The sequence below is a fragment of the Pseudomonas sp. MSSRFD41 genome, assembly GCF_014230245.1.
GTDB lineage: Bacteria > Pseudomonadota > Gammaproteobacteria > Pseudomonadales > Pseudomonadaceae > Aquipseudomonas > Aquipseudomonas piscis.
Window position 1 is genome coordinate 1 of the sequence record NZ_JACKZK010000011.1, and the last position, 56,032, is coordinate 56,032.

Below are 56,032 nucleotides of genomic sequence, written 5' to 3' on the forward strand. Positions count from 1 at the left end.
ACAAATGCACTCGTAGCTCAGCTGGATAGAGTACTCGGCTACGAACCGAGCGGTCACAGGTTCGAATCCTGTCGAGTGCACCATATATCAGAAGGCCCGTATCGCAAGATACGGGCTTTTTGTTTTTGCAGCTTTATCTTTTCTCTTGCCTGTGCGTTCGGAACGGCTTGTCTTCTCGGTAGTCGAATATCCTGCTTGGCGGCATGTCGGCGGACTTTTTTCTCCATCCGTGTGTTTTCTTTTTCTGCCAAGGCGTCGCAGTCCCATAGATTCGGGCGCTGCTCAGGTTTATGTCGCAAGCGCTTGTTCTTGCCGCGATTTTTTAACGTTTAAAACCGCCAGGCGGTGTATGATTGCGCCCGTCAGCCCCGCCGGGGCTTGTGGAATATCTCCATGGACTTACCCAGTAGTTACTCAGTATCTCGTTTTCACAATCATGAACTGACTGATTGATCCTTCCGGCGTGCTCCTCTGCTGGGAGTGGAGTTCGCCTATGACCGAAGTAGAAGTAAAGAAAACGCAGGAAAGCCTGCAGGATCGCCTGGCTCAAGTCGTTGAGCTGCTGCAGCGCCAGCGGGTGGTCGAAGACCTGACGCACCGTCAGGAAGGCCATCACCATGACCGGGTGGAAAACCTGGTCCATCGGCAAAATCTCGTCGAGTTGCAGCGCAAGCTCGATGACCTGCACTCTGCCGACGTCGCTTACATTCTCGAAGCCTTGCCCCTGGAAGAGCGCCTGACCGTCTGGCAGTTGGTCAAGGCCGAGCGTGATGGCGACATCCTCCTCGAAGTATCCGACTCCGTACGTGAAACCCTGATCGCCGATATGGACGATCATGAACTCCTGGCTGCGGCCAAGGAGATGGACGCTGACGAACTTGCTGACTTGGCTCCCGAGCTGCCGCGAGACGTCGTCCATGAGCTGATGGAGGCCCTCGATGGCCAGCAGCGTGAGCGTGTCCGCTCCGCGTTGTCCTATGACGAGGAGCAAGTCGGTGCCCTTATGGACTTCGAGATGGTGACCATCCGCGAGGATGTCAGCCTTGAAGTGGTCCTGCGTTACCTGCGTCGCCTGAAGGAGCTGCCTGGCCATACCGACAAGCTGTTCGTGGTCGACTACGACGGCGTGCTCAAGGGGGTCCTGCCGATCAAGCGGCTCCTGGTCAATGACCCGGAAAAGCAGGTTGCGGAGGTCATGGCCAGCGATCCGGTGAGCTTTCACCCGGATGAAGATGCCTACGATGCAGCCCAGGCCTTCGAACGTTATGACTTGATTTCGGCCCCGGTGGTCGACAAGAACGACAAGCTGATCGGCCGTTTGACCATCGATGAAATGGTCGACCTGATTCGTGAGGAGAGCGAGAGCGAAGTCCTCAGCATGGCCGGTCTGCGTGAAGAGGAAGATATCTTCGCCTCGGTCTGGAAATCCTTGCGCAACCGTTGGGCCTGGCTGGCTATCAACCTGATCACGGCATTCCTGGCCTCGCGGGTGATCGGTTTGTTCGAAGGCTCCATCGAGAAGCTGGTGGCACTGGCAGCATTGATGCCCATCGTGGCAGGTATCGGTGGCAACTCGGGGAACCAGACCATCACCATGATCGTCCGGGCGATGGCCCTGGACCAGGTCAGTACTGGTAACACCTCGCGCCTGATGCGCAAGGAGCTGGCGGTAGCCTTGATCAACGGCCTGATCTGGGGCGGGGTGATCGGTGCAGTGGCCTACATGCTGTACGGTAGTTGGTCGCTGGGAGTGGTCATGACAGCGGCAATGACCCTGAACTTATTGCTTGCGGCCCTGATGGGGGTGCTGATCCCCATGACCCTGGCGCGTCTGGGGCGAGATCCAGCCATGGGAGCCAGCGTGATGATCACTGCGATGACCGACAGCGGTGGTTTTTTCATCTTTCTCGGCCTGGCGACGATCTTCCTGCTCTGAATCCTTGGCTATCAATTTCCCGACGAAGCGCCCCCGATGGCGCTTCGTTGCTTTCAGTCAGGCAAAAAAAAGCCAGCGGCTAGGCTGGCTCTAGCTTTCAGGGCAAAATCAGCTGGCGTCTGCGGCCATTTCTGCGTCATGTGCAATCAGCGAAACCAGGGCGTTTTGCTGGCGATGTGAAAGTTGGCGGAAACGTTGAAGCAGCTCGCGTTCATGCAAGGACAGTTCTGGGCTGTCCAGGCGCATGCTCAGCTCTTCACCCAAGGCACCTTCCTGAATAAGACTCTGCTCCAGGCGTGCGATGATTTCGGAGTTCATGCTGCGATGATGGTTGCGAGCCACCTCGGCAATGCGTTCACGCATCCCGTCGGGCAGACGTACGACGAACTTGTCAGCCGTACGGCTGGAATAAATTGCCTGTTTCAATGGGCGCATATATTTAACCGGTTAGTTCAGGGGAGCGGTTCTCGGAATTGGCCGCGGGCTGTTTTTTAGGACAAGCCTGATTGCCAAATGTTCAACCTGAATTGTTAAGAGGCCCGCATCATGCCTCAAAATTGCCAGATCATTGGCGTCAATTCTGTGACAAATATTGGACTGGATAAAGGCGTTATGCCAGCACCAATTATCAGAAATGCGGACTGGTTTGAAAAGATCGCTGATCCGCATTGTTGGCCGCAATCTCTCGCCCGGCGGGAGTGGCAGTGCACTAGCGAAGGTGCATGCGCTGCGGATGGGTCTGGTGATCCCTACCTATTGAAGGATAGTGGCAAATGGCCGATTTTCTAGTTGCCCCGAGCGGACCTCGCACTCATGTCGGGTAGACTCATTTACCTCATGGGCCCCTCGGGGGCCGGCAAGGACAGCCTGATCGATGCCGCCAGGCAACCACTGGCAGAGGTGGGCTGCGAAGTGGCGAGGCGGGTCATCACCCGTTCTACCGAGTCGGTGGGCGAGAGCGCCGAGGAAGTCAGCGCCGAGGAGTTCGAGCGCCGTGTGGCCTCGGGAGCATTCGCCTTGTCCTGGCGAGCGAATGGCCTGGGTTATGGCATTTCGCTGCAAATCGACCAGTGGTTGAATCAGGGGCGACATGTGTTGGTCAACGGCTCCCGAGGTTATCTGCCGCAGGCTCGGGTGCGCTATGGCGACCTGCTGCCCATTGTGCTTACCGTGGATACCCAGGTGTTGCGCCAGCGGTTGCTGCTGCGGGGACGGGAAGGTGCGGTGGAGATCGAGAACCGCTTGAGGCGCAACGAGTTGTTCGTCAATGAGGTATGGCTCGACGAGGGGCAGGTGGTGCGCCTGGACAACTCACAAGAATTGTCGTCCACCGTCCAGCATCTATTGGAGATATTGCGTCAGCATGGGATCAGCGCAGGACTGGGTCGAACTTGATCTTGCGCCCGGCAATCAGGGCCAACAGCAACAGGCTGGAGAACACGCCGCAGGCTGCCAGGCATATCCAGCTGAAGGCGCCTTCGGGTAAAGCCATGGCCGCCATGGCGCTGAGCATTACCAGGACAAGCAGGCTTTTGGCTGCGGTGGACATGAATATCTCCTGATCAGAATACCCAGCGCTCGCTCAGTAGCTCCGCCGGTGGTTGCGGGGCCTCTCCGGTAGCGGTCTGGGTCATGGTCCCGGGCAGGGCCTGGGTATTGAGGACGGCCAGTTGTGCGCTCAGGCCCTGGCTGTGATGGTTGACGCTAGGCCCACCGGTGACGCTGTCCTGCGGTAGAAAGTGAAAAGCCACCAGCACGGCAATGGCTGTCGCATTCAAGAGAAACAGGACGCTGTTCATGGGCATCATCTCCGCAGTGTTTATCCATGGATAAAGCAGGCTGCGTGCCAACAGTGTATATGTCATTAAATCCTTTAAAAACAACTGGTTGGCTTTTGTTTTTCGGATGTGTGAGTTGCATTTTGCAATGATGGCTTTTTGCATTGATGCAATTTGCACGATCCCCGCTATCCAGGCCTGTGGCTCCCTGTAAAAACCCCTACCGATGACATGACAAATACGGCGCCGGCCGTTAACATGCACGCCGTCCTTTGTGCCGTATCGGGCACTTACCTCCGGGTCTCAGTAGCTCAATTGGATAGAGCATCCCCCTCCTAAGGGGAAGGTTGGCAGTTCGAACCTGCCCTGGGACACCATATCTCCCTTCTTTATCGTTTCTCCGCCGGTTTCGGTCGATGTATCACGAGCCAGGCATCTTTTTATGTGCCATGCCGTGCATCAACACCATGGCGATCAGTTGCATGAGTCCCCAGAAGCGTTCGTCCGGCAGGTTCGGGCTGGCTTGAGTCAAGGTCGTGATTAGAAGTGTTGCGTGATACATGTACGTGTCCTCCATTTCTTGCGGGCATGAAAAAGCCCCAGGACACTCAGCGTGCCTGGGGCCGTTCGGCGCTTGATTATCTATAGTGCAACTTAAACCTGCGGGTTCTATGTCTCACGTGTGAGACTGCCAACAGTGAGGGTTCTCCCGGCCTTCACTCGGTTACCGGGCTGAATGCCGGCAAACCCTGCCACGCTACTTTGGCCCAGGCGCCGTCCTCTGGTGCGAGCAATTGCTTGAGGCTGTCCTCGTTGAAGGTACTTCCCAGGGCGTCCGCCCTGAAAGCGGCCACCCATTGCCGGCGCCCCAGCATGAAGGCCTGGCCGAAGTCTTCCCAGCTGTCGAAGCAATCCTGGGCCCGCTGGGCGTTGAGCAACATGATGCGCCAGCCGCTATCGGCCTCCAGCCAGCCCATCAGCGTTGCGCACCGGGCGAAGAATGCGCTGCGCACGCAGGCGAAGGCGACGGCGGCTCGTGGATCGTCGCTGGCGTTCAGGCTATGCAGGTCGATACGAAACCACTGGCGCTCCAGGGTGGAGTTCAGGTGGTTGCGCACTTCATCGTCGCTGGCATTGCTGCGAAAGCCGATCTGGTGGAGCAGCGGAGCCCTGAGGGTGTCCCTGGCCTGATCGGCGAAGTAGGTGGTCTCGGGATCGAAGAACCCGGTCATGCCTGTGGCATCCACCATGGGTTGCGCCAGCGTCAGGGCCCAGCGCTTGCGTGGGGTGAAGACCACCAGGGAGGTGGGGCTGGAGCGGCGGCGTAGGTAACCCCAGACCACCCAGGCGCCGAATAGGAAGCCAATGACGGTCAGCATGCTTTGCCTCGCTGCCTGTTGGCTTGCCAGCTGCAGATGGACTCGGCCTGGGCCGGGGACATGTCTTTCCATGGCACGCCTTCGGTGCGATACAACGGGTCCTCCAGGCGGGGCTGCGGCCAAGGGCTTTTCTTGTAGACATGCCGGATGGCGTAGCGGACGGCCGGGGCATCGGGTTCGTTTTCCAGCAACAAGTCGCACTGGCGGGCTGCCACCAGCCACTGGACCATGGGCGATGGCGAGTCCAGTCGCGAGAACAGCTGTGGGTAACGCGATACCAGGCGTGTCTGGGCCTCGGGCTCACTGACTTCTGCGATGTGCAGCCAGCCGGTTTCGGTACGCACGACACCGATGGCGATGCAGTCGTCCGGCGTCTGTTGGTCGGTACCTAGGGTATTGAGGAACAGCAGCAGGTCATGGAAGTAGCGCTCGACGGGTGGGCGGTTCTGCTTGCCCTTGACCTGTTCCACGGTCAGCGCGCCGCTGCCCTGGACAATCAGGCTGACCGTGATGTGGGGCTGGCCCTGGGCATCGCGCAGGCTGAAGACCCGCATGGCCTGTTGTTCCACGGCCTCGGCGTAGCGCTCGCCATAGCCGCCGGTCAAGGCCCGGCGGTTGGCGAATTGCCCCAGGCAATGGCGCATCACATAGCTTTCAAACGCCATCTCGGCTCGCAGCAGCGGGCTGTCGCTGCGCATTTCCACCCAGGTGTGCTCGGCACAGGTCACCGTGACTTGCAAGGCATCGGCCGAACTCTGGCGCCAGCCCTGGTCGACCCGGGCCGCCATTTGCGCATGTTCCTTCTCCCACAGCGCCAGGGCCTGGGGGCAGTTGATGCGGTCGAGCTTGCCCTCCAGGGCCGTGCCCTTGCGTGACACCAGGAACTCCACCAGCCGGGCCTCTTGGGCCAACAGCTGGGGTTGCGCCGGGTCGATCCACACCAGGGGGGCCGCACTGGCGCAGGCGTCAGCCTCCTGGGCCTTGGCGGCACTGAAGTATCCGGCTACCCAGGCCGGTAGCCCGGTGCTACCCAATACCTGGGCGGCGTCATCCAGGTCGTGGATGCGTCGTGCCGGTTCGAAGTTGCCAGCCAGGTGCCGGTAGAAGTGGTTGAGCAGCCAGCTTTGCACGGCAGCTTCGTCTTTCCGGGCCTGGCTGCGTTGCTTGATGCCACGCTTGATTTCATCGGCATTGAGCAGGTTGCGTGCGGCATAGCTGGAGCTGCGTTTGTCGGCGGCTACTTCCATAGCTGCCACCAGCTCTTCTTGGCGGCAGGGGCGGCAGGCGCCTGCAGTTCGGCCATGATCGACTCGATCCGGGTGCGGCATTGCACGTCGTAGTCTTTGCTCGGATCGCAAAGGGCCAGGGTCCGGGTGCAGTACTCGAGGGCTTCTTCGGTGCGTCCACGGGCCTTGAAGTAGTCCACCGAACAGGACATCACCGACACTTCGTTCATTTCCAGCACGCAGGGCTCATAGCGCTGCCACAGGCTGTCGGCGTTGTCCGGATGGGTAGGGGCCAGGTAACGCGCCAGCTTGATCCGGTCGAACAGCGCCGAGGAGTCCAACTGCTGGTCGCTGATCTCCTGGGCGGCCTGCCAGTTGAGCAGGCGTTCCAGCCAGATGAGGATTTCACTGTCGCGGTCCAGCGAGTACAGGGCATAGGCCACCGGGACGATGTAGTCCTCCGGATTGTGACGGCCGTAGCCGTAGTCCATCGAGAAATGCCACAGCTGCTCCGCGGCTTCGGCGATGCCCGGGTAGTCGTCCATGGCGATACGGGCGCTGAGCACGCCGTTGAAGTGCTCGGCGAAGGCACTGGCGGCAATGCCCCGCTGGTGCAGGTCGATGGCATCGGCGTAGCGCTGTTGCTCGTTGTAGCAGCGGTAGTTGATCGCCAGGTTGTTGCAGAGCATCGAGTACAGGTGGGCGCAGGCGTCGAACGGGTGGCCACTGCCGGTGGCGAAGTAGCGCTCCATATGAGCCTGCCCTTGCTCGTAGGCGTCTTTCTGGGCATGGCGCAGCAGCGAGTAGGCTTCGTCGCGAGCCTCGCTTGGCAGTTTGTCGGCCTCTGGTTCCGCCAATTCCTCCAGGGTCAGGGCGTAGTTGTAGGCGTGAATGCCGCTGGCCAGTTGTGGCCGGTACTGCTTCAGCGCCTCGATGATGCCCAGCTTGCGCACTTGGGCGACGAACAGCGCATAGGCACTACGGTTGTCGTGCAGGCGACCGGCCTCGATGGCTTGTTGCAGCAGCTCGACCTCGGTGGCTGCGTCGATCAGATTGCGGTCGGCGTCGTGCACCGCGGCCAGGCGCTTGATCCAGGGTTGCTCGGGATTGCGCCGCAGGGCTTCGTCCCGGGCTTCGGCGAACAACCGGTCGAGCTGCTCGAGGTCGTCCACCGCGGCATACAGGGCGGCCAGCAGCGGCGTGCTCGCCGGTTCCTCGGGGGGGATTGGCGGCAGTGCCTCGAGGAATATTTGCAACAGCTCGCTGGTGACACAGGCGCGCATGATGCAGATCGGCCACCAGGCGTTGCGGTCTTCCGGGTCCTTGAGGCGCTCGAGAACCAGGCGCGCCACTGGCGGCCACATTTCCGATTGGCGGTCGTAGATATCCAGGAACGCCCGGTGGCCAGCCTCCTCCGTGCGTCCGGCTTCCTGCAGCCAGGGCAGTTCATACTCGATGAAGTTGTTGCCACCGCCACTGTCCAGGCTCATCGCCGCGACATGACAGATCTTCAGGGCGCCGTTCAGGTCGCCCTGGGCATGCAGGGAGCGGGCCGCCAGGCGTGCGATGTGCACGTCCCACTCGCGACGCTGGGGTTGCGACAGGCCGGCCGTGAGCTGGGCGATCGGCTGCTCGAACAGGGCCAGGCGCAGCGGGATGATTTCGATCAGCGAGTTGCCCAGCCACAGCCAGTCACCTTCGTCGATGTCCTGTTCGGGGCTGGCGTTGCGGATGACGTTGATCGCGTCCAGTGCGGCGGCGCGGGCTTGCTCGTCACGCTCGTGGCGCGCCAGTGCCAGGGCGCGGCGCCGATGCCGGTCGGCGTCGTCCCAGGCCCGCAGGGTGGCGCGTTCGGGGTTGATCAGGGCCAGGGCGTAGCGCACTTCGATGGTCTTGAGCGCGACGTCGATACTGCCCATTTCCAACTGGTCGAAGATCCGGTAGCGCCGGTAGTACTCGACATCGAAGTCCAGGGTCTGGGTGGCCATCTGGTTGAGTTTTTCCAGCACCTGCAGCAGAACCGGCTCGTCATCCAGGTAGTTGGCGACTTGCAGGCGCAAGATATCCAGGTTGATCTGCAGCTCGTCCCGTGCCGCTTCACTTGAGGCTTGCAGCAGGGCGTCGCCGTCGCGATCGATGACGGCCCGGGCGGCAACCGAGTCGCCGGCCTGCATCCACAGGGTGTGCAGGCGAGCGATGGAGCCCAGGGAGTCGGCGAATAGAGGCTGTGCTTGCAACTGGGCCAGCAGGGTATCGGTGTCCTGCTCTTGTTGTTGCGCTTCGAGGCGGTCCATGAACTGTTCCAGTTCAATACCGGTAATCACACTGCTGTCCTGCGCCATCGTTAACTCCATTGGATAATGCTGTATGCATCCATCGATGCATCGGCTGGCAGAGCGACGTGTCTATGTCGCTGACGCCCTCCTCGGGTGCCTACCGACTTTTCGGCGCCTGGCCTGCAAAATCCGGTTGCTTGCCGCTGCGGAGCGGTGTGTCGCAGGCCGAGTGGTGCACAGGCGAGAGCGATCGATGCTTCGAGGCGCGCACGCTAGCAGGTGAAGTTGCAGAATCCAAGATTTCCCGGGCCTTCCAAGACCATTTTCCGAAGGTTTTTACCGGTGTGGGGCAAATCGCGACAAAGACAGGCCAAGCCACAATAAATGCTGTCGAGCGTCTATAAGGGAATGCTCGAACCGGCCGATAACCTGCAATGGACAATTGTGTTCCCAAGCGGCGACCTGCATCACAGGCTAGCCGCAAAGTGCTTGATAGCCTTCAGCCAGCCGCTATTATCTGCGCGCCGAGGGGCTGTGAAGCCGGGTGGGCCCTGGCGTCTTTGGATTGATCTTCTTATTTGCCTGGAATCTTCGATGCTGGCGTACCACCAAAAGAGCTTTTTGATCGTCGATGATTTCTCGGACTACCGCAGTTCGGTGCGTTCGATGTTGCGTGAGCTGGGCGTCAAGGACGTGGACACTGCCGACTCTGGCGAGCAGGCCCTGCGCATGTGCGCGCAGAAGCGCTATGACTTCATCTTGCAGGACTACCACCTGGGTGACGGCAAGAAAAACGGCCAGCAAGTGCTCGAGGACCTGATGATGGAAAAGCTCATCAGCCATGAAAGCGTGTTCCTCATGGTGACCGCCGAAAGCAGCCAGGCCATGGTGCTCAGCGCCCTGGAGCACGAGCCCGATGCCTACCTGACCAAACCGTTCAATCGCTCCGGCCTGGCCCAGCGCCTGGAGCGCCTGCAGCAACGCAAGACCTTGCTCAAGCCGATCCTCCAGGCGTTGGACCGGGGCAAACCGGTGGAAGTGCTCAACGCCTGTGTCACCCTGTGCAAGCAGGATCCGCGTTATGCGCCGCTGTGCCTGCGCTACCGGGCCGATGCCCTGCGCGACATGAACCAGAACGAACCCCTGGAGCGCTTGTACAACAGCATCCTGGCCGATCGGCCACTGCCCTGGGCCTATGTCGGGTTGGGGCGCCTGCTGTTCAAGCGCGGCCAGGTCACCGAGGCCAAGGCGGTCTATGAGAAGGCCTTGAAGGCTTTCCCGATGATGCCGGGCCTGTATGACGGCCTGGCCGATGTGCTGGTGGCCGAAGGCGATACCAAGCGTGCCCAGAGCGTGCTGGAGGAAGCGGTGCGCTTGTCGCCGCTGGCTCCCCGGCGCCAGGCGCTGCTGGGCAAGCTGGCCATGGCCAACGAAGACTTCGACAGCGCCTCCAGGGCTTATCGCCAGGCGGTGAACCAGGGCGCGCAATCGCGCTTCAAGGATCCGGAAAGCAATCTGGGCCTGGCCCATGCGTTGATCAGCAAGGGCAGCGAGCGCGGGCTCGACACCCGTACCCGGCTGGAGATCAACCAGACGCTGAGCGCCGTAGCCAAGGAAAATCCGGCCGATCCCGGCTTGCAGATCCGCGCGCGGCTGATGAAGGCCACCAGCCTGTTGCTCAACGATGCCGAGACGGCCGACAAGCTCACCGAGCAGGCCTTGCAGCGGCTCGAAGGCATGGAGCAGTTCATGAGCCCCGAGGCGGCGCTGCTGGTGGCCAAGCAATTGCAGATGCTGGGGCAGGCCAGTGCCGGCGCCTCGATGCTCAAGAACTGCGCGGAAATCTACGGCGATGACCCGAAAGTCATGCAGGGCATCGCCAAGCTCACCGATGACCCGACTATCCTCAGTTCTTCCAATGCGGCAGCGGACATCAACCGCCAGGGCGTGCGCAGCTACAAGGCCGGCAACCTGGCCGAGGCCCGGGAACTGTTCCGCAAGGCCCTGGCCATGCAGCCCAAGAACATCAGTATTGCCCTGAACATGGCGCAGTCGCTGCTGCATGGTGCCGATGCCAACCCGGATGCGGCGCTCCTGGAGGAATGCCAGGCGTGCCTGAAGACGGTCGGCATGATGCCCGATACCGACGCGCGTTATCCGCGCTACCAGAAGCTGCGAAGCAAGGCGTTTGGCGAATGATCGAAAAGCAACAGGCGCTCGACTTTTCCACGGTGATCGCCTCCACCGTACATGACATGAAGAACTCCCTGGCCATGCTGATGCAGGCCCATGCCCAGTGGCTGGCCCGCCTGCCGGAAGGGCAGTTGCCTGCCGAGCAGGGGGTGATCGACTACGAGTTCGCGCACCTCAACGGCATGCTGGTGCAGCTGTTGGGGCTGTACAAGCTGGGAGTCAACCAGTTGCCGTTGCAGCCGGCCTACCACGAATTGGACGACTTCATCGAAGCGCAACTGGTGAGCCACCAGGAAGTGTTCAAGAGCCGTGGGATCTCCGCCACCTATGAAGTCGATCCGCTGAGCCCTCTGGGTTTCTTCGATCGTGAGCTGATCGCCTCGGTGCTGGCCAACTGCATCAACAACGCCATCCGCCATGCCCGCCATGCCCTGCTGATCAGTGTCAGCGACGAGGAAGGCCAGGTGGTGCTGTCGATCAATGACGATGGCGACGGTTATCCCCAGGCGATGATCGAACGCCAGGCCGATTATATGCAGGGCATCAACCAGAGCAGCGGCAGCACTGGGCTGGGTTTGTATTTCGCCGGGCGTATCGCTGAGCTGCACCAGCGCAATGGCGTCTGTGGGCATACTCGGATCAGCAACGGTGGCCCATTGGGTGGTGGCCTGTTCAAGATCTACCTGCCCTGAGCGACGGTCGGCGCGGGGTCGGTCGGCTGCCGTGCCGCCAGTTCCAGGCATTGCAGGAGCGTGGCCAGGGCATTCCCGGGTTCCTGGCCCTGGCGGGTGATGCAGTGGAAGCGTGAACGGTAGCCCAGGCGCTGGGGGAGCAGGGCGCGCAGTTGCCCCTTGGCGATCCAGCCAGCGGCATAGTGACTGGGCAGGTAGCCCAGGTAGGTGGTGGAGAAGATCAGGGTGGCGATGGCTTCCATGCTATAGGCGCTGACCACCTGGTTGAAATGCAGGTCGTGGGGCCGCTGGTGCTCGGCCATGTAGCCCCGACCGACATAGTCGGCGGCACAGATCCGCTCCAGGCTCAATTCCTCTTCGCGCAGGGCGAACAGCGGGTGCCCGGCGGCGCAATACAGGTGCTGTTCTTCGTCGAACAGATGCCGGTAGTTCAAGCCTGACAACTCATGGTGGAATGCGCCGATGGCCAGGTGCAGGCGATCGTCCAGCACGGCCTGCTCCAGTTCGTCGGGGCGCATCAGGTGCAGGTTCGGCCGTACCTGGGGCAGGCGCTGGCGCAGATGCTTCAGGGCCAGGGGCAGGGGCGCGCCGGGCAGGCTGACCAGGCTGTCGACGCTGCCGATCTGCAAATGTTCGCGGGCGTTGGGACCCAGCCGGTTGGCATGCTGGCGAAAGCGCTCGATGTCGGCGAACAGTCCTTGCGCGGCCTCGAACAGTTCCAGGCCCTGGTCGGTCAGCTGGAAGCCGCTGCTGCCGCGCCGACACAGGGAATAACCCAGGCGTTCCTCAAGGTCACGAACCACTACGCTCAGTCGCGACAGGCTGGTGTTGAGACGGGCCTGGGCCGCCGTGAAGCCCCCGGCGTCGACGATGGCGCAGAACACCCGCAACATCCGCAGATCGATATCGCCAAGATTTCCCAGCATGAGGGGCCTCCGCAGGCCTGCTTCAGGTCACCGGCCGAGCCTACTGCATCGATCTGGCGAGTGCAGGCCCAGGCGCGCAGGAGGGTCGTGGATGCGCAGGAGTTGGCGGGAACGGGCATGTCCGGGAATTTGTTCTGCCGTGCTTGAAATCCCGAACGGGTGGTGCGTATTTTGTACGGGTCGCCGTTCGCGGCTCGTATAACAACAAGGATTGAGTCATGACAACCGATGGCCACAGTTCACTCGCCGAGCGATTGACGGGCATTGATGAAATCGAATGTGTTACTGCGGATTTGAATGGCGTACCGCGGGGCAAGGTAATGACCGCCGAGGGATTCCTCGAAGGGCGGCGCCTGCAGATGGCTCGCGGGGTGCTGCTGCAATGCATCATGGGCGGATACCCGCCAGCGCGTTTCTATGGCAGCGATGACGGCGACCTGGCCCTCACCGCCGACCCGCGGCAGATTCATCGGTTGCCCTGGAGCGAGACTCCGCGAGCGCTGGCCATCTGTGACGCCGACGAACTCAGCGGCGAGTCCTCGCGCCTGTCGACTCGCGGCCAGCTCAAGCAGGTAATTGCCCGTTATGCGGCCCTGGGGCTGGCGCCGGTGGTGGCCACCGAGCTGGAGTTCTTCGTGTTCGCGCCCAACGATGATCCCGGCCAGCCCTTTCGCCCCCCGGTCGGCAAGGACGGTCGCCGGGAAGACGGCTACTCGGCCTTCAGCATCAGTTCCAACAACGGCCTGCGACCTTTCTTCAAGGAAGTCTACGAGTGCATGGCGGCCCTGGGCCTGCCTCGCGATACCTTCATGCACGAGATGGGCGTCAGCCAATTCGAGATCAACCTGTTGCATGGCGATCCGCTGCTGCTGGCGGACCAGACCTTCCTGTTCAAGCACCTGCTCAAGGAAGTGGCGCTCAAGCATGGCCTGATCGTGGTCTGCATGGCCAAGCCGCTGGCCCATACCCCGGGCAGTTCCATGCACATCCATCAGAGCCTGGTGGAGATTGGTAGCGGGCGTAACGTTTTCAGTGACGAGTCCGGACAACCCACGGCACTGTTCCACCACTTCATCGGTGGTCTGCAGGCCGGGATGGCGGATTTCACAGCACTGTTCGCGCCCAATGTGAACTCCTACCAGCGCCTGTGCCATCCCTACGCTTCGCCGAACAATGCCTGCTGGTCCCACGACAATCGCGCTGCGGGGCTGCGAATTCCCGCCAGTTCGCCGGCGGCGCGGCGGGTCGAGAACCGTTTGCCGGGGGCGGATGCCAACCCCTACCTGGCCATTGCCGCCAGCCTGGCAGCAGGTTTGCATGGTATCGAGAACGAGCTGGCGCCAACGGCTGCCATCCAGGGTGAGTTCGAAGTGCCGGATAACCTGTCCCTGCCTTGTACCTTGCATGCGGCGCTGGAGCGCCTCAAGCGCAGCCAGTTGGCCAGGGAACTGTTCGGCAGCGAGTTCATCGAAGGCTACATCGCTTCGAAGACCATGGAGTTGACCAGCTTCTTCGATGAAATCACTCCCTGGGAACGGCGTGTACTAGCGGCCCAGGCTTAACCAACCGTCGCTGGCCGGGCCCTCGTCCCGAGGGTCCGGAATCTCATTCAAGGAGCCGCCCGGAACGCCGATGCGCCAGATCTGGAAATCTTTTCGCGCGCTGTATTTCGCCTCGCTGATGATGTTGATCGGCTCGGGCCTGCTCAGTACCTACCTGGCCTTGCGCCTGGCGGCCGACCAGGTCGACGGCCTGTGGGTCGGGGCGCTCATGGCGGCCAACTACTTCGGCCTGGTCCTGGGGGGCAAGCTGGGGCACCGGCTGATCGCCAGGGTCGGGCATATTCGTGCCTATGCCACCTGTGCCGGCATCGTCGGCGCGGCGGTGCTCGGCCATGGGCTGGTGAACTGGCTGCCGGCCTGGCTGGTGCTGCGGATGATCGTCGGCCTGGGGATGATGTGCCAGTACATGGTCATCGAAAGCTGGCTCAACGAGCAGGCCGATGCCAAGCAGCGTGGCGTGGTCTTCAGCGGCTACATGATCGCCTCTTACCTGGGGCTGGTCCTTGGGCAGTTGATCCTGGTCCTGCATCCGGCCCTGGGGCCGGAACTGTTGATGCTGGTGGCGCTGTGCTTCGCGCTGTGCCTGGTACCGGTGGCGATGACCCGGCGTATCCACCCGGCGCCCCTGCGGCCGGCACCGATGGAGCCGCGCTTCTTCATCAAGCGGGTGCCACAGTCCCTGAGCACGGTGCTGGGGTCGGGGCTGATCGTCGGTTCGTTTTATGGCCTGGCACCGCTCTATGCCTCGCAACAGGGCCTGAGCACCGAGCAGGTGGGCCTGTTCATGGGGAGCTGCATCTTTGCCGGCCTGGTCGTGCAATGGCCCCTGGGCTGGCTGTCCGATCGCTTCGACCGGGCCCTGCTGATTCGCTGCTTCGCCCTGTTCCTGGCGGTGATGGCCTTGCCGCTGGCGATCTTGCCCACGGTGCCTCTGGAGGTGCTGTTCATCCTGGGGTTCTTCTGTTCGCTGATGCAGTTCTGCCTTTATCCGCTGGCCGTGGCGTTTTCCAACGACCACGTCGAGGGCGATCGGCGGGTGTCGCTGACGGCGATGTTGCTGGTTACCTACGGCGTGGGGGCGAGCATCGGGCCGTTGGCGGCCGGCGTGCTGATGAAGCTGTTCGGCAGCCAGATGCTCTACGCCTTCTTCTGCTTCTTTGCCGTGGTGCTGGTCTGGCGGATCCGACCGAAGGCCGTGACCAACCTGCACCAGGTCGACGATGCACCGCTGCATCACGTGGCGATGCCGGACAGCATGTCCAGTTCGCCTTTGGTGGCGGCCCTCGACCCGCGGGTGGACGAGCAGGTGGTGCAGGATCAGATGCAGGTCGCTCCTGCGACGGATACCATGCCGCCGGTGTCGCCTGAATCCGGGGTAGGCGAGGATGCCTCGGCTGGGGGAAGGCATGGCAAGGAATCCCTGGTCGACGCCAGGCCTTAGTGCTCGAGATGAAAAAAACGGGCAGTTGCCGCAAGGCACTGCCCGTTTTTCATGGATCTTCGGCGATCACATATCGTCTTTGTCGAAGCGTCGTGCTTCACGCTGTAGTTGATAGACGAAACGCTCCACCTGACGTTGCACCAGGCCGCTCATGTTGTGGAAGCGTACGCCGGCAAAAGTGGTATCGATCTTTTCTTCGTAGTGCAGGTAACGCAGTTCCACCGGTGCGGTCATGCTGCCGAAGGGCAGGGCGGCGATGAAACGCTCATAGACCTGGCCCAGCTGCAGGCGGGCGGAGACCTCACCGTCGAAGCGCAGTTTGCAACCGGTGGCGGAGATGTCCAGCAGCTTGCCGGTCAGGGGCGACTTGAGCTTTTCCCCGCCCAGCTCGATATCCACCAGTTGTGCCAGCTTCAGGGCGGCGCGAAAGGCATTACGGCGTTGGTGGTAGACCACTTCGTCCGGCAGGGTGGTGCGGTAGCAGCGGCCGCCAGCGGATTCGTCGAGGGTCGGCAAGCCATTGCTTTCCCAGGCGATGCGTACGCCTTCATGGAAGCCTTCGACGCGGAATGGTTCGCCGGCGAGCATGAAGCGTTCGCCGTCGCGGGGAATCATTTCGTCGAGCGCGAGCAGGTTGCTGTCACGGTCCACTTCCACGACATAGCTCTGGAAGCGCTGGCTGCGCTCATGGAAAGTGATGATCAGCGGATCGTGGCTTTCTTGCAGCAAACGCAGGTTGGAGGAAATCTCCAACGCAGTGGTGAGCACCTTGGGTGGCTGCGGAGCATCTTCCGCGTTTGATGCTGTGAACACGGTTCATCAATCTCCAGACAAAATACAACTACACGCAGGAGCTAGCATTTTGCCAGCATGTTTCGCGGCTTGGTAGCACGCGCTCATTTTTGCGGCCTAAGCCTGACTGAGTGGGCGTTGCTTCGCAAGCATCGAGGTGGAGCCGCGGGCGTCGTAGAGGGCTGGAGGTTCGCCGCCATTGAGAATTTTCAGCTGGTTGGCGGTGGTGGCCTGCTGGATCTGGATCGAGCGGCCGTTGAGCTCGTTGGTGGCCTGGCACTCGGCCAGGAGTTGGATCAGCAAGTCGCCCTGCTCGAGCAATTGCGCGCCCACGCTGGAATGGCTGGCCAGTTGTGCAAGGCCTTCGCGACTGGCTGGCAGGCCAAGGCTGTCCAGGAGTTGGGTGCGAGTACGGCCATGCTGTTCCAGCAAGACGATCAGGGCCTGTTTCTGCGCCAGGATCTCCTCCAGCAGCGGCATGTCGCGGCCGTGCAGGGCTATGGATTCAGCCCGCAGCAGCTCCAGCAATTGTTGAGCTGGAGCAAGGTCATCGGTGATCAGTTGCAGCAGGTGGGTATCGTGCATGGCTGGCCTTGGGGATTAAGCGTCCAAAAGCCTGGCGCGAGCCTGTGGCTAGCGCTGGGCTTCGAAATTAAGCAGTTTGCTGGCTACGCGGTTGCTATCGACCTGGTAGCTGCCATCGGCGATGGCTTGTTTCAATGCTGCCACTCGGGTTTTGTCGGCAACAGGCTGGTCGCGCAGCTTGTCAGTGATTCGTTGCAACTGTTGAGCCTCATTGCTGAGGTGTACCGATTCCCCGCTTTTGCTGGACTCGGTCGCGCTGATCTGCGGCACGGGCTTGCCGGCATCACCGGTTTCCTTGCTGGCGCTGGTGCGCGTACTGCCTGTCAGCGGGGAGGAACTGTTCAAACGGCTGAAATCGATGACCATGATGAGTAAAACCTCTGGGTATTTGGACGCTTGCCATGTTCTCGGCCATGCCCTGGAAAACTTTAGGCTCAATTGTCGACAAGCCAAGGCAGGTATCTGCGACCCATTGTCGGTCACAGTTTAGGGAACGGGCAGGATGAGCGCCAGTGACCTACATGGCTACCTCCACCTGACCCGGCGCGGTGACGCGGGCCTTGATCACTCGTTGCGAATTCAGGTTCTTGACCCTGATCTGCTCGCTCATGCCGCCATTGGACAAGGCTTCGCCGGGCATTCGTACGTTCAAGGAGCCGCTGCGAGCGGTGATCACCACCTGGTCGCCTTTGCGCACTACCTCGGCTTGCTCCAGGTGAACCAGGGTGACGATCTGGTCGGCGACCATTGGTCGGACAAGTTTCTGACCAATGGCCTGGTCCACCGAAGTCAGGTAGCCCTGGACGTTCTGGCTGATATCCCTTTCGCGTAGCACCACATCTCCCGGTTCTATGATGGATGCTCGCCTGAGAGGGCGGGCGCTGGTCACCACTTCGCGGAACAGCTTGACCTGCGCCGGCACGAAAACCGACCACGGTGAACTGCCTTCGCAACGGACCTTGACCGTCACACGCCCCAGGGGCTGGGCTGGACTTTCCAGGCTGGCTGTCAATTCCTTGTCGCAGGCAGGCATGTGCATCCGTGGATCCAGCTGCTTGACCTCGATTTCATAGCGTCCTTCGGTTTGACTGGTTGCCAGGTAGTCTTCTACCGTGAATTCAAGAAACCCTTGAGTGACGCCGATAAGTAGATCAGGCAGGGTGACCGAATCAGCAACGGCAGGGCCGCCAGGGTTTAAAATGCACAGCATCGCAAGGGCGCAGAGCACTCTGCGGCCAAGTGATGTGAGGCGTCGAAAAAATGTCGTTTTGGCGTTCATAACAGTTGAAAAGCAAGCGCCGTGCCGTTTAGCAATGAGCGTGCGTCGGATCTTAAAGCTTTGGGGAGTCTGGGCATGGCTGGTGTAATGGATTCGGTAAACCAGCGCACGCAATTGGTTGGGCAGAATCGCCTGGAGTTGCTGCTGTTCCGTCTGGACGGCGAGCAACTCTACGGGATCAACGTATTCAAGGTTCGTGAGGTGCTGCAATGCCCGAAGCTGACCTTGATGCCCAAATCCAGTCCTGTGGTGTGCGGTGTCGCGAATATTCGAGGGGCGACCATTCCAATTCTGGATTTGGCAATGGCCACTGGGTCTGGCGGGTTGCAGGATCAGAGCAGTCCGTTCGTCATCATCACTGAGTACAACACCAAGACTCAGGGATTCCTGGTGCGCTCGGTGGAACGCATCGTCAACATGAACTGGGAAGAGATCCATCCGCCGCCCAAGGGTACCGGGCGTGATCACTACCTCACGGCAGTGACCCGGGTGGATAACCAGCTGGTCGAAATCATCGACGTGGAAAAGATACTGGCGGAAGTCGCGCCAACCTCTGAGTCGATCTCGGCAGGCGTGGTGGATATCGAGACCCAGCACAAGGCCATTTCCCTGCGGGTGCTGACCGTCGACGATTCGTCGGTGGCGCGCAAGCAGGTCACTCGCTGCCTGCAGACAGTGGGCGTGGAAGTGGTGGCTTTGAACGACGGTCGGCAGGCGCTGGACTACCTGCGCAAGCTGGTCGATGAAGGCAAGAAGCCGGAAGAGGAATTCCTCATGATGATTTCCGACATCGAGATGCCTGAAATGGACGGCTACACCCTCACGGCCGAGATACGTAACGATCCACGCATGCAAAAGCTGCATATCATCCTGCATACTTCGTTGTCAGGTGTGTTCAATCAGGCGATGGTGAAGAAGGTCGGTGCCGATGACTTCCTCGCCAAGTTCCGCCCTGATGACCTGGCTTCCCGGGTAGTCGACCGGATCAAAGCAGCAGACCACAGCTGAGGGCAGCGGCCCTTGGTGGACCTAGATTTAAGAGGCGGCAGCATTGTCTACGGGTAATTTGGATTTTGAACAGTTCCGGGTCTTCCTGGAAAAAGCCTGTGGTATTTTGCTCGGGGAAAACAAGCAATATCTGGTCTCGAGCCGTCTCAACAAACTGATGGAGCAGCAAGGTATAAAAACCTTGGGCGAGCTGGTTCAGCGTATCCAGACCCAGCCACGTGGCGGTTTGCGCGAGATGGTAGTGGATGCCATGACGACCAACGAGACCTTGTGGTTCCGCGACACCTACCCATTCGAGGTGTTGAAGAACAAGGTGCTTCCCGAGGCGATCAGGGCCAATCCCAACCAGCGCTTGCGGATCTGGTCCGCGGCTTGTTCTTCGGGGCAGGAGCCTTACTCGTTGTCGATGTCCATCGACGAGTTCGAGCGCAGCAACATGGGCCAGTTGAAGATGGGGGCGCAGATCGTCGCCACTGATCTGTCCGGGACCATGCTCAATAATTGCAAGACCGGCGAATACGATAGCCTGGCCATTGGTCGTGGGCTGTCGGCCGATCGCTTGCAGCGTTACTTCGACCCCAAGGGGCCGGGGCGCTGGGTGGTCAAGGCGCCGATCAAGAACCGCGTTGAGTTTCGCTCGTTCAACCTGCTGGACAGCTATGCCAGCCTGGGCAAGTTCGACATCGTGTTCTGTCGCAACGTCCTGATCTACTTCTCGGCGGAAGTGAAGAAGGACATCCTGATGCGTATCCACAGTACCCTGAAACCGGGCGGTTACCTGTTCCTGGGGGCGTCCGAGGCGCTAAACGGTTTGCCGGATCATTACCAGATGGTCCAGTGCAACCCGGGGATCATCTACCAGGCCAAATAACCTGGGCTGATCACTACGACAAAGGAGGCCTTCGGGCCTCCTTTTTCATGTCCGTCATTTCATGCCGCGACGGCAGGACGATTGCCGCTTTGCCGGCGCTTCGCGGAAAGCCATTGCCGCTTTTCTGGCATTTGTTACCTTGCCTTTACTGTGAAGACCTTGATTTACGGGGTTTTTATTGGTTGGCACGAGGATTGCTTTGTTCGTGTCAACGAAAAATCAGGTCACCCAAAGGTTTCCCGACATGAGCATCAGCTTCGATAAAGCGCTCGGTATCCATGAACAGGCCCTCGGCTTTCGCGCCAAACGGGCCGAAGTACTGGCCAACAACATCACCAACGCCGATACCCCGAACTACAAGGCTCGGGACCTGGACTTTTCCGCCGTGCTCGCCGAGCAGAACGAAAAGGTCAACAGGGGGACGTTCGGCCTGAATCTGACCAATAACCGACACATCGAAGCGCAAGGTGTGAGCGCTGGCGACGAATCGTTGCAATATCGCACTCCGATGCAGCCTTCGATCGACCAGAACACCGTGGACGCCCAGCTCGAGCAATCGAACTATGCGCAGAACGCGGTGGAATTCCAGGCCAGCTTCACGCTGCTCAATAGCAAATTCAAAGGGCTGGTCGCGGCCCTGCGCGGAGAGTAATCCATGTCCCTTGCCAGTGTTTTCAATATTGCCGGTAGTGGCATGAGCGCCCAGACCACTCGTCTGAACACCGTTGCCAGTAACATTGCCAACGCCGAGAGCGTGTCGTCGAGCATCGACCAGACTTACCGTGCTCGCCATCCGGTGTTTGCCACCATGTTCCAGAACGCACAGGGCGGTGATCGTGGCTCGTTGTTCCAGAACCAGGATGCCGCCGGCCAGGGTGTACAGGTGCTGGGCGTGGTCGAAGACCAGAGCAACCTCGAAGCGCGCTACGAGCCCAATCATCCAGCCGCCGATGCCAAGGGTTATGTCTACTACCCCAACGTCAACGTGGTGGAGGAGATGGCCGACATGATTTCCGCCAGTCGTTCGTTCCAGACCAACGCTGAAATGATGAATACCGCCAAAACCATGATGCAGAAGGTCCTGACCCTCGGTCAGTGATAAGGGGCGAATCCGATGAGCGTTACTGATACCACTGCGGCCCCATCCCTCAAGGATGTGCTGGCTAATTCGTCGAAAAAGACCACGACCACCAGCGCTGATGGCCTTGCGGCGGCGACCAACAGCGCCACGGGCAAGCAGTCCCTGGGCAAGGATGCATTCCTCAAGCTGCTGGTGACCCAGCTGAATAACCAGAACCCGCTGGATCCCCAGGACAACAGTGCGTTCGTGGCCCAGTTGGCCCAGTTCTCGACCCTGGAAGGGATCACCACGCTCAATACGTCGGTGAACGCCATCACGGGTAACTACAAATCGTCCCAGGCCCTGCAGGCTTCGTCCCTGGTTGGACGCTCGGTGATCGTCCAGAGCGGCACCACCCAGGTCGATACCAGCAAGAGCATGACGGGATCGGTGACCGTTCCGACCAGCGTGAGCTCGGTCACCGTGGCCATCACCGACAAGGACGGCAACACCGTCAAGACCATCGACATGGGCAGCCAGAAGGCTGGCAACGCCAGCTTCGTCTGGGACGGCACCAAGGCCGACGGCACCAAGGCTGCGCCCGGCAACTACACCTTCAAGGCCAGTACCACCATCGATGGCAAGGGTACTTCCCTGATCACTTACCTGCCGGCCACGGTCAACAGTGTCACCATCAGCCAGACCGGCGGTGAGCTGATGCTGAACCTGGCAGGCATGAGCAGTCCGATCGGCCTGTCCAAAGTACAAACTATTGGTATCTAGAGCCGACTAACCGGCACAAGGAGCGGAATATGTCTTTCAACATCGGCCTTAGCGGTCTCTACGCTGCCAACAAGCAATTGGACGTGACCGGCAACAACATCGCCAACGTCGCCACCACCGGCTTCAAGTCTTCCCGTGCCGAGTTCGCCGACGTGTACTCGGCCACCAAGCTGGGCAGCGGCACCCAGGTGGTGGGCAATGGCGTGCGCCTGGCCAATGTGTCCCAGCAGTTCACCAATGGCGATATCAACAACACCGGCAACGTGCTGGACATGGGCATCCAGGGCCAAGGTTTCTTCGTGCTGAACAACAATGGCTCGCTGAGCTATACCCGCGCCGGTGCCTTCAAGACCGACAAGCAAGGCTACATCACCACCAGCGACGGCACTGCCCGCCTGCAAGGTTATGCCGTGGATGCCAACGGCAAGATCGTCAATGGCGTGTTGACCGACCTGCGGATCGATGTGTCGAACCTTCCACCCAAGCCGACCGATTCGATTTCCTCGACCATCAACCTGAACTCCAGCGCCGATCCGATCAACGTCAACCCGACGGCTCCGGCCCCGGCGTATGTGTTCGATCCGACCAAAAGCGAAACCTATACCAAGCAGTTCAGCACCCCGGTGTATGACTCCCAGGGCAACAAGCACGTCCTGGATCAGTACATGATCAAGACGTCCAATCCCAACGAGTGGCAGACCTATACCCTGATCGATGGCCGCAACCCCGATGGCATGCCTTTCACCATGGCCAACCAGGCGCCGATCACCATCAAGTTCGACTCCTCCGGCAAGCTCCAGTCCCTGACGCCGCCAGCCGCGCCGGCCACCAGCCCGTTCACGGTAAGTGGCAACAGTATCGTCATGGGCAGCTGGACGCCGGGCAACGTGGTCAATGGCAACTTCACCCCCAACGGTTCGGTGGCAGCGGCAGGCGGGGTGAAGATCGACATGACCAAGACCGGTTCGGTATTGGGTGATACCGCTCGCTCGGTGCCTATGCAGAACGGCTACTCCACTGGCCAGATCACCAACCTGACCATCGACGGCAGCGGCGTGATGCTGGCCAACTTCAGCAACGAGCAGACCAAGCCGATCGGCCAGATCTCCCTGGCCAGTTTCACCAACGAGCAAGGCTTGCAGCCGATCGGCGGCACCCAGTGGAAAGAAACCTACGCCTCGGGTATCCCGGGTTATGACGCACCGAGGACGGGCACCTTGGGCTCGATCCAATCCAACGCCCTGGAAGAGTCCAACGTCAACCTGACCAACGAGCTGGTGAACCTGATCAAGGCCCAGAGCAACTACCAGGCGAACGCCAAGACCATCTCCACCCAGAGCACTATCATGCAGACCATCATCCAGATGACCTGATGCCACTCTGGCGTGTTGGACAAGAAGCCCCTCTCTGAGGGGCTTTTTTATGCCTGTTCGCCGCTGACTGGTCGGGTGGCCTGGGGTGGCCCGTCGGAGTGCTGGCGCGCGTCAGGCAGGGGCAGGAGTTGTTCGCGAGGCCGCTAGCGCGCGGTTTGTCGCGGGCAAAAGAAAACCCCCGATACGCCAGGGGCGTATCGGGGGTTGGCACAGGCGCCGATAAGGGCGCCTGTCTGCTCAGCTTATTGGCAAGCCTCGCAATCCGGCTCGTCGATGGCGCACGCCTTCGGTACCGGGGCGGGGCCGGCAGGGGCTGCCAGGACCGAGCTGTCACCGTGGTCGCCGCCGCTGGAAACAGCGTTCAGCTTGCCGGTGTTGATGGTGGACTTCTCGGTGCTGGTGGCGGCCAGTGCACGGAGGTAGTAAGTGGTCTTCAGGCCACGGTACCAGGCCATGCGGTAGGTCACGTCCAGCTTCTTGCCCGAAGCGCCGGCGATGTACAGGTTCAGCGATTGGGCCTGGTCGATCCACTTCTGGCGACGGGAGGCGGCATCGACGATCCACTTGGTCTCGACTTCGAACGCGGTGGCGTACAGGTCCTTCAGCTCTTGCGGGATACGCTCGATCTGCTGCACCGAACCGTCGTAGTACTTCAGGTCGTTGATCATGACCGAGTCCCACAGGCCGCGAGCCTTGAGGTCGCGTACCAGGTACGGGTTGATCACGGTGAACTCGCCGGACAGGTTCGATTTCACGTACAGGTTCTGGTAGGTCGGCTCGATCGACTGCGATACGCCAGTGATGTTGGCGATGGTCGCGGTCGGCGCGATGGCCATGATGTTCGAGTTGCGGATGCCTTTCTTCACGCGCTCGCGGATCGGCGCCCAGTCCAGGGACTCTTCCAGGTTGACGTCGATGTACTTGGCGCCACGGGCCTCGATCAGGATCTGCTGGCTGTCCAGCGGCAGGATGCCCTTGGACCACAGCGAGCCGTCGAAGGTCTGGTAGGCGCCGCGCTCATCGGCCAGGTCGCAGGAGGCCTGGATGGCGTAGTAGCTGACCGCTTCCATCGACTTGTCGGCGAAGTTCACCGCGGCGTCGGAGCCATACGGGATGTGCTGCAGGTACAGCGCGTCCTGGAAGCCCATGATGCCCAGGCCCACTGGACGGTGCTTGAAGTTCGAGTTCTGCGCTTGCGGCACCGAGTAGTAGTTGATGTCGATCACGTTATCGAGCATGCGCACGGCGGTCTTGACGGTACGCGCCAGCTTGGCGGTATCCAGCTTGCCGTCGACGATGTGGTTCGGCAGGTTGATCGAGCCCAGGTTGCACACGGCGATCTCGTCGGCGTTGGTGTTCAGGGTGATCTCGGTGCACAGGTTCGAGCTGTGGACCACGCCTACGTGCTGCTGTGGCGAGCGCAGGTTGCATGGGTCCTTGAAGGTCAGCCATGGGTGGCCGGTCTCGAACAGCATCGACAGCATCTTGCGCCACAGGTCTTTGGCCTGGATGGTCTTGAACACCTTGATCTTGTTGTACTCGGTCAGGGCTTCGTAGTACTCGTAGCGCTCTTCGAAGGCCTTGCCGGTCAGGTCGTGCAGGTCAGGCACTTCCGATGGCGAGAACAGGGTCCACTTGCCGTCGTCGAAGACGCGCTTCATGAACAGGTCCGGGATCCAGTTGGCGGTGTTCATGTCGTGGGTGCGGCGCCGGTCGTCACCGGTGTTCTTGCGCAGCTCGAGGAATTCCTCGATGTCCAGGTGCCAGGTTTCCAGGTAGGCGCAGACCGCGCCCTTGCGCTTGCCGCCCTGGTTGACCGCGACGGCGGTGTCGTTGACCACCTTCAGGAAAGGCACGACGCCTTGGGACTTGCCGTTGGTGCCCTTGATGTACGAGCCCAGGGCGCGTACCGGGGTCCAGTCGTTACCCAGGCCGCCGGCGAATTTCGACAGCATGGCGTTGTCGTGGATGGCGCCGTAGATGCCCGACAGGTCGTCTGGAACGGTGGTCAAGTAGCAGCTGGACAGCTGTGGACGCAGGGTGCCGGCGTTGAACAGGGTCGGGGTCGAAGCCATGTAGTCGAAGGACGACAACAGGTTGTAGAACTCGATGGCGCGGTCTTCGCGTTGTTTCTCTTCGATCGCCAGGCCCATGGCCACGCGCATGAAGAAGATCTGCGGCAGTTCGAAGCGCACGCCGTCCTTGTGGATGAAGTAGCGGTCGTACAGGGTCTGCAGGCCCAGGTAGGTGAACTGCTGGTCACGCTCGTGGTTGATGGCCTTGCCCAGTTTCTCGAGGTCGAATTCGGCCAGTACCGGGTTCAGCAGTTCGAACTCCACGCCCTTGGCGACGTAGGCCGGCAGAGCCTTGGCGTACAGGTCGGCCATCTCGTGGTGGGTGGCGCTGTCGGCGACGCCCAGGAAACCCAGGGCTTCGGCGCGCAGGGTGTCCATCAGCAGGCGGGCGGTGACGAACGAGTAGTTGGGCTCGCGTTCCACCAGGGTGCGGGCGGTCATTACCAGGGCGGTGTTGACGTCCTTGATGGCCACGCCGTCGTACAGGTTCTTCAGGGTTTCGCGCTGGATCAGGTCGCCGTCGACTTCTTCCAGGCCTTCGCAGGCTTCGCTGACGATGGTGCCCAGGCGGCCCATGTCCAGGGGCGCGAAGCTGCCGTCGGCGCGAGTGATGCGGATCGAGGGATGGGCGTTCACCGGTTCTTCGCTGCTGGAGCGGGTGGCGCGTTCCTTGGCGCGGGAGTCGCGATAGATCACGTAGTCGCGGGCGACTTTCTGTTCGCCGGCGCGCATCAGGGCCAGTTCGACCTGGTCCTGGATTTCTTCGATATGGATGGTGCCGCCCGAAGGCATGCGACGCTTGAAGGTGGCGGTGACCTGTTCGGTCAGGCGTGCCACGGTGTCGTGGATTCGCGACGAGGCGGCAGCGGTGCCGCCTTCAACTGCGAGGAACGCTTTGGTGATAGCGACGGTGATCTTGTCGTCGGTGTAAGGAACGACAGTGCCGTTACGCTTGATCACGCGCAGTTGGCCAGGTGCGGTAGCAGACAGATCCAGGTTGGAATCGCCGGCCTGCGGCGCATGGGCCTGCGGGTTCTCGCGAGTTGTGTCGGTTTGCATGGGTGTCTCCACGTTCTCTATGTTTATTTGGGCACCAAGAAGGTGCCCACCGTTCCGTCCAGAAGCACTGCAGCCGGCACAAGCCGGCATGACGACTTCGGAACAGTTCAGGAAGGGGGCTGTTGGCGCCGCTTCCATGCCGAAGTCCTGGGTGCCGGGCATGGGCTCCGACACCTTGTTCCTGGGTGGCAGTCTGTTGCTGCAACACCCGTACCGTCTTCTCCTGGGCAGGGTGGAAAACGGTGCCATCCGCACGCGCGGTGTTGGTCTTCTAAAACAGCGATTGGTTCCACCAAACGGGCGCAAGAAAAGCGCTTGAGTTTCTTGTCTGAATTGTGTTTGGTTTTTTGGGTGAAACCCTAGATATAGGGTTTTTTAGCCGCCGGGCTACAAGATAATGCGTTTTTGGGGGGGTTGCAACGTACGGCCTGTGGATAAGTTTGTGCGTAAAGTGTGCATGGACTGGGTAAAACTCTCGCAGCCCGCAGTCCCACTGCATGGAACCGTTTGTCACTGTTTTTTACCTGCAAAAATTGCCCGGGAACGGATTTTTGCGGGCGCGAACCCTATCACAAAAAGCCGTCCTGTCCGAGCCGTTTCAGTGGCTTGTATGAAGGCCTGCGGCGGTTGCTACAATCCGTCGCGATCCCCCGCGCAAGGCGTCTTCCTCAGGGCCGGTTATCGGTCTTTTTCATGACAGAAGGATGTACGCGTTCGGTTGCGCCCAATGCTGGCAACAAAAAACAAGAAGAGGTCGAGCGTGGAGCAAGAAGCCTGGCAGGTACTGATTGTCGAGGATGACCAGCGTCTGGCTGAGTTGACGCGGGAATATCTGGAGAGCAACGGATTGCGGGTGGCGATCGAAGGCAACGGTGCCCTGGCCGCCGCGCGGATCATCGCCGAGCAACCGGACCTGGTGATCCTCGACCTGATGCTGCCCGGGGAAGACGGCTTGAGCATCTGCCGCAAGGTCCGCGCTCGCTATGACGGGCCGATCCTCATGCTCACCGCGCGCACCGATGACATGGACCAGGTCATGGGCCTGGACCTGGGGGCCGATGACTATGTCTGCAAGCCGGTGCGCCCGCGCTTGCTGCTGGCACGGATTCAGGCTCTGCTGCGGCGTAGCGAGGCGCCTGAGCCTGCCCGGGAGAAGACCCGGCGCCTGCAGTTCGGTCCGCTGGTGGTGGACAACGCCCTGCGCGAAGCCTGGCTGTGCGATGCCGGGATCGAGCTCACCAGCGCCGAGTTCGACCTGTTGTGGCTATTGGTGGTCAATGCCGGACGGATCCTGTCCCGCGAGGAAATCTTCACGGCCTTGCGCGGTATCGGTTATGACGGCCAGGACCGTTCCATCGACGTCCGCATCTCGCGCATCCGCCCCAAGATCGGCGATGACCCGGAGCATCCGCGGCTGATCAAGACCATCCGCAGCAAGGGGTACCTGTTCGTGCCCGAAGCCGCTGCCGACATGCCGCTGTGAACTCGATCTTCCTGCGTATCTATGGCGGCATGTGCGCCGCCCTGGTCCTGGTGGCGCTGCTCGGGGTGCTGGCCCTGCACCTGCTCAACCAGGTGCGCAGCGAGCAATACCGTGAGCGCCTGGCCCATGGCACTTTCTCCCTGATGGCCGACAACCTGCAGCCGATGAGCGAGATCGAGCGTCGCCGGGCCCTGGCCGTCTGGGAGCGGTTGCTGGGCATTCCCCTGAGCCTCAAGACCTTCAGCCAGACCGACCTGGACAGCAGCCAGCGTGGCCGGGTGCTGCGCGGCCAGGCCCTGGTGGAGCAGACCGGCCCGTTCGCGGCCCGGGTCTACCGCCTGGTCAGCGACAAGGAGCAGTTGCTGCTCAGCGCCGAGGTCCAGCAGATCAGCGAGCAACTGGCCCGGGCCACCATCTATCTGCTGGCGGACGAGTTGGTGCGCTATCCCGTGGCCGAGCAGCCCCAGCGCCTGGCGGCGTTGAAGCAGGACAAGGGGTTCGGCTTCGACATGCACTTGTCGACCCTGGACGCCACCGACATGGACGATGACCAGCGCCGCCGGGTCGCCGAAGGCGATACCGTGATGGCGCTGGGCAAGGGGGGAGACTCGATCCGGGTGTTCGCCGGGCTGGTGGGCACGCCCTGGGTGCTGGAGATCGGCCCGCTGTACCAGATGAATCCCTATCCGCCGCAGTGGCTGGTGTTGATCGCGGTGCTGGGCTTGAGCCTGATCGGTCTGATCGTCTATCTGCTGGTGCGCCAGTTGGAGCGCCGAGTCAATGGCCTGGAGGCGGCTGCCACGCGTATCGCCAAGGGCAGCCTGGAGGTCCGGGTGCCGGCCAGGGGCGCGGATTCGGTAGGGCGCCTGGCGGCGGCCTTCAACGACATGGCCGAGCATCTGCAGCGGCTGCTGGCGATCCAGCGCGAATTGGTACGTGCTGTATCCCATGAGTTGCGCACCCCGGTGGCGCGCCTGCGTTTTGGCCTGGAGATGATCGCCACCGCGAGTACCGACCAGGCACGGCACAAGCACCTGGACGGCATGGACAACGACATCCAGGACCTCGACCGGCTGGTGGACGAGATGCTCACCTATGCTCGCCTGGAACAGGGCTCGCCGGCCTTGAATTTCCAGCGGATCGACCTGGACGCCCTGATCAACCAGGTGATCGGTGAACTGGCGCCGTTGCGCGCCAACCTCCAGGTCCGGCGTGGCCTGTGCCTGTCGGCCGCCGATTGCGATGGCGCCTGGGTCGAGGCCGAGCCGCGTTACCTGCACCGCGCCCTGCAGAACCTGGTGGGCAACGCCATGCGGCATGCCGAGTCCCAGGTGACCGTCAGCTACCAGGTGGGCCAGTCGCGCTGTCGGGTGGATGTGGAGGACGATGGTCCCGGCGTGCCCGAGAGCGCCTGGGAGAAAATCTTCACGCCGTTCCTGCGCCTGGATGACAGTCGGACCCGGGCGTCCGGCGGCCATGGATTGGGACTGTCGATCGTGCGGCGGATTATCTACTGGCACGGTGGCCGGGCGCTGATCGGTCGTAGCAAGAGCCTGGGCGGCGCCTGCTTCAGTCTCAGCTGGCCACGGCAGCAGGAGCCGCGCTAAGGCTCAGGCGGGAATGGCGACCAGGCTCAGGACCTGCCCGTCCTCGACGGTGAACTGGCCGTCGAGCTCGCGCCCCTGGTGCCACTCCGCGGACAACTCGGTCAGCAAGCGCAGGCGCACTTGACCATCGAGGTTCCACTCCAGCACCTCGGCATGCTCGAAGTAGAAATTCTTGCGCACCAGCGGGTACAGGGTCTTGTACAGGCTTTCCTTGATCGAGAAGGTCAGGGTCACCGCCAGGGCGTGCAGTTCGTCTGGTAGCTGGTCGCGGCGCTGCAGCTCGGCGGGGGTCAGGATATGCCCTGCCAGGCTGGCCGAGCGTTCTCTTTCGAGCATCACTTCCAGATCCATGCCCAGGGCTCGCCAATGCCGCTTATCGGCGACGATGGCCGCGGCGCGGCCGGTGCTGTGGGTGATCGAGCCGCAGATATGCTCCGGCCACACCGGTGCGCGGTCATCGCCGATCGCCGGTACCCAGTCCAGTCCTTGCAACTGCCACAACGCGTTCCGTGCGCACAGGCGCCCCGCGAGGAACTCGGCCTGGCGCTTGGCCACCGAGCGCTGGATGTTCGCTGGGGCCTCGATGCCGCTGCGCTGGAAGTCGTCGGCAGCCAACTGCTTGGAGTCGAACCGGGTACTGAGCAAGAGGGTATTGGGCAAGGCCTCCGGCAGGGGCCAGGAAGCTTGCGGGACGGTACAGCAGGCGGGGAGGAGTTGGTGTTCGTTCATGGCTGCTAGTGTGCCGGGTTGCATCCTGGGTGGGTAGTCGTGCGCTCTATATAAAAAGAAAGGTGGCTGGTGCTGCCGGTAGCTGTGGGGGCGATGCCTCGGGGCTGCGGTTCAGGTGAGGTTAAGAGGTGTTCAGTGGGAGTTCAGGGCGGGCCGTTTACTCTTGCGCCTTACCTAAACGTCTATGGCGCAAAGTAAGCTTCCTATGACTTCGTTGAAAAAACTGCTGCTGGCCTTTACCGTTCCCGGTGCCAGCGCTGCCGCCCAGGGCGCCGACAGCAACTTCGCCGGCCTGTCCTTCGGCCAGACCCGCGACAAGATCAAGAAATCCGGTTCGCACAATGGCATCAAGCGGCGCCAGCAGAACCTGCTGGGCAGTCATGACCGGTTCTTGCCGGTGTCCTGCAGCAGGTTTCACAAAACACCTCGCTGGAGCTCGGCTATCGCTACCTGCGCAGCAATGCCGGGATCCAGACGAGCGAGCGTGGCGCTGGCAAGCAGGGGGCGCTGAGCCTCACCAGTAGTGCCCAAACCTATCTCTCGGCCAACTACGCTTCCTGAACGAGCGGCCGGGTTTGAACCACGCCGGACCTTGCCTTGGCACGGTCCGGCGTTGGGTATTAATCATCTGGGCGCAGGAGTGCCCCGCAGACGTCGAATGTTGCCTGGGAGAGCATTATGAAATTGCTGGTCGTCGAGGATGAGGCGCTGTTGCGTCATCATTTGCAAACCCGCCTTACCGACAGTGGTCATGTCGTCGAGTCCGTGGCCAATGCCGAAGAGGCGTTGTACCAGACCGAGCAGTTCAACCACGACCTGGCGGTGATCGACCTGGGCCTGCCGGGCATGGGCGGGCTGGATCTGATCAGGCAACTGCGCGCCCGCGGCAAGACGTTCCCGATCCTCATCCTCACGGCCCGCGGCAACTGGCAGGACAAAGTCGAAGGCCTGGCCTCCGGCGCCGACGACTATGTGGTCAAGCCATTCCAGTTCGAGGAGCTGGAGGCCCGGCTCAATGCACTGTTGCGGCGCTCCAGTGGTTTCACCCAGTCGACCATAGTCGCCGGCCCGCTGCTGCTGGACCTCAATCGCAAGCAGGCGTCCCTGGACGAGCAGCCCCTGGCCCTGACGGCCTACGAATACCGGATCCTCGAATACCTGATGCGCCATCACCAGCAAGTGGTGGCCAAGGACCGGCTGATGGAGCAGTTGTATCCGGACGATGACGAGCGCGATCCGAATGTCATCGAAGTGCTGGTGGGGCGGTTGCGGCGCAAGCTTGAAGCGCCGTCGGGCTTCAAGCCGATCGATACGGTGCGCGGCCTGGGCTACCTGTTCAATGAGCGCTGCCGATGATTCGTTCGCTGCGCCTGCGCTTGATGCTGGCAGCAACCCTCCTCGCGGTCCTGTTCATGCTGGCCTTGCTGCCGGCCATGCAGGGCGCTTTCAGCCTGGCCCTGCAGGACTCCATCGAGCAGCGCCTGGCTTCGGACGTCACTACCCTGATCTCGGCTGCGCGCATCGAGGACAACCGCCTGCAGATGCCAGCGCAATTGCCCGACGAGCGTTTCAATCTCGCCGATAGCCGCCTGCTGGGCTACATCTATGATCGCGAGGGGCATCTGGTCTGGCGTTCCCGGGCCACCCAGGAAGAAAACATCAACTATCGGCCGCGCTACGACGGACGTGGCAACGAGTTCGCCAGGATCCGCGAGGCCAATGGCCAGGAGTTCTTCGTCTACGATGTCGAGATCAAGCTGCTGGGAGGCAAGAGCGCGGCGTTCAGCATCGTCGCCTTGCAGCCGGTGCGCGAGTACCAGCAGACCCTGGAAGGGGTGCGCGAGAACCTCTACCTGGGCTTCGGTGCGGCGTTGCTGGTGCTGCTGGCGCTGCTCTGGCTGGGCTTGACCTGGGGATTGCAGGCGCTGCGGCGCCTGAGCCAGGAGCTAGACCAGATCGAGAGCGGCACCCGCCAGAGCCTGAGCGAGGAACATCCGCGCGAGCTGCTGCGCCTGACGGGGTCGCTCAACCGCCTGCTGCAAAGCGAGCGCGACCAGCGTAGCCGCTATCGGGATTCCCTGGACGACCTGGCCCATAGCCTCAAGACCCCGCTGACGGTATTGCAAGGGGTCAGCGAGGACATGGCCCTGCGGCCCCAGGATCGTGAGCAGGCCTGGGTCCTGCAAACTCAGATCGAACGCATGAGCCAGCAGATCAGCTACCAGCTGCAGCGAGCCAGCCTGCGCAAGAGCGGCCTGGTGCGCCATCAGGTACGCCTGCGGCCATTGTTGCAGAGCCTGTGCGACACCCTGGACAAGGTCTATCGCGACAAGCAGGTACGGGTCTCGTTCGACCTGCCCGAGCGCTGCTACCTGCCGATCGAGCACGGTGCCTTGCTGGAGCTGCTGGGTAACCTGCTGGAAAACGCCTACCGCCTGTGCCTGGGTTCGGTGCGCATCAGCGTGCGCGAGAGCCTCGATGGTTCCGAGTTGTGTGTGGAGGATGACGGGCCGGGGGTGCCGCCGGACCAGCGGGCACGGATCCTCCAGCGTGGCGAACGCCTGGATCGCCAGCATCCGGGGCAGGGTATTGGCCTGGCGGTGGTCAAGGACATCATCGAAAGCTACGGCGCGCGCCTGGCCCTGGGCGATTCAGCCCTGGGCGGGGCGGCCTTCCGGATCCACTTTCCGGTCCTTTAGCCTGGTTGCTCACTGGGTCCGGGCGCGATAGGCGCCCGGGGTCAGCCCGGTCCACTTCTTGAAGGCCCGATGGAAGGCCGAGGGTTCGGAAAACCCCAGTTGTTCGGCGATCTGTTGCAACGACAGGTCGGCGCGCCCCAGGTGATAGATGGCGATATCGCGCCGCAGCTCGTCCTTGAGTTCCTGGAAACTCAGGCCCTCTTCCCGTAGATGCCGGCGCAGGGTCTGGGGGCTGACGCGCATGTGTTGGGCGACGCTTTCCAGGTCCGGCCAGTGCCCGCGATCGCGGGCCAGCAGGCGGCGCAACTGGCTGGCGAGGCTGTCGCCTTCATCGGGGCGCGACAGCAGGTCGGCGGGGGAGCGTTCGAGAAAGTGCTTGAGGGTCCGTTCATCCTGCAGCAAGGGCATGCCCAGGTAGCGACTGTGGAACAACAAGCTGCTGTGGGGCTGGTCGAATTGCAGTGGGCAGGGGAACAGCAAGTCGTATTCCGCGCCGTGTTCAGGGCGCGGATAACTGAAACAGGCCTGCTCCAGGCGGACTCGCTGGCCGATCAGCCAGCTGCCCAGCCGGTGCCAGATCACCAGCAGGCATTCGCTGAGAAAGTGCTCGGGGTCCCAGAGTTCGGAGTCGTCCAGGCTCAGCCGGGCCATGTCTCCTTCACGCGTCAGGCTCAGGCGCGGGGCCTGCGGGAAGAGGCCATAAAACAATAATCCGCGATTGAGCGCCTTCTCCAGGGTGCGACAGTGGATCAGGGCGTGGCACATCATGGCGAAGGTCCCGGGTTTGCTCGGGCCATCGCCGAACCCCAGGTATTCGTCGTCCATTTCCAGCCATAGCTGTTGCAACAACTGGGTGAACTGCTCGGGAGCGAGGCGGGCCCTGGGCTGGTGCAGCAACTCGGGGCCGATGCCCAGGCGCTGTAGCAGCGGCAGGTAGTCGTAGCCGCGACGATGCGCGCCGCCGAGGGCGGCCCGGGCAAAGTGGCTGGCGATAGTGCGTTCGCGCATGCGGGCTGGTCCGTCCATTGAGTGGCGGATCTTAGCCAGCACCGCCAGGGGGGAACAAGGCGGATATCCGCCAAATTGTAGGGCGAGAATCGGCGGGCGGGCGGAAAACCGCCAGGCTCGGCGTTGCTCACTGGAAACGGAGTTCGGCTCTAACCCCTTGTTTTAAAAGGTCTGTATGGCTTTTTCGCAAGGTGGCACGGGCCTTGCGATAGCGCTTGCAGATCTGCCGGTGTGCAGCTCGACACAACAAATCCCTCCAGCGCAGGAGGGTTCGCACTTTAGGCACCGCATGCCGTGATGGAAGCAGCATGCCGGGGCTCTTGAGGAACTTTGCAATGACGACTCGTCAGCCACTGTACAAATCCCTGTATCTCCAGGTGATCGTTGCCATCGCCATCGGCATCCTGCTCGGTCACTTCTATCCCCAGGCGGGGGTGGCCCTCAAGCCCTTGGGCGACGGCTTCATCAAACTGATCAAGATGGTCATCGCGCCGATCATTTTCTGCACCGTGGTGAGTGGCATCGCCGGTATGCAGAACATGAAGTCGGTGGGCAAGACCGGTGGCTACGCGCTGCTGTACTTCGAAATCGTCTCCACCATCGCCCTGCTGATCGGCCTGGTGGTGGTCAATGTCGTGCAGCCGGGCGCCGGCATGCATATCGACGCCTCGACCCTGGACGCCTCGAAAGTCGCCGCCTACGTGTCCGCCGGTAACGAGCAGAGCGTCGTCGCCTTCATTCTCAACGTCATCCCGGCGACCATCGTCGGTGCCTTCGCCAACGGCGACATCCTGCAAGTGCTGATGTTCTCGGTGATCTTCGGTTTCGCCCTGCATCGCCTGGGCGCCTATGGCAAGCCGATCCTGGACTTCATCGACCGCTTCGCCCACGTGATGTTCAACATCATCAACATGATCATGAAGCTGGCTCCCCTGGGCGCGCTGGGCGCCATGGCGTTCACCATCGGTGCCTACGGCGTGGGTTCGCTGGTGCAACTGGGCCAGCTGATGATCTGCTTCTACATCACCTGCGTGCTGTTCGTGCTGGTGGTCCTGGGCGCCATCTGCCGTGCCCACGGCTTCAGCGTGATCAAGCTGATCCGCTACATCCGTGAAGAACTGCTGATCGTACTGGGCACTTCCTCCTCGGAGTCGGCGCTGCCGCGCATGCTGATCAAAATGGAGCGCCTGGGCGCCAAGAAGTCGGTGGTCGGCCTGGTGATCCCCACCGGTTACTCCTTCAACCTGGACGGCACCTCGATCTACCTGACCATGGCCGCGGTGTTCATCGCCCAGGCCACCGATAGCCACATGGACATCACCCACCAGATCACCCTGCTGCTGGTGTTGCTGCTGTCGTCCAAGGGCGCTGCCGGCGTCACCGGTAGCGGCTTCATCGTCCTGGCGGCTACCCTGTCGGCCGTGGGCCACCTGCCAGTGGCCGGCCTGGCGCTGATCCTCGGCATCGACCGCTTCATGTCCGAAGCCCGTGCCCTGACCAACCTGGTGGGCAACGCCGTGGCCACCGTAGTGGTCGCCAAGTGGGTCAAGGAACTGGACGAAGACAAGCTGCAAGCCGAGCTGGCCTCCGGTGGCCGGGCGATCATCGACACCCGCGAAACCGACGACCTGGGCGTGGCCGAAGGCCCGGCGCCAAGCGTCAGGTAAGCTTCGTCGTATGAAAAAACCCGCCTCGGCGGGTTTTTTATTGCCCCGTGCCTTGAGCGCAACGGTCATTGTCGCTGACCGCTGCGGTGATTGGCGGACGCGCCGTGGCTGCCTACTCTGTGGGCTGTCGATCAGAAGGAGAGGCACATGCAAGGGCCGTTGGCGTCACTCAAGGTACTGGATTTCTCTACCCTGCTGCCGGGGCCGTTCGCTTCGCTGCTGCTGGCGGACATGGGCGCGCAGGTGCTGCGCATCGAGTCGCCGACCCGCATGGACTTGCTGCGGGTCCTGCCGCCCCATGACCAGGGCGTATCGGCCAGCCATGCCTACCTCAACCGCAACAAGCGCAGCCTGGCCCTGGACCTGAAGCGACCCGAGGCCCTGGAGGTGGTGCGGCAACTGGTGCAGGACTACGACATCGTCCTCGAGCAGTTCCGTCCGGGGGTGATGGAGCGCCTGGGGCTGGGCTACGAGGCCTTGAAGGCGATCAATCCGCGGCTGATCTACGTGTCCATCACCGGCTACGGCCAGACTGGCCCCTACAAGGATCGCGCCGGGCATGACATCAACTACCTGGCCCTGGCCGGCCTGGCCAGCCAGACCGGCCGCCGGCAACAGGGGCCGTTGCCCCTGGGTATCCAGGTGGCGGACATCGCCGGCGGCTCCCTGCACGGAGTGATCGGCCTGCTGGCCGCGGTGGTCGCCCGCCAGCACAGTGGCCAGGGCCAGCACCTGGACGTGAGCATGACCGACTGCGTGTTCAGCCTCCACGCCATGGCCGGTGCCGGCTACCTGGCTTGTGGGGTGGAGCCCGGGATGGAGCAGCAAGTGCTCAACGGTGGCAGTTTCTATGACTATTACCGTACCCGCGACGGGCGCTGGTTATCGGTGGGCAGTCTGGAGCCGGGGTTCATGCAGCAGTTGTGTGGGGCCCTGGGGCGGCCGGAACTGGCGGCCCAGGGGCTATCGCCCGTACCCGAACAGCAGCAGGCCCTCAAGCACGCCTTGCAGGTCGAATTCGAGAAACATGATTTTGTCGAATTGTGCCGGCTGTTCGAGGACCTGGATGCCTGTGTCGAGCCGGTGCTGGGCCTGGCCGAGGCCTTGGCGCATCCACAGTTGCAGGCGCGCCAGCTGGTCAGCCAGGTACCGCGCGAGGATGGCAGTCGGCAGGCGCAGATCGCTTGTCCGCTGAAGTTTTCCGCGGGCCTGCCCGAGCCGCGACATGTCGGCGCAAGGCTGGGGGCCCATTCCGCCGAGGTGTTGGCGGAGTTGGGATACGACGCCGAGCGGATCGAGGCATTGCGACGCGACCGGGTGATCGCCTAGGGGCAGGTCACTCGACCCGGGTTTCGCCGCTGTAGACCAGGGTCTGCCGGCAACGCCTGCACAGGTAGCGCCGCCCCTGGGCCACCAGCTTGTGGCGCTGGGCGGAAAACGGAAAATCGCTCTGGGCGCAGGGGCAGCGGTAGATGTAGCGGGTCACGCGGCGCCGCTGCACCTCGTAGGTATGGCAGCGATTGGGCGGCAGTTCGTAGACCCCGCGCATGATCAGCTGCCATTCCTCGCCGTGGGGCTGGATGCGATCGCCGAACAGCTGGTGGGCGATCAGGTGCGCCACTTCGTGGGCCACGGTCTGCTTGAGGAAGTCCGCGGTGTTCTCCCGGTACAACTGCAGGTTGAAGCGCAGCAGGTTCTCGTGCAGGTGGGCGACCCCGGCTTTCTGGCCACGCAACTTGAGGCTGACCACCGGTCGCTTGAAGGGGCGTTTGAAAAAGGATTCAGCGAGTAGGAAACAGTCTTCGACGCGGGTATTGAGTTGCTCGGGCATGCTTGGCGGTTCTCCAGAGCGCTCGAGTATGCCGCAAAGGCCGCTGAATCCGAACCGCCAAGCCGCCCAATGGTCATGCCCGCAAAGAGGAAGGCCGCCTTGCGGCGGCCTGTATTGGCAGACAGAGGATTATTATTGGCGCGGCGTCAGTTGGTGTAGACGGGGCCGACGCCCAGGCCCCAGACGATGACGGTGAACGCCATGATCGCCACCAGCACCACCAGTCCCACCGCCAGCACCGAGCTGGAGAACAGGAAACCTTCGTCGGACGGGATGTTCATGAAGGTCGGCAGCCCGACATAGAGCAGGTACACCGTGTAGCAGATGGCCGCCGTGCCGACGATCATGCCCAGCCACATGTGCGGGTAGAGCGCCGCCAGCCCGCCGACGAACAGCGGGGTCGCGGTATAGGTGGCGAAGGCCACGCAGCGCGCCAGGCTCGGATTGGCGTCATAGGTGCGGGCCATCCAATGGATGAAGCCGCCCATGACCCCGACACCGCCGAGCATGGCCAGGTACGACATGATGGTCATCCACAGGGCGCTTTCACTGGTCAGCATCACCGGCGCGCGGCTGCCGATGACCCAGCCGACCTGGGTGGTGCCGATGAAGGCCGAGATAGCGGGGATCGCCGCCAGGATCAATGTGTGGGTGAGGTACATGTGGCTGATGCTTTCTTCGGCATCGCCACGGATGTCTCGCCATTCCTGATCGGGGTGGGTGAAGAGTCCTACGACATGATGAATCATGGTCAGTCACTCCTTTGTTGTTGCCATCGCCCCCCTGCGGAGCGCTACAACCACGTGGCACAGTGCAGGTCTGTATATGCGACCTTATGTCGCAGTATAGGGAGGAGTTGTCGCCAGATGTGCACCTCTTTAGAGCAAATTGCGCTGTAAAAGCCTGGGCTAATCGCCAGGGCCTCTGTCACTGCCGACCCTGTGGCCGCTGCTCGGCAGCGCTTTCGCGGGGCGAGTGTTTTTGCGTAAAATATCCGGCTTTTCGTCACACACCTCGCGGATTCCAAGCGCCATGGGCACTCTTACGGTCAACCAGAACAAACTGCAGAAACGCCTGCGCCGGCAGGCGGGCGAAGCGGTCGCCGATTTCAACATGATCGAAGATGGCGACAAGGTCATGGTCTGCCTGTCCGGCGGCAAGGACAGCTACACCATGCTCGACGTGCTGCTGCACCTGCAGAAGGTGGCCCCGATCAAGTTCGAGATCGTCGCGGTGAACATGGACCAGAAGCAGCCTGGCTTCCCCGAGCACGTACTGCCGGCCTACCTCAAGGAACTGGGGGTCGAGTACCACATCGTCGAGAAGGACACTTACTCGGTGGTCAAGGAGCTGATACCGGAAGGCAAGACTACCTGCTCGCTGTGCTCGCGCCTGCGCCGCGGCACCCTGTACACCTTCGCCGACGAGATCGGTGCGACCAAGATGGCCCTGGGTCACCATCGCGACGACATCGTCGAGACCTTCTTCCTCAACATGTTCTACAACGGCTCGCTCAAGGCCATGCCGCCCAAGTTGTTGGCCGACGACGGGCGTAACGTGGTGATCCGTCCGCTGGCCTACTGCAGCGAGAAGGACATCCAGGCCTATTCCGACCTCAAGCAGTTCCCGATCATCCCCTGCAACCTCTGTGGTTCCCAGGAGAACCTGCAGCGCCAGGTGGTCAAGGAAATGCTCCAGGAGTGGGAGCGCAAGAGCCCGGGGCGGACCGAGAACATCTTCCGCGGCCTGCAGAACGTCATCCCGTCCCAGCTGGCGGACCGCAACCTGTTCGACTTCACCAGCCTGCGCATCGATGAAAGCGCCACGCCGCGCTTCGTCAACGTAGTGAACCTCTAGGCCTGGGGGATTTGCCGCGCCGTTCATTGCCGGCGCGGCACGCTGTTTCATTCCGTGGTTGGGCGGGGAATGAACGCCAGGTTGCCTTGCGCGGGTTTGCCGGCCAGCCGCTCGCCATTGGTCGGTTGGGTCCTGATTACCTGGTGATCGTCGCCCAGGTAGTCCAGCAACTGCCGGCCTTTGTTGTCCTGTGCCACGAAGATCAGGGTGCGCTGGGGATCCCAGTGCTGGCCGCTGGTGCGCTCCAGCCAGGCCATGAAGTCGGCGCTGGTGCCGTGCTTCGGGAAGTCCTGGTTCTCGGGCACGTAGTAGAACGGCGCCCCCTGGTTCTGCACGTACATCGGCAGCTTGTTGTCGACCTCCACCATCACCATTCGCCATTGGTTCCAGGGAGCTATCCGGCTGGCCTCGGCCTTGACCTGCGTGGCGAAGCCGATCACTCCGCCACCGCCGTTGCTCCAGGGGTAGGCCAGCCCCAGCACCAGCAGCATCAACATGGCTGCGCTGGCCAATCCCAGGTTCCAGCTGCGACTGCGCTCCCGGCCTTGGTCCCGTGCCTGCTCCAGGCGCCGGGACAGCCACCAGGCGCCCAGCAACTGGGCGAAGGGCACCAGGGGCAGGACGTAGTAGCTGCGCCGGCTGCCGCTGGCGGTGAAGAACAGGAACAGCAGGCCCAGGGCCCAGACCAGCCAGCGCTCGTTGGGCTGCAACTGGCGCCAGCGCCGGGTCGCGACCCAGAGCCCGAGGATCCAGCATGGCGCCCAGGGCAAGGTGTAGAGCGGCAGGTACACCAGGTAGGTGTAGATCGGCCCGACATGGTCGAACGGGTCGAAGAAGCGGACGACGTTCTCGCGAAACACCAGGCTCAGGCCGCTTTCTCCGGAGTGCGGGGTGCCATATAGATGCGAGAGCAGGAACGGCACCATGTACAAGGCACCGGCCAGCAGGATTGCCAGGGCCAGGCGCAGGTTGAGATGGCGCTTCCAGCGCCCCTGGGCCAGCAGGTGCGGCAGCAGGATCAGGCCCGGCAGGACAAAGCCGATCAAGCCCTTGAGCAATGAGGTGATCGCCAAAAGCAGGAAGAACACCGTATAGCGCCCCAGGCGGGTGTCCTCCGGGCCTCGCCAGTACCACCACACCGCGGCCAGTACGCCGCACACGGTGAGAATGTCGGCGGTGGCTACCCGGGCCCAGAAGACGAAATAGAAGGTGGTGGCCAGCATCCAGCCGGCGATCAGGCCAGTGCCCTTGTGCAATAGCTGCTCGCCCAGCCGGTATACCAGCCAGATGCTCAGCCAGGCGGCCAGTACCGAGGACAATCGCAGCGACCAGTGCCCCAGTCCTCCGGTCAGCCAGGTGCTGGCAACGATCAGCCAGTAGGAGGGCAGGGGTTTGTCGTAATAGGGGCTGCCTTTGAGAGAGGGATCGAAGTAGTCGCCGCTCTGCAGCATTTGCAGCACGATGTTGGCCCAACGGGTTTCCGGTCCCCATAGCTCGCGCGAGCCCAGGCCGAGCAGCAGGATCAGGGCGGACACGCCGAGCAGCAGGGCCAGGGCCTTGCGTTCGCTGTTGCAGATCTTCATGGGCGAGATTCCGTGGATTGAGTCGGGAGGCGACGGGCGCGACACGCCAGCGTCGACCGGAGTCGGCGCTGACGCCTCCAGGGTGTGCTCAGGTCAAGTCAGGGTTGGGTTGCGGGCAGGATCAGGATCAGCAGGTTGCCTTTCACGTAGCGTTTGCCACCCAGCGGCAGTTGGGCCACTTCCTGGTTCTCCAGGACATCCTTGACCCGCATGACGACGCCTACCGAGCCTTGTTTGCGTGCCGCGTCCATCCAGGAGCCGATTCCGGCCATGTCTACCTTGCGCTGGATCGCATCAGGGTAAGCCAGGCCATATTTCAGCTCGCCCTCGGTGTTGTACAGCGTCACCTGTGGGCGCCGCAGGCGCCAGGACAGGGCCGAGGCCGCACCCAGGTCGTTGCTCAAGAGAGTGCTGGTCTGCTGGAGTTCCTCGAGGTGTTCCTTGATGAACTGGTCGGGCATCTCCTTGTGGACGATCATCGCAGGCATGCCCGCTGGCAGCAGCGCCACCAGCAGCCAGAGGCCCAGGGCCGGTGCCGCCCAGTATTGCAGTGGCCTGGAGGTGGGCAGCAGGTTGGCGATGATCCAGCCCATGAGCATGATGAATACCAGGGACAGGCCGAGCATTTCATCGTGGCCGTACACTGGCCGGGTGATCTGCAGCACCAGCAGCGCCACCAGGGCGCCAACGCCGATCACCAGGTTGAGCAGGGCGTTGAGGCGTACTTCCCGACCCTGGCCGGCACTGATGCGCTCAACCAGGGCATGGCCCATCAGCACGGCCAGGGGCAGCAAGCACGGCATGATGTAGGTCGGCAGCTTGCCGCGGCTGAGGCTGAAGAACACCAGCGGCAGGATCAACCACAGCAATAGGAAGCCGCTGCTGGCCTGGCGCTTGTCCTTCCAGGCCTGGAGCAGGGTGCCGGGCAGGAGGGCCGCCCACGGCAGGCTCGAGACCACGAGCAGGGGAATGTAGAACCACCAGGGACGGGTGTGCTGGGCGTTCTCGGCGGCGAAGCGGCGAATATGTTCATGCCAGAAGAAAAAACGCCAGAAGTCCGGTTCCTGGGCATGGATGCTCAGCACCCAGGGCAGGCTGATCAGGACCGCCACCAGCACCGCCACCAGGCCGTAGCGCAGCAGTTGGCCAAGGCGGCGCTGCCAGAGTGCGTAGGGCAGGGCGATCAGTACCGGAAGTAGCCAGGCCAGGAAGCCCTTGGTCATGAACCCCATGCCGCAGGCCGCGCCCAGGGTGGCCCAGGCCACCAGGCGGGCACGTGCGGTCTGGGCGTGCAGGGCGAACCACAAGGCAACCAGGCTCAGGTTGACCCACAGGCTGAACTGCGGATCGAGATTGGAATACCCGGCCTGGCCGGCCACCAGGCCGAAGCTCATATATAGCAGGGCTGCGGCGAAGCTCTTGCGTGGGTCGTTCCACATCCGCCGGGTGATCAGGTAGGCCAGTACCACGCTCAGGCCGGTGCTCACGGCGGAAGCGATGCGCACGCCGAACAGGTTGTCGCCGAAAACGGCCTGGCCGATGGCGATCAACCAGTATCCGGCAATGGGTTTCTCGAAGTAGCGGATGCCCATGAAGTGCGGTGCGACCCAATCGCCGCTCAGCAGCATTTCCTGGCTGATCTGGGCGTAGCGGGTCTCATCCGGGATCCACAGGCCATGGCCAGTCAGTGGCAGCAGGTAGAACAGGCCGAAGGCCAGCAAAAGAAAGAGCAGTCCCCAGCGTTGCAGGATGTCGGTCGTACTTCCACCCATGGTGTAGCCGGACGGCGTGGTGCTTGTTCCATAAGCCTGGGGTGGCAAGGTGCGGTGCATTGTTGTCCTCTAATTCATCTGCTGGAAGCTGGGGCGTTACTTGTATCGGGTGTAGCCGATAAACATCACTAGTTAGCAAGCTCAGTATTTTCAGCTCGTAAAGAATTGACGGCGGCCGTCTTTTTCGCTTTGACGTGGTCCTGTTACTGGTGCGGTGCTGTTATAAATAGCGCGGTAGTTTCTTGTACTAGTACAGTTCTTGCCGAAGTCAACTTGCTCAAGTGTCTAGTGTGTATTCGCGCCGAATGAAATCTGTTGGGGTGTTGTAAAAAAGGGTTATAACTTGGCCGCCTCCGGCCCCAGCGCCTGCTGCCAGTCCTCGACCTTGATACTGCCAAGAATCTGCAACGTGCCATCGCTGTTCAGGGTGACGAACAACGAACTGTTGTACTGACTGTGGGGGGCGTGTTCGAAGCCCAGTTGGCTCTCCAGGTCGCTGATGCAATCGCTGTGGGTGACCAGCACCAGGTTGCGTCGTGGAGCCTTGTGCGCCTTGATCGTTTCGCCAAGTTCGCTGCCGCAGCTGAGCAGCCAGTCCTGGGTCTTGGCCGGTTGGCCGAACATGAATTCCGCAGTTTGCCGGGTGCGGGTGGCGGGGCTGCTGATGACATCGGTGGACTCCATGCCCAGGACCTGGAAGGCCCGGCCCAGCCTCCTGGACATGCTGCTTCCGGTCAGCGTGATGCCATCGGCAGGCCCTACGCAGGGAGTAGGCGAACGGTCGCAGCGTTCGGCATGGCGTACCAGGGCGATCACCTCGCCACTGTTCCAATGACGGTACATGCCTGCGCTTTCCATCTGGTTGGCGGCTCCCAGGTCCAGGGGCGCGCCAGGCCAGAGCACGAAGCCGCTGACGAGGATTGCCACAGTCGTGGTGCAGGCCCACACCATGGCCTTGCGGACTCGGTGTGGGCGTGGGGGCATGGCACCCGTGCCGGGTTTGGCAGTATCGATCACTTCGCTTACCTGAACTGTTCTGGATGAGGGCTTGTCATTCGGGTTGGAGCTGATGTTCTGAAAAGACCGGTAACGGGACCTGCGCTACAACTGGCTGCCAATCTAGAGCGTGCCGGGTTAGCGAAGGGTGAAAGCAATGTGAAAAAAACGAATGGGTCATGATCATTATTTAAAGCCCGACAGCCTCTGTTCAGGTTGCTGGCCTAATCAATGCTTAGTAGTCCATTTGTACATGGCTAATGATTGCAGAATGTCGATTCTGCTAGTCCGTTACCGATCGTCTTAATCGTGGGGGAAGTTCAGGCGGACTTTATCCGATCGCAAACAGCGAGTGAGAAATCCCCGCGTTTAGTTCAGCTTATTGTCAGCTTGCGTAGTCGGTTGGGCGAAAGTGAGGAAGATCTCCCTGCCCGTTGCAGGCAGGGAGATGGTCTGCAAATTAAGAAGGGATTAGTGGTTGACCGTATAGGCCAGCATCGCCGACAGCTGGCACAGCGGACGGCCGCTTTCCTGTTGCCACTGATTGAACACCGCTTGTACCAGGGCCTGGTCGCGTTTGCTGCTGGGCACCTTGTCGACGATACCCTGGGCATTGAGTGCTGCCACCACGTCCTGGGAAGGAATGAAGGTGTCCTTGCCCACCATGCGCAGGAAGCGTGGCGCCGACAGGCCGCCCAGCTGGTTGCCGTGCTTGGCCAGGTATTGCCAGAGGCCGGTGATGTCCTGGACCGGCCAGTCGGCGATGAAGCTGCCGAAGCTGCCATGTTGCTGCTCCACGTCGAGGATCATCTGGGCATTGCGCGGGACGCTCTTGAGCTTGCCCAGGTGACGAATGATCCGCGTGTCCTGCATCAGCCGCTCCAGGTGTTCGGCGCCCATCAGCACTACCTTGTGGGGATCGAAGCCGAAGAACACTTGTTCGAAGGCCGGCCACTTGGCGTCCACCAGGCTGTGCTTCAGGCCGGCGCGAAAGACCCGCAAGGCCAGCAGCGACAGGTAGCGATCGGCACCCAGGGTGCGCAGGTAGTCATCGCTGGCCGGAGTCGGCAGCCGCGCCTCCAGGGCTGCGGCGGAGCCGAAGCGATTGAGACAGTATTCATTCAGCCATTTGTAATCGTGCATGCCTGCTCCGGTTGGATCGGGAGTGTCGGTCAGAAGGTCCGTTGTGCAAGGTGGGGGCGGCTGGCATGGATGCAAGTCCTGGCATCTTGCGATGGGGGCTTGCATCTTGCCTCAGGCCGGGGTGGCGCCTTCGCCGGCCAGCCGGCGGTTGAGCTGGAAGCGCCAACGCACGTAGAGCAGCGAGGAAGTGAATACCGCGAGGCTGGCGAGCATTTCCAGCAGGCCGAACAAGTGGCGGTTCGGGTCATAGGCTGCCAGCGCGCCCTTGATGAAGTACAGGTTGACCACGAAACACATCCAGGAGTGCCCGCGGGCGCTGCCACTGAGCATGCCGGGGGCCATCAGCAACAGGGGCATCAGCTCGATCAGCAGGATCACCCAGGGACGGGCGCCGTGCAGGTCGGCCACCAGCAGGTAATAGATGCACAGCAGGGCCACCAAGGCGAAAAAACACACCAGGCTCAGGACCCGGGCCACCCGCACCCGTGGTTTTAGCCAGTGGATTTCGGGCAGGATCTTAGGCTTCTTGGCCACGGCCGTTCTCCAGTCGCTGGGCGGTCTTGGCCAGGCGCAGGCCCAAGGCCCGGCACAGGGCGATCTCGTGCTGGTCCAGCGGGCTCTTGCCATCCGCGCCGGCATGGTGGCTGGCGCCGTAGGGGGTGCCGCCGCCCTGGGTCTCCAGCAGCGCCGATTCGCTGTAGGGCAAGCCGGTGATCAACATGCCGTGGTGCAGCAAGGGCAGCATCATCGACAGCAGGGTGGCTTCCTGGCCGCCATGCAGGCTGGCGGTGGAGGTGAACACGCCGGCGGGCTTGCCCACCAGGGCGCCGGTCAGCCACAGGTTGCTGGTACCGTCGAGGAAGTACTTGAGCGGCGCCGCCATGTTGCCGAAACGGGTCGGGCTGCCCATGGCCAGGCCGGCGCAGTTCTTCAGGTCGTCGAGGCTGGCATACAGCGCACCGCTGTCGGGGATGGCCGGGGCCACGGCTTCGCATTCGGTGGAAATGGCCGGGACGGTGCGCAGGCGGGCTTCCAGGCCGGCTTGCTCGACGCCTCGGGCAATCTGCCGGGCCATCTCGCTGGTGGAGCCATTGCGGCTGTAGTACAGCACCAGTATGTACGGCGTGCTCAAGGCAGGATCTCCAGCACGTTTTCCGGTGGTCGGCCGATGATGGCCTTGTCGCCGGCCTCCAGGACCGGGCGTTCCATCAGCTTGGGGTGCTGGGCGATGGCGGCGATCAGTTGCTCCTCGCCGAGGCTGGTGTCCGCCAGCCCGAGCGCCTTGTATTCGTCTTCGCCGGTGCGCAGCAACTGGCGGGCGCCGATGCCGAGCTTGCCCAAGAGGCTGCGCAGTTGGGCGGCGTCCAGCGGGGTTTCCAGGTAGCGGACCACGGTCGGGGCCAGGCCGCGTTGTTCCAGCAGCTCCAGTGCGGCACGGGATTTCGAGCAGCGCGGGTTGTGATAAAGCGTCAGGTCGGTCATGTGCGGGTCGCATCTTGCGTAAGGTGGCGGCTATTCTACCCGCGCGACGGGCTCTGCTGAACCTCGAGAGTCGTTCGGTCGCAGCGGCCATGGGTGGCCGTGGATCATCCAAGACACTTTCAAAGACGGGAAAACAGGCATGGCAAGGCAATTGGCAGCGGCATTGGCGATCATCACGACCCTGTTGCTGGGTGGTTGTGGCAATGACTACGGGGTCGACCAGTATGGCCGCAAAGTCGCCGCCGAACGTCTCGACAAGCAGTGGCTGGTGCTCAACTACTGGGCCGAATGGTGTGGCCCGTGCCGGACCGAGGTGCCTGAGCTGAACGCCTTGGACGAGCAACTCAAGGGGCAATCGGTGACGGTATTGGGGGTCAACTTCGACAACGTGCAGGGCGAGGAGCTCAAGAGCGCCAGCGAGAAGCTGGGGATCAAGTTCACCGTACTGGCCCAGGATCCGTCGCCGATCTTCGACCTGCCACGCTCCGAGGCGCTGCCGGTGACCTACATCATCGACGACCAGGGCAAGGTGCGGGAGCAATTGCTGGGTGAACAGACCGCGGCAGGCGTATTGGCGAAACTGCAGGCCCTGCGCGGTCATTGATGACGGGCACCGTGGCCACCCAGTGGCCACGGCGCAGGACAGTCAGCCTTCTTCCAGCCACCAGCGCAGCGGCTTGCCTTCGGCGGGCCAGAAGCGTACTTGCTCGATGGGCGAGATATCCCAGCGTTCGACGGTCTCCAGGGCCTGGAGGAAGCGCCGCTCCTGTTCCATCAGGGCCGGGGCGCAGAGCTTGCGGGTGCTGCCCACCTTGCCGAAGCTGAGTTTCTGGCCATCCAGGGTGTAGGGGGCGAACCAGTGGTTGCAGCCACCATTGCCATAGGCGCGGCCATCCTCGCCCAGGGTGATGGTCAGGTGGCTGTAGTCGATGAGCGGACGCTCACCGATCCACTCCAGGATATAGCTGCGGTCTTGCTCAAGCTTCAGCGGCTCGGCGGCGCAGCCCAGCAGGCCGGCGCCCAGTGCCAGGAGCAGCGCCAGGCGTTTCATTGCGCCGCCTGCCGGCATTCAGGGCACAGGTGGCGCTCGCCTTCGCTGCTCCAGCCGAGTTCGGCGATCCGTGCGCTGGCGGCAGGCTGGCGGGCTTTTTCGCCGAGCTTGGCATCCACTGCGAATTCGAAGTCCAGCTGGGTGGCGCAGCTGTCGCAGTTGACCTGCCATTGGTGGATGGCCAGTTCGCCGAAGACCGGGCCGCTGGCGACCGCGACCCATTGGCCGACCGGGTTGATCAAGTGGCGAACGGTGTCCACCGTCAAGCGCATGGACAAGTCCTTGCTGCCCTTGAGGGTGACCAGCAGCACGTCGTTGGCGCGGATCGAGCCACCATTGCCGGTGACTTGATAGCGGCCAGGCACCAGTGCGCGGCATTCGATCAGGGTGTGTTGCGGGCTCATCAGGGTGTAGCGGAAATCGTGTTCGACCATGGGTCCTCCAAATCTGCCGCGTATGCTAGCACGGGCCCCGGCGCCACAGGGCGCGGGCTGGCGACCTTCGATCAGCCCGCGCCGCGGCGCTCAGTCATGGACCAGGTTCTGTGGCTGGCCGGCGAACCAGCTGGCGATGTTGTGCAAGGTGGTGTCGGCGATCGCCGCCAGGGCCTCGCGGGTCAGGAAGGCCTGGTGGGCGGTCACTATCACGTTGGGGAAGGTCAGCAGCCGCGCCAGCACGTCATCCTGCAGGGGCAGGTCGGAGCGGTCCTCGAAGAACAGCTGGGCTTCTTCTTCATAGACGTCCAGCCCCAGGTAGCCCAGTTGGCCATTCTTCAGGGCGTCGATCAGCGCCGGGGTATCCACCAGGCCACCGCGGCCGGTGTTGATCAGCATCGCCCCGGGTTGCATCCGGGCCAGGCTCTGCTGGTTGATCAGGTAGCGGCTGTCGTCGGTCAGGGGGCAGTGCAGGCTGATGATCTGCGACTGCTCCAGCAGTTCCGCCAGGCTCAGGTAGCGGGCCCCCAGGGCCTGCACGGCCGGATTCGGATAAGGGTCATGGGCCAGCAGCTGGCAGCCGAAGCCGGCCATGATGCGGGCGAAGGTGGCGCCGATCTGCCCGGTGCCGACGATGCCCACGGTCTTGCCCACCAGGTCGAAGCCGGTCAGGCCGTGCAGGCTGAAGTCACCTTCGCGGGTACGGTTGTAGGCCCGGTGCAAGCGGCGGTTGAGCGCCAGGATCAGGGCCACGGCATGTTCGGCCACGGCGTGGGGCGAATAGGCCGGGACCCGGACCACGTCCAGGCCCAGGCGCTTGGCCGCCGCCAGGTCGACGTGGTTGTAGCCGGCCGAGCGCAGGGCGATCAGGCGGGTGCCACCGGCCGCCAGGCGCTCGAGCACCGGTGCGCCCAGATCGTCGTTGATGAAGGCACAGACCACTTCATGGCTCTCGGCCAGGGCCGCGGTGTCCAGGCTCAGGCGGGCGGCCTGGAACTGCAGCTCCAGGCCCTGGGGCAGGCGGGCACCGAGGAAACTCTCGCGATCGTAGTTCTGGCTGCTGAAAAGAATCGTCCGCATGGTTGCATCCTTGTTCGGGGAGGGCGCCCAGCATGGGGCCTGGGCACCGGACTGGGATTGCCCTGGGTCAGGCCTTGACCCGTGCTTCGCTGGCCAGGCGATCGATGGCGTGGTCCAGTTCGTCCAGGGCGGCGAAGGCCTTGGCATCCTCCTGCTTGAGCAGGGTCTCGCTGCGCTGGCAAGCCGCTCGCAGTTGTGGCACGCCGCAGTAGCGGGTGGCACCGTGCAGGCGGTGGACCCGTTCGATCAGGGCACTGTGGTCGTTGGCGGCCCGGGCGGCATTGATCGCCTCGCGGTCGGCTTCCAGCGAGGCCAGCAACATGGCCAGCATGTCGGCGGCCAGGTCGGCTTTGCCGGCGGCCAGGCGCAGGCCTTCGTCCTGATCCAGCACTTGCAGTTCCAGGCCCAGCTCAGGGCGTTCGCCGCTGCGGTCCGAGCCCTGGTTGCGCAGGGCCAGCCCGGTCCACTTGAGTACCACCTGGGCCAGTTGCCGCTCGCTGATGGGCTTGGTCAGGTAGTCGTCCATGCCGCTTTGCAGCAGGGCGCGTTTTTCATTGGCCATGGCGTGGGCGGTCAGGGCCACGATCGGCAATGGCGGCCCCTGGCGCTCGCTTTCCCACTGGCGGATCGCCTCGGTGCTCTGCCGGCCGTCCATGCCGGGCATCTGCACGTCCATCATCACCAGGTCGAAGGGCTCGTGCTGGATAGCGTTGAGGGCGGCATAACCGTTGTCCACCGCCTGCACCTTGGCGCCCATGTCCTGCAACAAGGTCTGGATCAACAGCAGGTTGGCCGGGTTGTCATCGACGCACAAAACCCGTGGCGCACGGCTGGAAAGCGCTTCCTCGGGTTCGCTGCGGGCCCTGCGTGGGGTGACCAGGTCGGACAGCGCCCGGCGCAGTTTGCGGGTGCAGGCCGGTTTGGCCTGCAACTGGCTGTGGGGGTTGGGCACCGAAAGCTGGAACAGCGTCTGTTCGGTGGTCGGGCATAGCACCAGGACCTTGCAGCCCAGGTGTTCGAGATCCCAGATGTGCTGGCTCAGGCGTTCCGGCGACATGTCGTTGCTGGTTACACCCAGTACCGCCAGGTCGATGGCCTGGTCGCTCTGGTGGACGCCGGTGATGCCGTTGGTCAGGGCTTCCAGGGTGTTGAACGGAGTCACTTCCAGGCCACAGTCTTCCAACTGGTGTTGCAGGGCCTGGCGCGCCAACTCGTGGTTTTCCAGCACCGCTACGCGCCGGCCCAGCAAAGGTGGCGCGGGCAGGTCCTCGGCGTCGTCGCGGGTCTTGGGCAGGCTCAGGCTGATCCAGAACTCCGAGCCTTCGCCGGGGGTGCTGTCGACTCCGATCTCGCCGCCCATCTGTTCGATCAGGCGCTTGGAAATCACCAGTCCAAGGCCAGTACCGCCGGGTTGGCGCGACAATGAGTTGTCGGCCTGGCTGAAGGCCTGGAACAGGGCGCGCACATCCTGGTTCGACAGGCCGATGCCCGTGTCCTGGATGCTGATGCGCAGTTGCACGCTGTCTTCGTGTTCTTCTTCGAGCATGGCCCGGGCGACGATGGTGCCCTCGCGGGTGAACTTGATGGCGTTGCTCACCAGGTTGGTGAGGATCTGCTTGAGTCGCAGCGGGTCGCCGACCAGCGACAACGGCGTATCGCGGTACACCAGGCTCACCAGTTCCAGCTGCTTGGCGTGGGCCGCCGGGGCGAGGATGGTCAGGGTGTCCTGCAACAGGTCGCGCAGGTTGAACGGGATACTGTCGAGCACCAGCTTGCCGGCTTCGATTTTCGAGAAGTCGAGGATCTCGTTGATGATCCCCAGCAGGCTGTCGGCGGATTTCTCGATGGTGCCCAGGTAGTCCAGCTGGCGCGGGGTCAGCTCGCTTTTTTGCAGCAAGTGGGTGAAGCCGAGGATGCCGTTGAGTGGTGTGCGGATCTCGTGACTCATGTTGGCCAGGAACTCGGACTTGATCCGGCTGGCCTCCAGGGCCTCCTTGCGCGCCAGGTCCAGCTCGATGTTCTGGATCTCGATGGTCTCCAGATTCTGGCGTACGTCCTCGGTGGCCTGGTCGATGCTGTGCTGCAGTTCTTCCTGGGCATTCTGCAGGGTGCTGGCCATGCGATTGATGCCCGAGGCCAGGTCGTCCAGCTCCTGGCTGCCCAGGGGCGGCAGGCGGGTTTCCAGGTTGCCGTCCTTGAGCTGGGTCACCGCCTGCTTGATCTGGCTCAGCGGGTTGTTGATGGTCCGCCCCATGCGCACCGCCAGCAGGGCGGTCACGGCCAGGCCGGAGGCGATCAGCAGCAAGCTGGCGAACAGGCTGCGGTAGCCGCGCAGCAACATGCCGCTATGGGACAGCTCGAGTTCCACCCAGCCCAGCAACCGGTCGGATTCATCGGGGATCAGGTCGCCCGCGAGGTTGCGGTGGCGACCGAAGACCGGCAACTGGTAGCGGGTCGCGTCGTTGCCGCTGCGTTGCACCATCCGGGTGTTGTCGCCAGCGGGTGCCGGGTTGAGCATGGTGGGGCCGGCATGGGCCAGGGGCGTGCGGTCCGGAGCGAGCAACGACACTGCACGCACGTCCTGTTGTTCCAGGGCCTGGGTGGCGATGCGCTCGAGCATCTGGGTGTTGCGGTTGCCCATCGCCGGGGCCACCAGGGAGGCCAGTTGTTCGGCGATCATTTCACCGCGTTGCAGGAGTTGGGCCTGCAACTCCGATAGCTGCATCCAGGTGAAGTAACCACCCAGCACCAGGGCCATCAGGCTGGTGGGCAGCAAGGTCAGCAACAGTACGCGGCCTTTGATTCCCAGTTTCTTGAGCACGCAACTCTCCTGCTTCCACGCGATTTCGATAGGTGAACGGGCACGTCCGTGATGCGCCACCTGCGCAGTGTAACGATTTGCCGGGGGCCAATCTTGGCAAATTGTCTCGCCGGCGCCGATGGAAGGCCACGATGCACGGGGCCGGTGGTCGGTGTGGGCGGGGGGCGACCGAGGCATTGGTTGCCGTGCCTCGGGCAATCTTGAATAATCGGTCAACTGAGAATCACTTGCACAAGCCAATGACTCCCGTACCTGTTGACTCCCCCCGTATCCTGGCCATCGAGGACGACCCGGTGCTCGGTGCTTATGTCCATGAGCAACTGCAGCGCTGCGGTTTTGCCGTGACCTGGTGCCGCAATGGCCAGGAAGGGCTGGGCATCGCCCGCCAGCAGCCATTCGACGTGCTGCTGATGGATATCCTGCTGCCTGGAATGGACGGTCTGACGCTGCTCACGCACCTGCGCCAGAGCCATTCCACTCCAGTTCTGCTGATGTCGGCCCTGGGCGCGGAAGCCGATCGCATCAGCGGTTTCCGCCTGGGCGCCGACGACTACCTGCCCAAGCCATTCAGCATCGCCGAGTTGCGGGTACGGATCGAGGCGATCCTGCGCCGGGTGGCCCTGGACCGGCGCCCGATGCCGCCGGTGCCCGTCAGCCAGCAGCAGAGCCTGCGGTTCGACGACGAGCTGTGCGACGTGTTCTTCGCCGAACAGTGGGCCGGGCTGACCCGCAGCGAATACCGCTTGCTGGAGACCCTGCATCGCAATGCCGACGAAGTGCTGAGCAAGGCCTTCCTCTACCAGCATGTGCTGCAGCGCGGCTATGCCGCCCACGATCGCAGCCTGGACATGCATGTCAGCCAGATCCGCCGCAAGCTCAAGGCGCTGGGCTACAGCGAACGCCAACTGCGTACCGTATGGGGCAAGGGCTATGTGTTGAGCGCCGATGAGCTGGCCTGAGCTGCCCGGGCGACACTCGGTGTTCTGGAAACTGGCGTGCCTGCTGGTGGCCTTCTGTTTGCTGATGATCTGGCTGAGCTGGTCCTGGGGCCGTTATGTCGAACAGAAGAACCTCTACCTGTCCGATGAAGCCCGGACCGCTCTTCACGCTTATGCGCGAGAGGCCGAGGAGGCCTGGAAGAGCGGCCAGCAGACGGGCGTCGATGCCTGGGTCCAGCAGATGGCCAGTCGCGAGAAGAGCTGGGTCGGGGTTATCGGCAGCGACCTGCAGTCCCTCGGCAGCTACCCCTTGAAGCCCATGGAGGCCCAGCGCCTGACCTTCCTGCGGGGGCCGGACTGGCCGGTGAGCCGGCATGCCCGGAGCTTGCCCTGGTTGAAGATTCCCTTCCCCGAAGAGCCTTCTGCCGGCAGCCTGGTGATGGAGTTGCCGCAGCGCTTCATGCCCGGCCGCTACCGGTTGTTCTGGCAGGTCATGACCAATGGCGTGATCCCCGGGCTCTTCACCTTGTTGCTGTGCGTGGGGCTGTACCGCTTGTTGGTGGTGCCGCTCAACCAGTTGCGTGAGCAGGCCAATGCCTGGCGGGCGGAGCAATTGAATGCCCGGCTGTCCGCCCAGACCACCTTGCGCAGGGATGAATTGGGCGAACTGGGGCGGGCTTTCGACCAGATGTCCGAGCGCCTGCAAAGCACCGTGGCCACCCAGCAGCAGTTGCTGCGGGACTTGTCCCATGAATTGCGCACGCCCTTGAGCCGCCTGCGGGTAGCCAGCGAAAGCGAGCAGAGCCTTGTCGCGCTGCGCGAGCGCCTGGGGCGCGAAGTCGATGGCATGCAGCGCCTGGTGGAAGACAGCCTGCAACTGGCCTGGCTGGATACCGAACGGGCGCCCCTGGCCGAGGAGCAGATCCAGGTCCAGGCGCTGTGGGAGATGCTCAGCGAAAACGCCTGTTTCGAAAGCGGCTGGTCTAGTGGACAGTTGCGTTGCGAACTGGTGGCCGATTGTTGGGTGCGAGGGCATCTCAACACCTTGGCCCAGGCCCTGGAAAATATCCTGCGCAACGCGATACGGCATTCTCCACCTGGTGCCCGGGTAACCCTGGACGGTCGGCGTGAGGGCCAATGCTGGCATTTGTGGCTCGATGACCAGGGGCCGGGAGTCGCCGAACAGGACCTGGAGCGGATCTTCGCGCCCTTTACCCGCCTGGATGGCTCGCGTCCCGGAGACGGCGGGTTCGGCCTGGGCCTGAGCATCGCGCGCAATGCCGTGGGGCGCCAGGGTGGACAGATCTGGGCGCAGAACACCGAGCAGGGGCTGCGCATCCATTTGCGCTTGCGGGCGGCGCAAGCGCCGGCCACTGCGTGAGGGCCGCCAGTCGGCTTTATATCGATAAGCGATAAGCCCCTCACTTTGCGTGATATGGCGCCAGGAGGTTTGCCGGTATGATAGGCGCCCCCGCAGTCTGGATTGCGAATACGCCATGACCTTGCAATACCCAACCATCGCCGATTGCGTCGGCAACACCCCGCTGATTCGTTTGCAGCGCCTGCCCGGCACCACCAGCAATACCCTGTTGCTCAAGCTCGAGGGCAATAACCCGGCGGGTTCGGTCAAGGACCGCCCGGCACTGTCGATGATCACCCGTGCCGAATTGCGCGGGCAGATCCAGGCCGGCGATACCCTGATCGAGGCGACCTCGGGCAATACCGGGATCGCCCTGGCCATGGCCGCGGCGATCAAGGGCTACAAGATGATCCTGATCATGCCCGACAACTCCAGCGCCGAACGCAAGGCCGCGATGACCGCCTATGGCGCCGAGCTGATCCTGGTGAGCCAGGAACAGGGCATGGAAGGTGCCCGGGACCTGGCCGAGCGGATGCAGGCCGAAGGTCGCGGCAAGGTGCTCGACCAGTTCGCCAATGGCGACAATCCAGAGGCCCACTACACCGGCACCGGCCCGGAAATCTGGCGCCAGACCCAGGGCAGCATCACGCACTTCATCAGCTCGATGGGCACCACCGGCACCATCATGGGGACCTCGCGCTACCTGAAGGAGCAGAACCCCGGCGTGCAGATCGTCGGCCTGCAACCCATGGAAGGCTCGGCCATCCCGGGCATTCGCCGCTGGCCCGAGGAGTACCTGCCGAAGATCTACCAGGCCAGCCGGGTCGACCGGATCGTCGACATGGCCCAGAGCGAAGCCGAGGACGTGACCCGGCGCCTGGCCCGGGAGGAAGGCGTCTTCTGCGGCGTGTCGTCCGGTGGCGCGGTGGCGGCGATGCTGCGTTTGTCTCGTGAAGTGGAAAACGCGGTCATGGTCGCGATCATCTGCGACCGTGGCGATCGCTACCTGTCGACCGGCATCTTCGATGCTCCCAACTGATGGCTAAGCACGAGAGAGGCCTGCGCTTCCAGCCGGCGGGCGGCAGCCGGGCGCCACAGATTCCAGAGGGCAAGAAACAGCGCCTGAGCATCCAGCGCCTGGCCAACGACGGTCGCGGTATCGCCTTCGTCGAGGGCCGGACCTGGTTCGTCAACGGCGCCCTGGCTGGCGAGGACGTCGAGGCCCGGGTCCTGGGTGCCCATGGCAAGGTGGTCGAAGCCCGCGCCGAGCGGATCTTCAGCGCCAGCGAACTGCGGCGGCCTGCGCCCTGTGCCCACGCCGGGCGCTGCGGTGGCTGCAGCGTCCAGCACCTGCCCCACGAACAACAGCTGGCCCTCAAGCAACGCATGCTCGCCGAGCAACTGTCCAAGGTGGCCGGCCTCGAACCCGAGGCCTGGGCCGAGCCCTTGAGCGGCCCCGAGTTCGGCTATCGACGCCGGGCCAGGGTGGCGGTGCGCTGGGACAACAAGACTCGGCAGCTTGAAGTAGGTTTTCGCGCGGCCGGCAGCCAGGACATCGTCGCCATCGACGACTGCCCGGTGCTGGTGCCTGAATTGCAGCCGATCATGCAGCGTTTGCCCGCCATGTTGCGGCGCCTGAGCAAGCCCCGGGCGCTGGGGCATGTGGAGCTGTTCAGCGGCTCGGCCCTGGCGGTGCTGTTGCGGCATATGGCGCCGCTCTCGGAAAGCGACCTGGGGATCCTCAAGGACTTCTGCGATTTCCATCAGGCGCAGTTGTGGTTGCAGGGCGAAGGCGAGCCGCAACCTTTCGCTCCATCGCAGGCCCTGGGCTATCGCCTGGCGGCTTGGGACCTGCACTTGGCCTACCGGCCGGGAGACTTCGTCCAGGTCAATGCCGGGGTCAACGAGGCGATGGTGGCCCAGGCCCTGGAGTGGTTGGCGCCGCAGGTTGGCGAGCGGGTCCTGGACCTGTTCTGCGGTCTGGGCAATTTCGCCCTGCCGCTGGCTCGCCGGGTGCGGGAAGTGGTGGCGGTGGAAGGCGTGGCAACCATGGTGGCGCGGGCTGCGGAAAATGCCGCCAGCAACAATTTGCATAACACGCGCTTTTTTCAAGCCGATTTATCCCAGCCCCTGAGTGCTGCCGAGTGGGCCGCCGAGGGCTTTTCTGCGGTACTCTTGGACCCACCCCGCGACGGTG

52 protein-coding genes, 2 tRNA genes and 1 pseudogene (1 of these 55 cut by a window edge) are annotated in these 56,032 nt (G+C 62.6%); 27 read left to right on the forward strand and 28 right to left on the reverse strand.

From position 1 onward, the window contains the following. The first annotated feature begins 6 nt into the window (after positions 1-6). Positions 7-83 (forward strand) — tRNA-Arg (locus H7A76_RS17535). A 410-nt stretch (positions 84-493) separates the two neighbouring features. Continuing rightward, positions 494-1,936 (forward strand): magnesium transporter, encoded by a 1,443-nt coding sequence (mgtE, locus tag H7A76_RS17540; RefSeq protein WP_124347012.1) that lies wholly within the window; start codon positions 494-496, stop codon positions 1,934-1,936. A gap of 108 nt (positions 1,937-2,044) precedes the next feature. Here the strand turns inward: mgtE and H7A76_RS17545 are convergent, their stop codons facing one another. After that, on the reverse strand, positions 2,045-2,371 hold the full coding sequence (locus H7A76_RS17545; protein ID WP_003178899.1) for an Arc family DNA-binding protein: 327 nt from the start codon (positions 2,369-2,371) through the stop codon (positions 2,045-2,047). Positions 2,372-2,749: 378 nt separating this feature from the next. Between H7A76_RS17545 and phnN the strand changes: the two genes are divergently transcribed. Next, a complete protein-coding gene (gene phnN / locus H7A76_RS17550; RefSeq protein ID WP_185699663.1) occupies positions 2,750-3,331 on the forward strand; it encodes a phosphonate metabolism protein/1,5-bisphosphokinase (PRPP-forming) PhnN in 582 nt (193 codons plus the stop codon). Here phnN and H7A76_RS17555 read toward each other — a convergent pair. Then, on the reverse strand, positions 3,306-3,485 hold the full coding sequence (locus H7A76_RS17555; RefSeq protein ID WP_185699664.1) for a PA3371 family protein: 180 nt from the start codon (positions 3,483-3,485) through the stop codon (positions 3,306-3,308). The genes phnN and H7A76_RS17555 overlap by 26 nt on opposite strands. A gap of 13 nt (positions 3,486-3,498) precedes the next feature. Further along, a complete protein-coding gene (locus H7A76_RS17560) occupies positions 3,499-3,735 on the reverse strand; it encodes a hypothetical protein (protein WP_185699665.1) in 237 nt (78 codons plus the stop codon). A gap of 279 nt (positions 3,736-4,014) precedes the next feature. Between H7A76_RS17560 and H7A76_RS17565 the strand changes: the two genes are divergently transcribed. After that, positions 4,015-4,091 (forward strand) — tRNA-Arg (locus H7A76_RS17565). Between the two features lie 44 nt (positions 4,092-4,135). On the opposite strand, the gene H7A76_RS17570 is transcribed toward H7A76_RS17565, so the two are convergent. The 4 genes from H7A76_RS17570 to H7A76_RS17585 form a co-directional block, all read right to left on the reverse strand. Next, a complete protein-coding gene (locus tag H7A76_RS17570) occupies positions 4,136-4,276 on the reverse strand; it encodes a hypothetical protein (protein WP_185699666.1) in 141 nt (46 codons plus the stop codon). A 154-nt stretch (positions 4,277-4,430) separates the two neighbouring features. Beyond that, the gene (locus H7A76_RS17575; RefSeq protein ID WP_185699667.1) at positions 4,431-5,093 is read right to left on the reverse strand and encodes a DUF1266 domain-containing protein; all 663 of its coding nucleotides are present in this window, start codon (positions 5,091-5,093) and stop codon (positions 4,431-4,433) included. After that, positions 5,087-6,340 carry a hypothetical protein gene (locus tag H7A76_RS17580; RefSeq protein ID WP_185699668.1) on the reverse strand — a complete coding sequence of 418 codons (1,254 nt, stop codon included), beginning with the start codon at positions 6,338-6,340 and terminating at the stop codon, positions 5,087-5,089. The genes H7A76_RS17575 and H7A76_RS17580 overlap by 7 nt, the downstream gene beginning before the upstream one ends. Beyond that, positions 6,331-8,661: a hypothetical protein gene (locus H7A76_RS17585; RefSeq protein ID WP_185699669.1), complete on the reverse strand. Its 2,331-nt coding sequence runs from the start codon at positions 8,659-8,661 to the stop codon at positions 6,331-6,333. The genes H7A76_RS17580 and H7A76_RS17585 overlap by 10 nt, the downstream gene beginning before the upstream one ends. 528 nt (positions 8,662-9,189) lie before the next feature. On the opposite strand from H7A76_RS17585, the gene H7A76_RS17590 reads away from it, so the two are divergent. Together H7A76_RS17590 and H7A76_RS17595 are read left to right on the forward strand one after the other, a co-directional pair. Beyond that, positions 9,190-10,794, forward strand: a complete 1,605-nt coding sequence (locus H7A76_RS17590) for a tetratricopeptide repeat-containing response regulator (protein ID WP_185699670.1) — start codon at positions 9,190-9,192, stop codon at positions 10,792-10,794. Continuing rightward, positions 10,791-11,480 carry a sensor histidine kinase gene (locus H7A76_RS17595; RefSeq protein WP_185699671.1) on the forward strand — a complete coding sequence of 230 codons (690 nt, stop codon included), beginning with the start codon at positions 10,791-10,793 and terminating at the stop codon, positions 11,478-11,480. Before H7A76_RS17590 ends, H7A76_RS17595 begins: the two co-directional genes overlap by 4 nt. On the opposite strand, the gene H7A76_RS17600 is transcribed toward H7A76_RS17595, so the two are convergent. Further along, on the reverse strand, positions 11,468-12,406 hold the full coding sequence (locus H7A76_RS17600) for a LysR family transcriptional regulator (RefSeq protein WP_185699672.1): 939 nt from the start codon (positions 12,404-12,406) through the stop codon (positions 11,468-11,470). The genes H7A76_RS17595 and H7A76_RS17600 overlap by 13 nt on opposite strands. A 320-nt stretch (positions 12,407-12,726) precedes the next feature. On the opposite strand from H7A76_RS17600, the gene H7A76_RS17605 reads away from it, so the two are divergent. Both H7A76_RS17605 and H7A76_RS17610 read left to right on the forward strand, forming a co-directional pair. Beyond that, positions 12,727-13,968, forward strand: coding sequence for a glutamine synthetase family protein (locus H7A76_RS17605; protein ID WP_185699673.1), 1,242 nt, complete (start codon positions 12,727-12,729; stop codon positions 13,966-13,968). A gap of 70 nt (positions 13,969-14,038) precedes the next feature. Beyond that, positions 14,039-15,409, forward strand: coding sequence for an MFS transporter (locus tag H7A76_RS17610; protein ID WP_185699674.1), 1,371 nt, complete (start codon positions 14,039-14,041; stop codon positions 15,407-15,409). Between the two features lie 66 nt (positions 15,410-15,475). Here the strand turns inward: H7A76_RS17610 and H7A76_RS17615 are convergent, their stop codons facing one another. The 4 genes from H7A76_RS17615 to flgA form a co-directional block, all read right to left on the reverse strand. Continuing rightward, on the reverse strand, positions 15,476-16,222 hold the full coding sequence (locus H7A76_RS17615) for a flagellar brake protein (protein WP_185699675.1): 747 nt from the start codon (positions 16,220-16,222) through the stop codon (positions 15,476-15,478). A gap of 96 nt (positions 16,223-16,318) precedes the next feature. Further along, on the reverse strand, positions 16,319-16,786 hold the full coding sequence (locus H7A76_RS17620; RefSeq protein ID WP_185699676.1) for a flagella synthesis protein FlgN: 468 nt from the start codon (positions 16,784-16,786) through the stop codon (positions 16,319-16,321). Positions 16,787-16,834: 48 nt separating this feature from the next. Beyond that, positions 16,835-17,152, reverse strand: a complete 318-nt coding sequence (gene flgM, locus H7A76_RS17625; RefSeq protein WP_185699677.1) for a flagellar biosynthesis anti-sigma factor FlgM — start codon at positions 17,150-17,152, stop codon at positions 16,835-16,837. A 151-nt stretch (positions 17,153-17,303) separates the two neighbouring features. Next, a complete protein-coding gene (flgA, locus tag H7A76_RS17630) occupies positions 17,304-18,065 on the reverse strand; it encodes a flagellar basal body P-ring formation chaperone FlgA (protein WP_185699678.1) in 762 nt (253 codons plus the stop codon). Positions 18,066-18,140: 75 nt separating this feature from the next. Here flgA and H7A76_RS17635 point away from each other — a divergent pair, with 75 nt between their 5' ends. The 6 genes from H7A76_RS17635 (at position 18,141) to flgE (ending at position 23,160) form a co-directional block, all read left to right on the forward strand. Next, on the forward strand, positions 18,141-19,073 hold the full coding sequence (locus H7A76_RS17635; protein ID WP_185699679.1) for a chemotaxis protein CheV: 933 nt from the start codon (positions 18,141-18,143) through the stop codon (positions 19,071-19,073). Positions 19,074-19,116: 43 nt separating this feature from the next. Next, a complete protein-coding gene (cheR, locus tag H7A76_RS17640) occupies positions 19,117-19,944 on the forward strand; it encodes a protein-glutamate O-methyltransferase CheR (protein WP_185699680.1) in 828 nt (275 codons plus the stop codon). A gap of 244 nt (positions 19,945-20,188) precedes the next feature. Next, positions 20,189-20,596: a flagellar basal body rod protein FlgB gene (flgB, locus tag H7A76_RS17645; protein WP_185699681.1), complete on the forward strand. Its 408-nt coding sequence runs from the start codon at positions 20,189-20,191 to the stop codon at positions 20,594-20,596. Positions 20,597-20,599: 3 nt separating this feature from the next. Further along, on the forward strand, positions 20,600-21,043 hold the full coding sequence (gene flgC, locus H7A76_RS17650) for a flagellar basal body rod protein FlgC (protein ID WP_152898674.1): 444 nt from the start codon (positions 20,600-20,602) through the stop codon (positions 21,041-21,043). Positions 21,044-21,058: 15 nt separating this feature from the next. Continuing rightward, on the forward strand, positions 21,059-21,787 hold the full coding sequence (gene flgD, locus H7A76_RS17655) for a flagellar hook assembly protein FlgD (protein WP_185699682.1): 729 nt from the start codon (positions 21,059-21,061) through the stop codon (positions 21,785-21,787). Positions 21,788-21,816: 29 nt separating this feature from the next. Beyond that, complete coding sequence (flgE, locus tag H7A76_RS17660) at positions 21,817-23,160, forward strand: flagellar hook protein FlgE (RefSeq protein ID WP_185699683.1); 1,344 nt, start codon at positions 21,817-21,819, stop codon at positions 23,158-23,160. Positions 23,161-23,402: 242 nt separating this feature from the next. Here the strand turns inward: flgE and H7A76_RS17665 are convergent, their stop codons facing one another. Next, positions 23,403-26,294: a ribonucleoside-diphosphate reductase subunit alpha gene (locus tag H7A76_RS17665; protein WP_185699684.1), complete on the reverse strand. Its 2,892-nt coding sequence runs from the start codon at positions 26,292-26,294 to the stop codon at positions 23,403-23,405. A 760-nt stretch (positions 26,295-27,054) separates the two neighbouring features. Here H7A76_RS17665 and H7A76_RS17670 point away from each other — a divergent pair. After that, positions 27,055-27,777, forward strand: coding sequence for a response regulator (locus tag H7A76_RS17670; RefSeq protein ID WP_185699685.1), 723 nt, complete (start codon positions 27,055-27,057; stop codon positions 27,775-27,777). Further along, a complete protein-coding gene (locus H7A76_RS17675) occupies positions 27,774-29,384 on the forward strand; it encodes an ATP-binding protein (protein ID WP_185699686.1) in 1,611 nt (536 codons plus the stop codon). Before H7A76_RS17670 ends, H7A76_RS17675 begins: the two co-directional genes overlap by 4 nt. 3 nt (positions 29,385-29,387) lie before the next feature. Here the strand turns inward: H7A76_RS17675 and H7A76_RS17680 are convergent, their stop codons facing one another. Beyond that, entirely contained in the window at positions 29,388-30,113 is a 726-nt protein-coding gene (locus tag H7A76_RS17680; RefSeq protein WP_185699687.1) for a 4'-phosphopantetheinyl transferase, read from the reverse strand. A 205-nt stretch (positions 30,114-30,318) separates the two neighbouring features. Here H7A76_RS17680 and H7A76_RS17685 point away from each other — a divergent pair. From H7A76_RS17685 to H7A76_RS17695, 3 genes and pseudogenes are all read left to right on the forward strand, one after another. Further along, a pseudogene (locus tag H7A76_RS17685) lies at positions 30,319-30,674 on the forward strand (hypothetical protein). Between the two features lie 117 nt (positions 30,675-30,791). Further along, positions 30,792-31,469, forward strand: coding sequence for a response regulator (locus tag H7A76_RS17690; RefSeq protein ID WP_185699688.1), 678 nt, complete (start codon positions 30,792-30,794; stop codon positions 31,467-31,469). Then, on the forward strand, positions 31,466-32,812 hold the full coding sequence (locus H7A76_RS17695; RefSeq protein WP_185699689.1) for an ATP-binding protein: 1,347 nt from the start codon (positions 31,466-31,468) through the stop codon (positions 32,810-32,812). The genes H7A76_RS17690 and H7A76_RS17695 overlap by 4 nt, the downstream gene beginning before the upstream one ends. Before the next feature lie 9 nt (positions 32,813-32,821). Here the strand turns inward: H7A76_RS17695 and H7A76_RS17700 are convergent, their stop codons facing one another. Then, on the reverse strand, positions 32,822-33,820 hold the full coding sequence (locus H7A76_RS17700; RefSeq protein WP_185699690.1) for an AraC family transcriptional regulator: 999 nt from the start codon (positions 33,818-33,820) through the stop codon (positions 32,822-32,824). Between the two features lie 335 nt (positions 33,821-34,155). On the opposite strand from H7A76_RS17700, the gene H7A76_RS17705 reads away from it, so the two are divergent. Continuing rightward, positions 34,156-35,487, forward strand: a complete 1,332-nt coding sequence (locus tag H7A76_RS17705; RefSeq protein ID WP_185699691.1) for a dicarboxylate/amino acid:cation symporter — start codon at positions 34,156-34,158, stop codon at positions 35,485-35,487. 147 nt (positions 35,488-35,634) lie between these two features. Then, a complete protein-coding gene (locus tag H7A76_RS17710; protein WP_185699692.1) occupies positions 35,635-36,816 on the forward strand; it encodes a CaiB/BaiF CoA-transferase family protein in 1,182 nt (393 codons plus the stop codon). Between the two features lie 7 nt (positions 36,817-36,823). Here H7A76_RS17710 and H7A76_RS17715 read toward each other — a convergent pair whose 3' ends face one another. Further along, on the reverse strand, positions 36,824-37,318 hold the full coding sequence (locus H7A76_RS17715; RefSeq protein WP_185699693.1) for a SprT family zinc-dependent metalloprotease: 495 nt from the start codon (positions 37,316-37,318) through the stop codon (positions 36,824-36,826). 146 nt (positions 37,319-37,464) lie between these two features. Beyond that, positions 37,465-38,067: a Yip1 family protein gene (locus H7A76_RS17720; RefSeq protein WP_022640255.1), complete on the reverse strand. Its 603-nt coding sequence runs from the start codon at positions 38,065-38,067 to the stop codon at positions 37,465-37,467. Positions 38,068-38,350: 283 nt separating this feature from the next. On the opposite strand from H7A76_RS17720, the gene ttcA reads away from it, so the two are divergent. Next, on the forward strand, positions 38,351-39,175 hold the full coding sequence (gene ttcA, locus H7A76_RS17725) for a tRNA 2-thiocytidine(32) synthetase TtcA (RefSeq protein WP_185699694.1): 825 nt from the start codon (positions 38,351-38,353) through the stop codon (positions 39,173-39,175). Between the two features lie 47 nt (positions 39,176-39,222). Here the strand turns inward: ttcA and H7A76_RS17730 are convergent, their stop codons facing one another. The 7 genes from H7A76_RS17730 to arsC form a co-directional block, all read right to left on the reverse strand. Then, positions 39,223-40,758 (reverse strand): glycosyltransferase family 39 protein, encoded by a 1,536-nt coding sequence (locus H7A76_RS17730; RefSeq protein WP_185699695.1) that lies wholly within the window; start codon positions 40,756-40,758, stop codon positions 39,223-39,225. 98 nt (positions 40,759-40,856) lie between these two features. Next, positions 40,857-42,530, reverse strand: a complete 1,674-nt coding sequence (gene arnT / locus H7A76_RS17735) for a lipid IV(A) 4-amino-4-deoxy-L-arabinosyltransferase (protein WP_260498006.1) — start codon at positions 42,528-42,530, stop codon at positions 40,857-40,859. 336 nt (positions 42,531-42,866) lie between these two features. Beyond that, positions 42,867-43,514 carry a histidine phosphatase family protein gene (locus tag H7A76_RS17740; protein WP_185699697.1) on the reverse strand — a complete coding sequence of 216 codons (648 nt, stop codon included), beginning with the start codon at positions 43,512-43,514 and terminating at the stop codon, positions 42,867-42,869. A 483-nt stretch (positions 43,515-43,997) separates the two neighbouring features. After that, on the reverse strand, positions 43,998-44,669 hold the full coding sequence (locus H7A76_RS17745) for a DNA-3-methyladenine glycosylase I (RefSeq protein WP_185699698.1): 672 nt from the start codon (positions 44,667-44,669) through the stop codon (positions 43,998-44,000). Between the two features lie 111 nt (positions 44,670-44,780). Further along, entirely contained in the window at positions 44,781-45,203 is a 423-nt protein-coding gene (locus tag H7A76_RS17750) for a DUF2069 domain-containing protein (RefSeq protein WP_185699699.1), read from the reverse strand. Then, the gene (gene wrbA, locus H7A76_RS17755) at positions 45,187-45,801 is read right to left on the reverse strand and encodes an NAD(P)H:quinone oxidoreductase (protein ID WP_185699700.1); all 615 of its coding nucleotides are present in this window, start codon (positions 45,799-45,801) and stop codon (positions 45,187-45,189) included. The genes H7A76_RS17750 and wrbA overlap by 17 nt, the downstream gene beginning before the upstream one ends. Beyond that, complete coding sequence (gene arsC, locus H7A76_RS17760; RefSeq protein WP_185699701.1) at positions 45,798-46,151, reverse strand: arsenate reductase (glutaredoxin); 354 nt, start codon at positions 46,149-46,151, stop codon at positions 45,798-45,800. Before arsC ends, wrbA begins: the two co-directional genes overlap by 4 nt. Positions 46,152-46,290: 139 nt before the next feature. Between arsC and H7A76_RS17765 the strand changes: the two genes are divergently transcribed. Continuing rightward, a complete protein-coding gene (locus H7A76_RS17765; protein ID WP_185699702.1) occupies positions 46,291-46,755 on the forward strand; it encodes a TlpA family protein disulfide reductase in 465 nt (154 codons plus the stop codon). Between the two features lie 42 nt (positions 46,756-46,797). Here the strand turns inward: H7A76_RS17765 and H7A76_RS17770 are convergent, their stop codons facing one another. From H7A76_RS17770 to H7A76_RS17785, 4 genes are all read right to left on the reverse strand, one after another. Continuing rightward, positions 46,798-47,202: an META domain-containing protein gene (locus H7A76_RS17770; RefSeq protein ID WP_185699703.1), complete on the reverse strand. Its 405-nt coding sequence runs from the start codon at positions 47,200-47,202 to the stop codon at positions 46,798-46,800. Beyond that, positions 47,199-47,636 (reverse strand): hypothetical protein, encoded by a 438-nt coding sequence (locus tag H7A76_RS17775; RefSeq protein WP_185699704.1) that lies wholly within the window; start codon positions 47,634-47,636, stop codon positions 47,199-47,201. The genes H7A76_RS17770 and H7A76_RS17775 overlap by 4 nt, the downstream gene beginning before the upstream one ends. A gap of 90 nt (positions 47,637-47,726) precedes the next feature. Beyond that, positions 47,727-48,716 (reverse strand): 2-hydroxyacid dehydrogenase, encoded by a 990-nt coding sequence (locus H7A76_RS17780; protein WP_085596863.1) that lies wholly within the window; start codon positions 48,714-48,716, stop codon positions 47,727-47,729. A gap of 67 nt (positions 48,717-48,783) precedes the next feature. After that, entirely contained in the window at positions 48,784-51,537 is a 2,754-nt protein-coding gene (locus tag H7A76_RS17785; RefSeq protein ID WP_185699705.1) for a response regulator, read from the reverse strand. 239 nt (positions 51,538-51,776) lie between these two features. On the opposite strand from H7A76_RS17785, the gene H7A76_RS17790 reads away from it, so the two are divergent. The 4 genes from H7A76_RS17790 to rlmD all read left to right on the forward strand — a co-directional run. Further along, a complete protein-coding gene (locus H7A76_RS17790; protein WP_185699706.1) occupies positions 51,777-52,496 on the forward strand; it encodes a response regulator transcription factor in 720 nt (239 codons plus the stop codon). Continuing rightward, a complete protein-coding gene (locus tag H7A76_RS17795; RefSeq protein ID WP_185699707.1) occupies positions 52,483-53,856 on the forward strand; it encodes a sensor histidine kinase in 1,374 nt (457 codons plus the stop codon). Before H7A76_RS17790 ends, H7A76_RS17795 begins: the two co-directional genes overlap by 14 nt. Before the next feature lie 115 nt (positions 53,857-53,971). Continuing rightward, positions 53,972-54,874: a cysteine synthase CysM gene (gene cysM / locus H7A76_RS17800; protein WP_185699708.1), complete on the forward strand. Its 903-nt coding sequence runs from the start codon at positions 53,972-53,974 to the stop codon at positions 54,872-54,874. Then, positions 54,874-56,032: the 5' portion of a 23S rRNA (uracil(1939)-C(5))-methyltransferase RlmD gene (rlmD, locus tag H7A76_RS17805; protein WP_185699709.1), read on the forward strand. The gene runs 194 nt beyond the window's last position; the window shows 1,159 of its 1,353 coding nt (coding positions 1-1,159); its start codon is at positions 54,874-54,876; the stop codon falls past the right edge of the window. Before cysM ends, rlmD begins: the two co-directional genes overlap by 1 nt.

Bases quoted from the DNA above. Each gene is read 5' to 3' on its own strand.
- phnN (WP_185699663.1), top strand. From the start codon at position 2,750: ATGTCGGGTAGACTCATTTACCTCATGGGCCCCTCGGGGGCCGGCAAG.
- cysM (WP_185699708.1), top strand. From the start codon at position 53,972: ATGACCTTGCAATACCCAACCATCGCCGATTGCGTCGGCAACACCCCG.
- H7A76_RS17680 (WP_185699687.1), bottom strand. From the start codon at position 30,113: ATGAACGAACACCAACTCCTCCCCGCCTGCTGTACCGTCCCGCAAGCT.
- H7A76_RS17620 (WP_185699676.1), bottom strand. From the start codon at position 16,786: ATGCACGATACCCACCTGCTGCAACTGATCACCGATGACCTTGCTCCA.
- H7A76_RS17610 (WP_185699674.1), top strand. From the start codon at position 14,039: ATGCGCCAGATCTGGAAATCTTTTCGCGCGCTGTATTTCGCCTCGCTG.
- H7A76_RS17585 (WP_185699669.1), bottom strand. From the start codon at position 8,661: ATGGCGCAGGACAGCAGTGTGATTACCGGTATTGAACTGGAACAGTTC.
- flgD (WP_185699682.1), top strand. From the start codon at position 21,059: ATGAGCGTTACTGATACCACTGCGGCCCCATCCCTCAAGGATGTGCTG.
- ttcA (WP_185699694.1), top strand. From the start codon at position 38,351: ATGGGCACTCTTACGGTCAACCAGAACAAACTGCAGAAACGCCTGCGC.
- H7A76_RS17605 (WP_185699673.1), top strand. From the start codon at position 12,727: ATGACCGCCGAGGGATTCCTCGAAGGGCGGCGCCTGCAGATGGCTCGC.
- H7A76_RS17695 (WP_185699689.1), top strand. From the start codon at position 31,466: ATGATTCGTTCGCTGCGCCTGCGCTTGATGCTGGCAGCAACCCTCCTC.
- H7A76_RS17710 (WP_185699692.1), top strand. From the start codon at position 35,635: ATGCAAGGGCCGTTGGCGTCACTCAAGGTACTGGATTTCTCTACCCTG.
- H7A76_RS17575 (WP_185699667.1), bottom strand. From the start codon at position 5,093: ATGCTGACCGTCATTGGCTTCCTATTCGGCGCCTGGGTGGTCTGGGGT.
- H7A76_RS17590 (WP_185699670.1), top strand. From the start codon at position 9,190: ATGCTGGCGTACCACCAAAAGAGCTTTTTGATCGTCGATGATTTCTCG.
- H7A76_RS17555 (WP_185699664.1), bottom strand. From the start codon at position 3,485: ATGTCCACCGCAGCCAAAAGCCTGCTTGTCCTGGTAATGCTCAGCGCC.
- H7A76_RS17600 (WP_185699672.1), bottom strand. From the start codon at position 12,406: ATGCTGGGAAATCTTGGCGATATCGATCTGCGGATGTTGCGGGTGTTC.
- flgA (WP_185699678.1), bottom strand. From the start codon at position 18,065: ATGAACGCCAAAACGACATTTTTTCGACGCCTCACATCACTTGGCCGC.
- H7A76_RS17665 (WP_185699684.1), bottom strand. From the start codon at position 26,294: ATGCAAACCGACACAACTCGCGAGAACCCGCAGGCCCATGCGCCGCAG.
- arsC (WP_185699701.1), bottom strand. From the start codon at position 46,151: ATGACCGACCTGACGCTTTATCACAACCCGCGCTGCTCGAAATCCCGT.
- flgB (WP_185699681.1), top strand. From the start codon at position 20,189: ATGAGCATCAGCTTCGATAAAGCGCTCGGTATCCATGAACAGGCCCTC.
- H7A76_RS17570 (WP_185699666.1), bottom strand. From the start codon at position 4,276: ATGTATCACGCAACACTTCTAATCACGACCTTGACTCAAGCCAGCCCG.
- H7A76_RS17635 (WP_185699679.1), top strand. From the start codon at position 18,141: ATGGCTGGTGTAATGGATTCGGTAAACCAGCGCACGCAATTGGTTGGG.
- H7A76_RS17715 (WP_185699693.1), bottom strand. From the start codon at position 37,318: ATGCCCGAGCAACTCAATACCCGCGTCGAAGACTGTTTCCTACTCGCT.
- H7A76_RS17560 (WP_185699665.1), bottom strand. From the start codon at position 3,735: ATGAACAGCGTCCTGTTTCTCTTGAATGCGACAGCCATTGCCGTGCTG.
- flgC (WP_152898674.1), top strand. From the start codon at position 20,600: ATGTCCCTTGCCAGTGTTTTCAATATTGCCGGTAGTGGCATGAGCGCC.
- H7A76_RS17720 (WP_022640255.1), bottom strand. From the start codon at position 38,067: ATGATTCATCATGTCGTAGGACTCTTCACCCACCCCGATCAGGAATGG.
- H7A76_RS17770 (WP_185699703.1), bottom strand. From the start codon at position 47,202: ATGAAACGCCTGGCGCTGCTCCTGGCACTGGGCGCCGGCCTGCTGGGC.
- H7A76_RS17780 (WP_085596863.1), bottom strand. From the start codon at position 48,716: ATGCGGACGATTCTTTTCAGCAGCCAGAACTACGATCGCGAGAGTTTC.
- H7A76_RS17790 (WP_185699706.1), top strand. From the start codon at position 51,777: ATGACTCCCGTACCTGTTGACTCCCCCCGTATCCTGGCCATCGAGGAC.
- H7A76_RS17580 (WP_185699668.1), bottom strand. From the start codon at position 6,340: ATGGAAGTAGCCGCCGACAAACGCAGCTCCAGCTATGCCGCACGCAAC.
- flgE (WP_185699683.1), top strand. From the start codon at position 21,817: ATGTCTTTCAACATCGGCCTTAGCGGTCTCTACGCTGCCAACAAGCAA.
- H7A76_RS17740 (WP_185699697.1), bottom strand. From the start codon at position 43,514: ATGCCCCCACGCCCACACCGAGTCCGCAAGGCCATGGTGTGGGCCTGC.
- H7A76_RS17595 (WP_185699671.1), top strand. From the start codon at position 10,791: ATGATCGAAAAGCAACAGGCGCTCGACTTTTCCACGGTGATCGCCTCC.
- H7A76_RS17690 (WP_185699688.1), top strand. From the start codon at position 30,792: ATGAAATTGCTGGTCGTCGAGGATGAGGCGCTGTTGCGTCATCATTTG.
- H7A76_RS17765 (WP_185699702.1), top strand. From the start codon at position 46,291: ATGGCAAGGCAATTGGCAGCGGCATTGGCGATCATCACGACCCTGTTG.
- H7A76_RS17700 (WP_185699690.1), bottom strand. From the start codon at position 33,820: ATGCGCGAACGCACTATCGCCAGCCACTTTGCCCGGGCCGCCCTCGGC.
- mgtE (WP_124347012.1), top strand. From the start codon at position 494: ATGACCGAAGTAGAAGTAAAGAAAACGCAGGAAAGCCTGCAGGATCGC.
- H7A76_RS17730 (WP_185699695.1), bottom strand. From the start codon at position 40,758: ATGAAGATCTGCAACAGCGAACGCAAGGCCCTGGCCCTGCTGCTCGGC.
- flgM (WP_185699677.1), bottom strand. From the start codon at position 17,152: ATGGTCATCGATTTCAGCCGTTTGAACAGTTCCTCCCCGCTGACAGGC.
- H7A76_RS17545 (WP_003178899.1), bottom strand. From the start codon at position 2,371: ATGCGCCCATTGAAACAGGCAATTTATTCCAGCCGTACGGCTGACAAG.
- H7A76_RS17745 (WP_185699698.1), bottom strand. From the start codon at position 44,669: ATGCACGATTACAAATGGCTGAATGAATACTGTCTCAATCGCTTCGGC.
- H7A76_RS17705 (WP_185699691.1), top strand. From the start codon at position 34,156: ATGACGACTCGTCAGCCACTGTACAAATCCCTGTATCTCCAGGTGATC.
- H7A76_RS17795 (WP_185699707.1), top strand. From the start codon at position 52,483: ATGAGCTGGCCTGAGCTGCCCGGGCGACACTCGGTGTTCTGGAAACTG.
- arnT (WP_260498006.1), bottom strand. From the start codon at position 42,530: ATGGGTGGAAGTACGACCGACATCCTGCAACGCTGGGGACTGCTCTTT.
- H7A76_RS17775 (WP_185699704.1), bottom strand. From the start codon at position 47,636: ATGGTCGAACACGATTTCCGCTACACCCTGATGAGCCCGCAACACACC.